Source organism: Actinoplanes sp. NPDC049802 (assembly GCF_040656595.1).
GTDB lineage: Bacteria > Actinomycetota > Actinomycetes > Mycobacteriales > Micromonosporaceae > Actinoplanes.
Window position 1 is genome coordinate 58,149 of record NZ_JBFAMR010000017.1, and the last position, 57,671, is coordinate 115,819.

At 71.7% G+C, this 57,671-nt stretch carries 49 protein-coding genes (1 of these 49 only partly in view); 23 read left to right on the forward strand and 26 right to left on the reverse strand.

Translation table 11 applies throughout. The features are described 5' to 3' along the window. Positions 1-245: 245 nt before the first annotated feature. Positions 246-1,685: a phytoene desaturase family protein gene (gene crtI / locus AB0I88_RS14740; RefSeq protein WP_361023200.1), complete on the forward strand. Its 1,440-nt coding sequence runs from the start codon at positions 246-248 to the stop codon at positions 1,683-1,685. A gap of 221 nt (positions 1,686-1,906) precedes the next feature. Here the strand turns inward: crtI and AB0I88_RS14745 are convergent, their stop codons facing one another. From AB0I88_RS14745 to AB0I88_RS14755, 3 genes are all read right to left on the reverse strand, one after another. Then, positions 1,907-3,622, reverse strand: a complete 1,716-nt coding sequence (locus AB0I88_RS14745) for a substrate-binding domain-containing protein (protein WP_361023203.1) — start codon at positions 3,620-3,622, stop codon at positions 1,907-1,909. Between the two features lie 95 nt (positions 3,623-3,717). Continuing rightward, positions 3,718-4,473: a class I SAM-dependent methyltransferase gene (locus AB0I88_RS14750; RefSeq protein ID WP_361023206.1), complete on the reverse strand. Its 756-nt coding sequence runs from the start codon at positions 4,471-4,473 to the stop codon at positions 3,718-3,720. A 53-nt stretch (positions 4,474-4,526) separates the two neighbouring features. Next, entirely contained in the window at positions 4,527-5,450 is a 924-nt protein-coding gene (locus AB0I88_RS14755) for a LysR substrate-binding domain-containing protein (RefSeq protein WP_361023374.1), read from the reverse strand. Between the two features lie 110 nt (positions 5,451-5,560). On the opposite strand from AB0I88_RS14755, the gene AB0I88_RS14760 reads away from it, so the two are divergent. The 8 genes from AB0I88_RS14760 to AB0I88_RS14795 all read left to right on the forward strand — a co-directional run bounded on the left by AB0I88_RS14760 (position 5,561) and on the right by AB0I88_RS14795 (position 18,500). Then, positions 5,561-6,262, forward strand: coding sequence for a succinate dehydrogenase cytochrome b subunit (locus AB0I88_RS14760; protein ID WP_361023377.1), 702 nt, complete (start codon positions 5,561-5,563; stop codon positions 6,260-6,262). 2 nt (positions 6,263-6,264) lie between these two features. Beyond that, positions 6,265-8,205, forward strand: coding sequence for a fumarate reductase/succinate dehydrogenase flavoprotein subunit (locus AB0I88_RS14765; protein ID WP_361023209.1), 1,941 nt, complete (start codon positions 6,265-6,267; stop codon positions 8,203-8,205). A gap of 81 nt (positions 8,206-8,286) precedes the next feature. Further along, positions 8,287-9,030, forward strand: coding sequence for a succinate dehydrogenase/fumarate reductase iron-sulfur subunit (locus AB0I88_RS14770; RefSeq protein WP_361023212.1), 744 nt, complete (start codon positions 8,287-8,289; stop codon positions 9,028-9,030). Positions 9,031-9,695: 665 nt separating this feature from the next. Further along, positions 9,696-11,285 (forward strand): NAD(P)/FAD-dependent oxidoreductase, encoded by a 1,590-nt coding sequence (locus AB0I88_RS14775; RefSeq protein WP_361023214.1) that lies wholly within the window; start codon positions 9,696-9,698, stop codon positions 11,283-11,285. Then, complete coding sequence (locus tag AB0I88_RS14780; RefSeq protein ID WP_361023217.1) at positions 11,282-14,566, forward strand: ferritin-like domain-containing protein; 3,285 nt, start codon at positions 11,282-11,284, stop codon at positions 14,564-14,566. The genes AB0I88_RS14775 and AB0I88_RS14780 overlap by 4 nt, the downstream gene beginning before the upstream one ends. Beyond that, complete coding sequence (locus AB0I88_RS14785) at positions 14,563-15,792, forward strand: cytochrome P450 (protein ID WP_361023220.1); 1,230 nt, start codon at positions 14,563-14,565, stop codon at positions 15,790-15,792. The genes AB0I88_RS14780 and AB0I88_RS14785 overlap by 4 nt, the downstream gene beginning before the upstream one ends. 43 nt (positions 15,793-15,835) lie before the next feature. Continuing rightward, a complete protein-coding gene (locus tag AB0I88_RS14790) occupies positions 15,836-16,858 on the forward strand; it encodes a methyltransferase (protein WP_361023223.1) in 1,023 nt (340 codons plus the stop codon). A gap of 25 nt (positions 16,859-16,883) precedes the next feature. After that, positions 16,884-18,500 (forward strand): FAD-dependent monooxygenase, encoded by a 1,617-nt coding sequence (locus AB0I88_RS14795; protein WP_361023226.1) that lies wholly within the window; start codon positions 16,884-16,886, stop codon positions 18,498-18,500. A gap of 121 nt (positions 18,501-18,621) precedes the next feature. On the opposite strand, the gene AB0I88_RS14800 is transcribed toward AB0I88_RS14795, so the two are convergent. The 3 genes from AB0I88_RS14800 to metF form a co-directional block, all read right to left on the reverse strand. Then, the gene (locus AB0I88_RS14800; protein WP_361023229.1) at positions 18,622-19,062 is read right to left on the reverse strand and encodes an HNH endonuclease; all 441 of its coding nucleotides are present in this window, start codon (positions 19,060-19,062) and stop codon (positions 18,622-18,624) included. Between the two features lie 182 nt (positions 19,063-19,244). After that, the gene (locus AB0I88_RS14805) at positions 19,245-19,910 is read right to left on the reverse strand and encodes a CDP-alcohol phosphatidyltransferase family protein (RefSeq protein WP_361023232.1); all 666 of its coding nucleotides are present in this window, start codon (positions 19,908-19,910) and stop codon (positions 19,245-19,247) included. Between the two features lie 146 nt (positions 19,911-20,056). Further along, complete coding sequence (gene metF, locus AB0I88_RS14810) at positions 20,057-20,980, reverse strand: methylenetetrahydrofolate reductase [NAD(P)H] (RefSeq protein WP_361023235.1); 924 nt, start codon at positions 20,978-20,980, stop codon at positions 20,057-20,059. A gap of 416 nt (positions 20,981-21,396) precedes the next feature. Here metF and AB0I88_RS14815 point away from each other — a divergent pair, with 416 nt between their 5' ends. Further along, complete coding sequence (locus AB0I88_RS14815; protein ID WP_361023238.1) at positions 21,397-22,467, forward strand: polyprenyl synthetase family protein; 1,071 nt, start codon at positions 21,397-21,399, stop codon at positions 22,465-22,467. A gap of 347 nt (positions 22,468-22,814) precedes the next feature. Here the strand turns inward: AB0I88_RS14815 and AB0I88_RS14820 are convergent, their stop codons facing one another. Genes AB0I88_RS14820 through AB0I88_RS14830 form a run of 3 tightly spaced genes read right to left on the reverse strand, consistent with a single transcriptional unit; the run spans position 22,815 to position 23,867 of the window. Continuing rightward, positions 22,815-23,183: a lycopene cyclase domain-containing protein gene (locus AB0I88_RS14820; protein WP_361023241.1), complete on the reverse strand. Its 369-nt coding sequence runs from the start codon at positions 23,181-23,183 to the stop codon at positions 22,815-22,817. Further along, positions 23,180-23,512, reverse strand: coding sequence for a lycopene cyclase domain-containing protein (locus AB0I88_RS14825; RefSeq protein ID WP_361023244.1), 333 nt, complete (start codon positions 23,510-23,512; stop codon positions 23,180-23,182). The genes AB0I88_RS14820 and AB0I88_RS14825 overlap by 4 nt, the downstream gene beginning before the upstream one ends. A gap of 4 nt (positions 23,513-23,516) precedes the next feature. After that, positions 23,517-23,867 carry an Rv2175c family DNA-binding protein gene (locus tag AB0I88_RS14830; protein WP_361023247.1) on the reverse strand — a complete coding sequence of 117 codons (351 nt, stop codon included), beginning with the start codon at positions 23,865-23,867 and terminating at the stop codon, positions 23,517-23,519. Between the two features lie 36 nt (positions 23,868-23,903). On the opposite strand from AB0I88_RS14830, the gene AB0I88_RS14835 reads away from it, so the two are divergent. The 3 genes from AB0I88_RS14835 to AB0I88_RS14845 all read left to right on the forward strand — a co-directional run bounded on the left by AB0I88_RS14835 (position 23,904) and on the right by AB0I88_RS14845 (position 27,573). Then, on the forward strand, positions 23,904-24,626 hold the full coding sequence (locus AB0I88_RS14835) for a hypothetical protein (RefSeq protein ID WP_361023250.1): 723 nt from the start codon (positions 23,904-23,906) through the stop codon (positions 24,624-24,626). Between the two features lie 104 nt (positions 24,627-24,730). Further along, positions 24,731-26,716, forward strand: coding sequence for a Stk1 family PASTA domain-containing Ser/Thr kinase (gene pknB, locus AB0I88_RS14840; protein ID WP_361023253.1), 1,986 nt, complete (start codon positions 24,731-24,733; stop codon positions 26,714-26,716). Beyond that, on the forward strand, positions 26,704-27,573 hold the full coding sequence (locus tag AB0I88_RS14845) for a deoxyribonuclease IV (protein ID WP_361023256.1): 870 nt from the start codon (positions 26,704-26,706) through the stop codon (positions 27,571-27,573). The genes pknB and AB0I88_RS14845 overlap by 13 nt, the downstream gene beginning before the upstream one ends. On the opposite strand, the gene AB0I88_RS14850 is transcribed toward AB0I88_RS14845, so the two are convergent. The 3 genes from AB0I88_RS14850 to AB0I88_RS14860 form a co-directional block, all read right to left on the reverse strand. Further along, positions 27,548-28,573: a GntG family PLP-dependent aldolase gene (locus tag AB0I88_RS14850; protein ID WP_361023259.1), complete on the reverse strand. Its 1,026-nt coding sequence runs from the start codon at positions 28,571-28,573 to the stop codon at positions 27,548-27,550. The two genes, AB0I88_RS14845 and AB0I88_RS14850, sit on opposite strands and share 26 nt — an antisense overlap. Next, entirely contained in the window at positions 28,566-29,972 is a 1,407-nt protein-coding gene (locus tag AB0I88_RS14855) for a class II 3-deoxy-7-phosphoheptulonate synthase (RefSeq protein ID WP_361023262.1), read from the reverse strand. Before AB0I88_RS14855 ends, AB0I88_RS14850 begins: the two co-directional genes overlap by 8 nt. 112 nt (positions 29,973-30,084) lie before the next feature. Then, on the reverse strand, positions 30,085-31,551 hold the full coding sequence (locus AB0I88_RS14860; protein WP_361023265.1) for a glycosyl hydrolase family 18 protein: 1,467 nt from the start codon (positions 31,549-31,551) through the stop codon (positions 30,085-30,087). Between the two features lie 171 nt (positions 31,552-31,722). Between AB0I88_RS14860 and AB0I88_RS14865 the strand changes: the two genes are divergently transcribed. Both AB0I88_RS14865 and AB0I88_RS14870 read left to right on the forward strand, forming a co-directional pair. Beyond that, positions 31,723-32,196: a glutathione peroxidase gene (locus AB0I88_RS14865; protein ID WP_361023268.1), complete on the forward strand. Its 474-nt coding sequence runs from the start codon at positions 31,723-31,725 to the stop codon at positions 32,194-32,196. Next, positions 32,193-32,870 carry a DUF429 domain-containing protein gene (locus AB0I88_RS14870; protein WP_361023271.1) on the forward strand — a complete coding sequence of 226 codons (678 nt, stop codon included), beginning with the start codon at positions 32,193-32,195 and terminating at the stop codon, positions 32,868-32,870. Before AB0I88_RS14865 ends, AB0I88_RS14870 begins: the two co-directional genes overlap by 4 nt. Before the next feature lie 133 nt (positions 32,871-33,003). Here AB0I88_RS14870 and proC read toward each other — a convergent pair whose 3' ends face one another. The 3 genes from proC to AB0I88_RS14885 all read right to left on the reverse strand — a co-directional run bounded on the left by proC (position 33,004) and on the right by AB0I88_RS14885 (position 37,578). Next, positions 33,004-33,816, reverse strand: coding sequence for a pyrroline-5-carboxylate reductase (gene proC / locus AB0I88_RS14875; protein WP_361023274.1), 813 nt, complete (start codon positions 33,814-33,816; stop codon positions 33,004-33,006). A 115-nt stretch (positions 33,817-33,931) separates the two neighbouring features. Then, positions 33,932-34,960, reverse strand: coding sequence for a 6-phosphofructokinase (locus tag AB0I88_RS14880; RefSeq protein WP_361023277.1), 1,029 nt, complete (start codon positions 34,958-34,960; stop codon positions 33,932-33,934). 215 nt (positions 34,961-35,175) lie between these two features. Beyond that, entirely contained in the window at positions 35,176-37,578 is a 2,403-nt protein-coding gene (locus AB0I88_RS14885; protein WP_361023280.1) for an ROK family protein, read from the reverse strand. Between the two features lie 249 nt (positions 37,579-37,827). Between AB0I88_RS14885 and AB0I88_RS14890 the strand changes: the two genes are divergently transcribed. Together AB0I88_RS14890 and AB0I88_RS14895 are read left to right on the forward strand one after the other, a co-directional pair. Next, the gene (locus AB0I88_RS14890) at positions 37,828-39,093 is read left to right on the forward strand and encodes an MFS transporter (protein ID WP_361023283.1); all 1,266 of its coding nucleotides are present in this window, start codon (positions 37,828-37,830) and stop codon (positions 39,091-39,093) included. Positions 39,094-39,108: 15 nt separating this feature from the next. After that, the gene (locus tag AB0I88_RS14895; protein ID WP_361023286.1) at positions 39,109-40,851 is read left to right on the forward strand and encodes a glycoside hydrolase family 3 N-terminal domain-containing protein; all 1,743 of its coding nucleotides are present in this window, start codon (positions 39,109-39,111) and stop codon (positions 40,849-40,851) included. A 355-nt stretch (positions 40,852-41,206) separates the two neighbouring features. Here the strand turns inward: AB0I88_RS14895 and AB0I88_RS14900 are convergent, their stop codons facing one another. The 3 genes from AB0I88_RS14900 to AB0I88_RS14910 all read right to left on the reverse strand — a co-directional run bounded on the left by AB0I88_RS14900 (position 41,207) and on the right by AB0I88_RS14910 (position 44,273). Beyond that, positions 41,207-42,685 (reverse strand): DHA2 family efflux MFS transporter permease subunit, encoded by a 1,479-nt coding sequence (locus AB0I88_RS14900; protein WP_361023289.1) that lies wholly within the window; start codon positions 42,683-42,685, stop codon positions 41,207-41,209. A gap of 171 nt (positions 42,686-42,856) precedes the next feature. Further along, a complete protein-coding gene (locus tag AB0I88_RS14905; RefSeq protein ID WP_361023292.1) occupies positions 42,857-43,354 on the reverse strand; it encodes a polyadenylate-specific 3'-exoribonuclease AS in 498 nt (165 codons plus the stop codon). Positions 43,355-43,418: 64 nt separating this feature from the next. Further along, complete coding sequence (locus AB0I88_RS14910) at positions 43,419-44,273, reverse strand: phosphotransferase (protein WP_361023294.1); 855 nt, start codon at positions 44,271-44,273, stop codon at positions 43,419-43,421. Positions 44,274-44,510: 237 nt separating this feature from the next. Here AB0I88_RS14910 and AB0I88_RS14915 point away from each other — a divergent pair, with 237 nt between their 5' ends. Further along, a complete protein-coding gene (locus AB0I88_RS14915) occupies positions 44,511-45,200 on the forward strand; it encodes a Crp/Fnr family transcriptional regulator (protein WP_361023297.1) in 690 nt (229 codons plus the stop codon). A gap of 1 nt (position 45,201) precedes the next feature. Here the strand turns inward: AB0I88_RS14915 and AB0I88_RS14920 are convergent, their stop codons facing one another. Continuing rightward, positions 45,202-45,867 (reverse strand): lysophospholipid acyltransferase family protein, encoded by a 666-nt coding sequence (locus AB0I88_RS14920; RefSeq protein WP_361023380.1) that lies wholly within the window; start codon positions 45,865-45,867, stop codon positions 45,202-45,204. A gap of 142 nt (positions 45,868-46,009) precedes the next feature. Between AB0I88_RS14920 and AB0I88_RS14925 the strand changes: the two genes are divergently transcribed. Together AB0I88_RS14925 and AB0I88_RS14930 are read left to right on the forward strand one after the other, a co-directional pair. Beyond that, complete coding sequence (locus AB0I88_RS14925; protein ID WP_361023300.1) at positions 46,010-46,822, forward strand: DUF308 domain-containing protein; 813 nt, start codon at positions 46,010-46,012, stop codon at positions 46,820-46,822. Between the two features lie 34 nt (positions 46,823-46,856). Continuing rightward, complete coding sequence (locus AB0I88_RS14930; RefSeq protein ID WP_361023303.1) at positions 46,857-48,272, forward strand: trehalose-6-phosphate synthase; 1,416 nt, start codon at positions 46,857-46,859, stop codon at positions 48,270-48,272. Here the strand turns inward: AB0I88_RS14930 and AB0I88_RS14935 are convergent. The 6 genes from AB0I88_RS14935 to AB0I88_RS14960 are packed head-to-tail and all read right to left on the reverse strand — an operon-like array spanning position 48,259 to position 53,342. Then, complete coding sequence (locus AB0I88_RS14935; RefSeq protein ID WP_361023306.1) at positions 48,259-49,023, reverse strand: alpha/beta hydrolase; 765 nt, start codon at positions 49,021-49,023, stop codon at positions 48,259-48,261. The genes AB0I88_RS14930 and AB0I88_RS14935 overlap by 14 nt on opposite strands. Continuing rightward, entirely contained in the window at positions 49,020-50,339 is a 1,320-nt protein-coding gene (locus AB0I88_RS14940) for an NAD(P)-binding domain-containing protein (RefSeq protein WP_361023309.1), read from the reverse strand. The genes AB0I88_RS14935 and AB0I88_RS14940 overlap by 4 nt, the downstream gene beginning before the upstream one ends. Positions 50,340-50,364: 25 nt before the next feature. Beyond that, positions 50,365-51,042, reverse strand: a complete 678-nt coding sequence (locus AB0I88_RS14945) for an endonuclease/exonuclease/phosphatase family protein (protein WP_361023312.1) — start codon at positions 51,040-51,042, stop codon at positions 50,365-50,367. An 11-nt stretch (positions 51,043-51,053) separates the two neighbouring features. Next, on the reverse strand, positions 51,054-52,001 hold the full coding sequence (locus AB0I88_RS14950) for an ROK family glucokinase (protein WP_361023315.1): 948 nt from the start codon (positions 51,999-52,001) through the stop codon (positions 51,054-51,056). Positions 52,002-52,027: 26 nt separating this feature from the next. Continuing rightward, positions 52,028-52,867, reverse strand: coding sequence for a hypothetical protein (locus AB0I88_RS14955; RefSeq protein WP_361023318.1), 840 nt, complete (start codon positions 52,865-52,867; stop codon positions 52,028-52,030). Positions 52,868-52,889: 22 nt separating this feature from the next. After that, positions 52,890-53,342, reverse strand: a complete 453-nt coding sequence (locus tag AB0I88_RS14960; protein WP_361023321.1) for an SRPBCC family protein — start codon at positions 53,340-53,342, stop codon at positions 52,890-52,892. Positions 53,343-53,498: 156 nt separating this feature from the next. On the opposite strand from AB0I88_RS14960, the gene AB0I88_RS14965 reads away from it, so the two are divergent. Together AB0I88_RS14965 and AB0I88_RS14970 are read left to right on the forward strand one after the other, a co-directional pair. Continuing rightward, the gene (locus tag AB0I88_RS14965; RefSeq protein WP_361023383.1) at positions 53,499-55,124 is read left to right on the forward strand and encodes a GAF domain-containing sensor histidine kinase; all 1,626 of its coding nucleotides are present in this window, start codon (positions 53,499-53,501) and stop codon (positions 55,122-55,124) included. A 7-nt stretch (positions 55,125-55,131) separates the two neighbouring features. Next, complete coding sequence (locus tag AB0I88_RS14970; RefSeq protein WP_014688640.1) at positions 55,132-55,800, forward strand: response regulator transcription factor; 669 nt, start codon at positions 55,132-55,134, stop codon at positions 55,798-55,800. A 58-nt stretch (positions 55,801-55,858) separates the two neighbouring features. Here AB0I88_RS14970 and AB0I88_RS14975 read toward each other — a convergent pair whose 3' ends face one another. Further along, complete coding sequence (locus AB0I88_RS14975) at positions 55,859-56,353, reverse strand: MarR family winged helix-turn-helix transcriptional regulator (protein ID WP_361023323.1); 495 nt, start codon at positions 56,351-56,353, stop codon at positions 55,859-55,861. 69 nt (positions 56,354-56,422) lie between these two features. Between AB0I88_RS14975 and AB0I88_RS14980 the strand changes: the two genes are divergently transcribed. Continuing rightward, positions 56,423-57,671, forward strand: partial view of an MFS transporter gene (locus AB0I88_RS14980; RefSeq protein ID WP_361023326.1) — the 5' portion only. Its footprint extends 152 nt past the window's final position; the window shows 1,249 of its 1,401 coding nt (coding positions 1-1,249); it begins with the start codon at positions 56,423-56,425; its stop codon lies beyond the right edge, outside the window.

The window sequence follows — 57,671 nt, forward strand, 5'->3', positions numbered from 1 at the left end:
ACACCCAGCAACACACGAAACCAACGTGTCGATTTCAGGCCCGAATCACACCCGAAACCCACACACCAACAGGCCGGCGGGCGCGCTGCGGCCTGGACCGGCGAGAAGCTCGCGGGGCACCGCGGGGACGGGCGGAATGCGGTTGGGTGCGGCTTTCCGCGTACCCCGGAAAAAGACCACCCGGAGGAAAGCGCGGCACACGGGGTGATCATGCTGGTAGCGCGCGGATGTCGGGAGGCGATGCGGTGAGCGAGATCGTGGTGATCGGCGCCGGGGTGGGTGGTCTGGCCGCGGCGTTGCGGCTGGCGGCCGCCGGGCATCGGGTGACCGTGCACGAGCGGGCGGGGCGGCCGGGCGGGAAGCTGGGGGTGTACGAGCGGGACGGTTACCGTTTCGACACCGGCCCGAGCCTGCTCACGCTGCCGGACGTGTTCGCCGAACTGGGGCTGGGGTTGCGGCCGGAGCCGCTGGATCCGGTGGTGCGGCACGTCTTCCCGGACGGTGTGACGCTCGACTCGTCGTCCGATCACGGCGTCTTCCTGGAGCGGATCGGTGCGGCGCTGGGTGCGGAGGCGGCCGCGGACTGGGACCGGTTCTGGCGGCGGGCCGCACGGATCTGGCGGGCCTCGTGGGAGTCGGTGCTGCGGCAGCCGGTGGATGCCGCGTCGCTGGCGCGGCTGTCGTGGCGGGTGGGTGATCTCGCGGCGATCGCGCCGTGGTCGTCGCTGCGCGGGCTGGGCCGTCGCCATCTGCGGGATCCGCGGCTGCGGATGATGCTGGACCGGTATGCCACCTACACCGGGACGGATCCGCGGCGCGCGCCCGCGGCGCTCGCCGCGATCCCCTACGCGGAGCTCACGCACGGTGGGTGGTATCTGCCGGGCGGTCTGGGCACGCTCGGCGCGTCGCTGCACGCCCGGTGCGTCGATCATGGGGTACGGGTGAGGCTCCACTCCGAGGTGACGGCGATCGAGGCGGACCGGAAGGTTCGGGGGGTACGGCTGGCGTCGGGTGAGTTCCAGCCCGCTGACGTGGTGGTCTCCAACGTGGACGCGGTCACCCTCTACCGGGATCTGCTGCCCGCCCCGAAACCGTTGCGCGGGCTTGCCGACCGGAGCCTGGCCGGGTTCGTGCTGCTGCTCGGTGTGCGCGGGGAGACTCCGGGACTGGCGCATCACACGGTGTTCTTCCCGGGCGACTACGACGCCGAGTTCGACGCGGTATTCGGGGCGCCGGGCCGGCGGGCGCGGCCGGTGGACGATCCGGCGGTGTTCGTCACCCGGGCCCCCGACCCCGAGGTGCGCCCGGACGGCCGGGAGGCGTGGTTCGTGCTGGTGAACGCGGCACGGCACGGCACCGGGTGGTCCGCTGTGAACTGGCGGCGCCCGGGGCTGGCCGAGGCGTACGCGGATCATGTGCTGGCGGTGCTGGCCCGGCGCGGGGTGGACGTACGGGATCGGCTGGAGTTCGCGGAAACGCGTACGCCGGCGGATCTGGCCGAGGAGACCGGGGCGCCGGGCGGGGCCATCTACGGGACCGCGGGCGGGCTGCTGCGGCCCGGCAACCGTGGGCCGGTGGACGGGTTGTTCCTGGTCGGCGGGTCGGTGCATCCGGGCGGTGGGCTGCCGATGGTCACCCTGTCGGCCCGGATCGTCGCCGATCAGATCGGTCCGGCCCGTTCCTGACCGGGTGGCCGGGCCGGCCTGCCGGCTGACGGCGGATGGTTCGGGGCCGGCCCGGGCCGGCCGGGTCAGGAACCGGCCCGGGCCGGCCGGGTCAGGAACCGGCCCGGGCCGACCGGGTCAGGAACCGGCCCGCGCCGACCGGGTCAGGAACCGGTCCGCGCCGACCGGGTCAGGAACCGGTCCGCGCCGACCGGGTCAGGAACCGGTCCGCGCCGGCCGGGTCAGGAGCCGGTCCGGGCCGCGAGGAAGGCCTTGGCCATGGCGGAGGCCAGGTCGGCCGGGTTCCGGGCGGCGATCGCCTGGCCGCCGGTGGCTTTGGCCATGCTCTGCAACGCGGGCATGTTGGCGTCCGGGCCGTAACCGACCGCGATCACCGGAACCGGCCGGGCCGGGTCCAGTCCGGCGGTGAGCCGCTTCTGGAACTCCTGGTTGGACATCGCGAACCTGGTCCCGCCGTCGGCGCCGTCGGTGAGCACCACGACGACCGACGGCTTTCCGGGCTTCACCTGTTCACGCATCGTGTCGACGCCGTCGAGGACGCTCTGGTAGAGCGGCGTGCCGGCGTTCGACTGCGGCCGATACGTCTTGATCTTCTCGATCAGGGCCTCTCGCCGCGGTTTGCCTCCGGCTTCCCCGTTGATCGGCCCGAACGACACCTCCTCGGTGTGCGCCGGGCTGTTCGCGCTGCCGGCCCCGAAATACCACATCCCGATCGTGGTGTCCCGGTTGAACAGCTGGGCCGCGCTCGCGCCGGACTCGCGGAGCAGGGACGCCTTGGTGGCCGACCCGCCGATCCTCTCGTTCATCGAGCCGGACGCGTCGATCAGCAGCAGCACCTGGAAGGCCAGCGTCTGGAACCCCGCCCACTGTTTCGCCGGATCGAGCAGCGCCTTGCCGGTGCCGGGCAGGCGGGCGCCGCCGGCCGTCGGCTCGGCACGGAACCCGGCCTCGGTGAGGGCCGTCTTGGTGATCGCGGCGCGCAGCCGGTCGGCCAGGCCGGTCTTGACGCCCTTGCGGACCGCGTACGGGTAGTCGGCTTCGACCATCCCGTCGGCCGGCGCCACCCCGGTGAGCGCCACCCGGTGCCCTCCCTTCTGATAGCTGAGCAGTTGCTGCTCGATCAGGGGGAAGACGCCGAGGTCGTAGACCGCGGAGGTGGCGTCGGCCTCGGCCGCCATCCGGGTGAGCAGGACGCCCGGGTCGGCGGCGGCGTCCGCGAGGCGGCTGCGCAGGGTGAGCGCGCGAAGCTGGGCGATGCCGGGGTCCTTGCTGGCCAGGGCGGTGGCCGCGTACACGCCGTGGACGCTGAGCAGGCCGTTGGTGGTCTTCAGCGGATCGGACATGGTGGCCACCGGGATCCGCTCGTCGGCGACCGCCTCGATCAGGCCGTTCCAGGTGGTCTTGCCGTCCTTGATGTACAGCCTGCCGATCGCCTCGGGCGCGGCCAGCATGACCGGTGAGTAGGCGAGGGTGGCCCCGGAGGTGCGGTAGAACAGCTTGTTCTCCTCGGCGATGCGCAGCCAGGCGCTGCTGGACGGAACCCAGACGTCCGGCCGGTCCGTGGAGGCGAGGGTGACCCCGGGTTCCTCGGCCCGGACCTCGATCGGCGCGCAGCGCTGTCCGGCCGGGTGGAGGGTGCCGGCCGCGGCCCGGATCACCGGCTCGATCTCGGGCGCGGCGGCCACGGTCAGTTCCGCGTCGGGGCAGGGGGTGACGCTGGGCTGGGTCGACGACGGCAACGGGGCGGCGCTGGGCTGGGTGGCCGGCTGGGCGGAGCCGTTGCGCATGAGCTGCCACGCGACCCCGCCGGCGACCAGGAGGACCACGATCACGAGGGAGGCGGAGAGCAACACGCGGCTACGGGCTTGCGGGGGCTCGTCGCCCCACTCATCGCGGCTCGGCCCGGGTAGCTCCCGTGGCCACTCGTTGTCGGACATGTCACCCAACCCCGTCGTAATGGTCGGTACCGATGCGTGCCGGATAGTAGTCCGGGATTCATGTCCCGCAATGGTTCAACGGGTAAAGCGGCACATCACGGCAGCATTCGGGGCTCAGCGATCGCGATCACTATCAGTTCACCGTCGCCGCCGAGCCCGGGCGGCTCGCGTCCCCAGCCGCCGTAGATCTCGTTCACCCGGAATCCGGCGGCCCGCAGCGAGTCGCGCAGCTGTGTCTCGTCGCGGAACCGGTGGGCCGCCGAGCTGGTCAGCTCCAGGCCGTCGTCGAACCGGTAGTGGTGGACGACCGAGACCACGTCCTTCTCGGTGGAGGTGATCCGGCTCCACGCCTCGACCACCGAGCCGTCGGCCAGCACGATGTGACGCCGGGTGCGGTCCGGCGCCCACTCCCGCCACGGCCGGCCGGCCGGGTCACGGCTGTCGAAGACGAGCCGGCCGTCGGTGACCAGCGCGCCGCGCAGCCGGTGCAGGGCGCCGGACCACTCCTCGTCGGTGACGATGTGCTCGGCGACGTGGCCGGTCATGAAGGCGGCGTCGAACGCCTCGGCCGGCACGGTCTCGAACGACCCCTCCAGCCAGCGGACCCGGGCCGCGCCGAACTTGCGGCGGGCCGCCTCCAGCGAGGCGCGGGCCGGGTCGACGGCGGTCACCTCGTGGCCGATGCCGGCCATCGCGATCGCCAGCCGGCCGGTGCCGCAGCCCATGTCGAGGACGCGTGGGGCGGTGCGCTCGGCGAGCACCCGCATGAAGAAGTCGTCCTCCCAGCCCCAGAGCCGCTCGGCGTCGTAGACCTCGACCAGCCGGGGATGCCGGTACTCGCCATGCCACACACTCGGATGCTAGACGTGGCGTACTGCCCTGACTACCCGAAGTGGACGGTGGATCACACGGCTTTCACCCCGAACGGGAGTTCACCGGCCGCGATGTGCTCGATCACCACCTCGCGCAGGGCGGCGGCCGCGTGCGGCAGGACGGCGGCCCGGCGCTGGGCGAGCGCGATGGTCCTCCGCATGCCGGGCGGGGCCAGGGGCGTGGCGCGCAGCAGCGGCCGGTTGGCGAGCACCATGCTCGGCACCAGGGCGACCCCGAGACCGGCCTCCACGAAGGCGAGAACGGCGTCCATCTCACCGCCCTCGACCGCGAACCTGGGGGTGAAGCCGGCCCGCTCGCAGGCTTGCAGGGTCACGTCCCGGATGTCGTAGCCGTCCCGGAACATCACCATCGGGGTGTGCCGCAGTTCGACGAGATCGAGCTGCCGGGCGACGGTGGGCGGCGGCCCGGAGGCGACCGAGGCGACGACGAGGCTCTCCCGGAGCAGCTCGATCGTCTCCAGCGCCGGGTCGACGCCCTGCTCGGGGTGCACGATGAGGGCCAGGTCGAGGGAGTGGGCGAGCAGGTCGGCGATGAGGTCCTGGGAGCTGCCCTCGTTCACGTGCAGGCGGATGCCGGGGTGTTCGGCGCGGTAGTCGCGCAGGACGGCCGGGACCAGCGAGGAGCAGAGGCTGGGGGTGGCGCCGAGCCGGACCTCGCCGCGGCGCAGCCCGACGATGTCGGCGACCGCGTCCCGTGCCGCGTCGGCGTCCGCGATCATGCGTTGCGCCAGGGGCAGCAGTGTCTCGCCGGCCACCGTGAGGGTCACGCCGCCCCGGATCCGCTCGAGGAGTGGGGCGCCGAGTGACATTTCCAGGGTGTGAATCTGCTTACTCAACGTGGGCTGCGAGACGCCCAGTTCGTCCGCCGCACGGGTGAAATGCCGTAGTTCCGCCACCGCCAGGAAGTACCTGAGTTGTTGCAGCTGCACCGTAATAGCCTATCGCTATCGCAGGTCGTCCCTGGATGCATTAGACGAATCGTTCGGGACTTTCTACCTTCCAACTCGTGGCGGTAGACACTCCTATTCCGAAGACGACTGATGCAGTGGGCGCGACGGCACGCCCCACGCCGCGGAAGTCGGTCCGGCCCTCGTCGGTCGCGCTCAAACTGATCATGGCGGTCAGCGGCGTCGTCCTGATCCTCTTCCTGTTCGCGCACATGCTGGGCAACTTGAAGATCTTCGTGGACGCGAAGGACTTCGACCACTATGCACACTGGCTGCGCGAGCTCGGCACGCCACTGCTCCCGCGCACCTGGTACCTCTGGATCCAGAGGTTCGGCCTGGTGATCGCGCTGATCGCCCACATCTGGGCGGCCACGGTGCTGACCAGGCGAGCCCGGCGGGCACGGCCGGTCAAGTACGCGCACCGGCCCAAGGTCCAGGGCAGTTACGCCGCCCGCACCATGCGCTGGGGTGGCGTCATCGTCCTGCTCTTCGTGATCTACCACATCCTGGACCTGACGACGGGCACGGTTCACCCGGACTTCGACCCGCGGCATCCGTACGCCAACGTCGTCGCGGACTTCGCGCCGCAGCGCTGGTACGTGACCGCCTTCTACGCCCTGGCCGTCAGCGCCGTGGGCCTTCACCTGAAGCACGGCATCTTCAGTGCGGCCCGGACTCTCGGCCAGCAGACCACCGGCGGCGAGCGCATCGCCAGGATCGCCTCGTCGGTGATCGCCGCCGTCCTGGTGATCGGTTACCTCTCGGTGCCGTTCGCGGTCCTGATCGGATTGGTGGATTGATCATGAGCGACTTCTGGGCAGAGGGCGACCCGATCGCCGACACCGCCGCGCCGGACGGCCCCGTCGAGACCCGCTGGGAACGCCGCAAGTTCTCCGCCAAGCTGGTCAACCCGGCGAACCGCCGCAAGCTGACGGTCATCGTGGTCGGCACCGGCCTGGCCGGCGGCTCGGCCGCGGCGACCCTGGCCGAGGCCGGGTACAAGGTCAAGTCGTACTGCTATCAGGACAGCCCCCGCCGCGCGCACTCGATCGCCGCGCAGGGTGGCATCAACGCCGCGAAGAACTACCGCAACGACGGTGACTCCGTCCACCGGCTCTTCTACGACACGGTGAAGGGCGGCGACTTCCGGGCCCGCGAGTCCAACGTGTACCGGCTCGCGCAGGTCTCGGTGAACATCATCGACCAGTGCGTGGCCCAGGGCGTGCCGTTCGCCCGCGAGTACGGCGGCCTGCTCGACAACCGCTCGTTCGGTGGCACCCAGGTGTCCCGGACCTTCTACGCCCGGGGCCAGACGGGCCAGCAGCTGCTGCTCGGCGCCTACCAGGCGATGGAGCGGCAGATCGGTCTCGGCAACATCGAGATGAACGCCCGGCACGAGATGCTCGAGCTGATCATCGTCGACGGCAAGGCCCGCGGCATCGTGGTGCGGGACATGGTCACCGGCGAGATCACGACCGAGTTCGCCGACGCCGTCGTGCTCGCCTCGGGCGGTTACGGCAACGTCTTCTTCCTCTCCACCAACGCCAAGGGCTGCAACGTCACCGCGTCGTGGCGGGCCCACCGCAAGGGCGCGCTGTTCGCGAACCCCTGCTACACGCAGATCCACCCGACCTGCATCCCGGAGTCCGGCTCGCACCAGTCGAAGCTGACCCTGATGTCGGAGTCGCTGCGCAACGACGGCCGGGTGTGGGTGCCGAAGGCCCAGCGGGACACCCGCAAGGCCGCGGACATCCCCGAGGACGAGCGCGACTACTACCTGGAGCGCATCTACCCGTCGTTCGGCAACCTGGTGCCCCGTGACATCGCGTCGCGTGCCGCCAAGAACGTCTGCGACGAGGGCCGCGGTGTCGGCCCCGGTGGCCTCGGCGTCTACCTGGACTTCGCGGACGCGATCAAGCGGCTGGGCCGCAAGGCCGTCGAGGCGAAGTACGGCAACCTCTTCGAGATGTACGAGCGGATCACCGGCGAGGACCCGTACGAGACGCCGATGCGCATCTACCCGGCCGTGCACTACACGATGGGTGGCCTCTGGGTCGACTACGACCTGCAGTCGACGATCCCCGGCCTGTTCGTGGTGGGCGAGGCCAACTTCTCCGACCACGGCGCCAACCGGCTCGGCGCGTCCGCGCTGATGCAGGGTCTCGCCGACGGCTACTTCGTGCTGCCGAACACGATCAGCAACTACCTCGCGGCCGGCCCCTTCCCGGCCGTCTCCGAGGCGGACGCCCCGGTCGTCGAGGCCCGCCGGGAGGTCGAGGACCGGATCGCCAGGCTCCTGTCGATCGACGGCGACCGGACGGTGGACTCGTTCCACCGTGAGCTCGGCCAGATCATGTGGGAGTACTGCGGCATGGAGCGGACCGAGGAGGGCCTGACCAAGGCCATCGGTCTGATCCGGGCGCTCAAGGAGGAGTTCTGGACCCGGGTGAAGGTGCCGGGCAGGGGTGAGGAGCTCAACCAGAACCTGGAGAAGGCCGGCCGGGTGGCCGACTTCCTCGAGCTCGGCGAGCTGATGTGCATCGACGCGCTGCACCGCCGCGAGTCCTGCGGCGGCCACTTCCGGGCCGAGAGCCAGACCCCGGACGGTGAGGCGCTGCGCCACGACGACGAGTTCAGCTACGCCGCGGCGTGGGAGTACTTCGGCGCCGACGGCAAGCCGACCCTGCACAAGGAAGAGCTCGACTTCGAGTACGTCCACCCGAGCACGCGGAGCTACAAGTAGTGAGGGTTATTCACGACGGTGGAGACCACGTGCCCACCGTCACGCAACCCGTCAGTCAAGGAAGGTCGTGAATAACCCTCAATGGACATCAAGGTTCGGGTGTGGCGTCAGGCCGGCCCCACCTCCCCCGGGAAGATGGTCACCTACGACGTGAAGGGGATCTCCCCGGACGCGTCGTTCCTCGAGATGATCGACGTCCTCAACGAGACGCTGATCCTGGGCGGTGACGACCCGATCGCCTTCGACCACGACTGCCGTGAGGGCATCTGCGGCGCGTGCAGCATGGTCATCAACGGTGTGGCGCACGGCCCCGAGAAGGCCACCACCACGTGCCAGCTGCACATGCGGAAGTTCTCCGACGGCGACGTGATCGACGTCGAGCCGTGGCGTGCCGCCGCCTTCCCGGTGATCAAGGACCTGGTCGTCGACCGGACCGCCTTCGACAAGATCATTCAGGCTGGTGGTTACATCTCCGCCCCGACCGGCACCGCCCCGGACGCCCACGCCACCCCGGTGCCGAAGAAGGACGCGGACGCCGCGTTCGAGGCGGCCACCTGCATCGGTTGCGGCGCCTGCGTGGCGGCCTGCCCGAACGGCTCGTCGATGCTCTTCACCGCGGCGAAGATCGCCCACCTCGGCCTGATGCCCCAGGGCCAGCCCGAGCGGGACAGCCGCGTCATCGACATGCTCCAGGCGCAGGACGACGCCGGTTTCGGCGGTTGCACCAACGCCGGCGAGTGCACCACGGTCTGCCCGAAGGGCATTCCGCTGAGCCTCATCGGCCGCCTCAACAGCGACTATCGCAAGGCGATCAGCAGGCGCTGACCGGTCCCCCGGTGGCAGGACACAGCGTGGTGTCCCGCCACCGGATCGAAGCTCGGGCGCCCGGCACAACGACGTGCCGGGCGCCTGGCGTACCGCCCGTGGCCCACGGCCACGGGCGGTACTGCGTTCCGCGCCGATTCTCCCCGCTATGGCCCGGGAACGTGTGCACCTTGGATCATTCGCCGTGCCGGGCCATCTGCCGAACGATTATTCGGCTGCCATTCATCACTCCGGGCGCCGCGCCGACACTTCATCGAAAAGTGCCCGCCCGCACCGTCGAACCATTACTCTCTTTTCCCGCGATTCCGGCCGCCACGGCTTGCCCCACCAGCCCGACAGGCCCGCACCATCCGCGTTGACCCTGCACAACGCCACCTCACCACTTATGCTCGGCAAAGTAACGCGGCCAATGGCCGACATCCCCGGAGAACCGGAATCAGCGTGCCGAACAATGCGTCGGCCGTTCCCTGGAACGACCCAAGGGTCAAATTGCCAGACAATACATATTGAGTCGGTAAGGCCTGGCCTATCACAGTGAGTCAAACCGATATGGCGCGGCGTCATCCGCTTCGCTGATTCGTCCAGCGCCGTCCTGTCCGGAGTTCGCCGCGCGAACGGCGGTCCGCCCGTAGCGGACTCGACGACGGCGCGGGAAGGAGAATGCCATGGGTCACAGACGAGCACCGACAGCCATGCCGGTTCCGCCGAGTCGCGCCCACACCGACGCTGTCACGGCCGACGGCGGGACGAACGGCAAGCGTCCAGACCCGACCGTGGTGATCCTCGGCGGCGGCATCGCGGGGCTCGCGGCCGCGTACGAGCTGGAACGTCTGGGCGTTCCCGTCGAGGTGCTGGAGGGCAGCCGGCGGCTCGGTGGCCGGATCTCCACCTTCCGGTTCGGCGACTCGGCCGACGCGCCGTTCGCCGAACTGGGCGCCATGCGAATCCCGGCCGGCCACAGCAACACCCTGCGTTACATCGCCCAGGTCGGTCTCACCGGCGAGCTGCGGTCCTTCCACAGCCTGCTGGCCGATCAGAACGCCTTCCTGCGCACCGCGGAGAGTTACGTCCGCCTCCGCGACGCCGCCCGTCAGCTGACCACCGAACTCCGCGAGGATCTGTCCCACGACGGCTATCGCCCGGAGACGCTGATGTTCGGCGCCTGGCTGACCCTCGTCGTCGACGCCATCGCGCCACCCGGCCAGCGCCAGGATCTGCGCCACGACCTGCGTGCCCGGCTGCTGGACTATGTGGAACGCCTGAACCTCGCCCCGTTCGTCCGCAACGACGGCAACGCCTTCGACCTGCACGGGCTGTTCGCCGCCCACCCGACCCTGCGGGAGCAGTGCCGCAACCCGCTGCGTGGCTTCCTGGACGACATCCTCATGGAGACCAGCACCAAGCTCTTCCGGCTGCGCGGAGGCATGGACCAGCTCGTGCGGCGGCTCGCCCGGCGCATCAACGGGCCGATCCGCCGCCAGCACGAGGTGGTCGGCATCGAGGCGCGCTCCGACGAGGTCGTGCTGCACCTGCGTGCCGACGGCCGGCGCCTGGTACGCCGGTGCGGCCAGGTGCTGTGCACACTTCCGTTCTCGGTGCTGCGCGGCCTGCGGCTGACCGGCTTCAGCGACGAGAAACTCCAGACCATCCATGATGTGCAGTACGTGCCCGCCACCAAGGTGGCGCTGCACTGCCGGGAGGCGTTCTGGCAGCGCGAGGGCATCAACGGCGGCGCCTCGTCCAGCGGGGGCCGGGTACGCCAGACCTACTATCCCCCGATCGACGGCGATCCCGCGTACGGCGCCGTGCTGCTGGCCAGTTACAGCGTCGGGGAGGACGCCGAACTGCTCGGCCGGATGCCGGCGGCGGCCCGGTACGCGGCGGTGCTGGCCGATCTGGCTCCCATGCATCCACAGCTGCTCAAACCCGGCATGGTGCTCAACGCCAAGAGCCTGGCGTGGGGTCAGTACCCGTGGAGCAACGGCGGGTGCTCGGTCCACTGGGGCAAGGACGCCGCGGCGGTCGAGGAGCAGCGCATGCTGGCACAGCAGCCGGAGGGGCCCCTGTACTTCGCCGGGGAGCACTGTTCGTCCCGCCCGGCGTGGATCGACGGCGCGCTCGAGTCCGCGCTCGACGCGGTGAGCCGGATCGTCATGCGGGTGCCGGCCACGCTGCCGGATCCCGCGCTCATGCCGGAGCCCGCCGGTCCGGCGGTGCGTGACGTGCTGCCGATCTGCACGGAGATGGCTGGATGAGCGTCCTCGACCTGCCGCGCCTGCATTTCCGCGGGGTCGCCACCACCAAGCTGCCCACCGGGCCGCGCAGCGGGCTGATCGACCTGGCTACCAACCGGGCGCTCAACGACGACGGGCCGGTGCCCACGGACACGCCACCGGCGGATCACCACGCCTGGCTGGCGCGCAGAGGGCCATGGTTCGACGCCGCCGGCCGGAGCGGCCCCGGGGCGCCGTTCAACGGCTCGACCGGTCACAACTTCGCCGGCAGCGGCCACTTCTGGATCGACGCCCAGGTCGTCGCGGTCGAGACGTCGCACGGTCCCGACCGCGGCGACCCGGTGGTCGGCCGGCGGGTGGACATGTGGGGCCACTACAACGACTACCTGGCCACCACCGCGAACCGGGCACGGGTGTTCGACCTGGATCCGACCTCCCGCTGGACGACGACCGTCATGGTCGGGCAGTTCGGGCTCGGCCGCGGTGAACGGTCGTACGAGGACGGCTACCTGCTGACCGGTGACGTGTCCGGATATCAGCCGCCCCGATGGCACCACTTCGACTACCGCCGCGGCCTCCGGGAGCACCCGCTGGCGTCGGAGCTGGCCCGGTCCACGGTGCACCAGTTCGTCCTGACCGACGGTGAGGGCCTGCACTGGCTGCCGGAGACGTCCCTGTCGCCCGCGGCCGGGCACCTGCGCGCCGTGGTCGGGCAGCCGGGCGTGGACGGCCTCGTCGTCCAGTTCGCCCTGGCCACCATGGCGATGCCGACGGCGCCGGACGCGGCGAACCACTGGGCGGTGTGGGGCACGGTGGCCCCGTGGCGCCGGACCGAACCGCGGACCTGTCCCGCCGGACGGCTGCTGACGCCGCGGGCCGCCGGCTGGACCGAACGGCCGGTCCCGTTGCACAACCTGACGGTCGCCGTCGAGCCCGGCCACGTCACCTTCAACATGGTGACGGCGGTGCCCGTGGTGGGCCGCTCCACCGGACCCGAAGCCCGGGAGCCGCACGAGCGGGTGCGGCTCGGCGACCTGGAACTGCGCACGGCACACGACGGCCGGCTGATCGCCCGCGTCCCCCGTTCCGCGTACGCCGGACCGGGGTACGACCTGACGAGCGGGATCGTCCGGGTGGAGAACCTGCTGCCCACCGCCGGCTCCCTGCCCGACGAGGCGCTGTGCCTGATCGGGGAGGTGGACGGGGAACGGCGCACGCTCGTGGCCGAGGAGGAGGTCACGGTGCAGACCGACGACGCCGCCCTGACGCTGGAGCATCCCGATCCGGCCCACGGTCACGATCACGCGGTGACCGTGGGCATCCGGTCCTTCGTACGGGGCCGCCCGGCACCGGTCACCGGCATCCGGGTGCGGCAGTTCCTCAACCCCCGGTCCCGCCCGCTGGACCCGGCCGCTTCCGCCCCGTCGGCCCGGTGCGGTGACGTCGACCTGGTGCGGGTACGGCCCGGGCCGGTCGAGGCCGGTGGCGACTTCGCCGAGGTGTGTGCCGTCGACACCGACGCCCGGGGGGACGGCTGCTTCACCGTTCAGGGCGCCCGCGCCGGCGCGGGCCGGATCCTGCTCGCCCCGGCCCAGGACGACGGGCCCTGCCCGCCGGAGCGGCCCGGGTCGGCCGCGCTGGCCTACGACGACGCCGACGAACTGGGCTACTGGTCCGGCGCCGGCCATCTGGCGGTACGGGTGCTGCCCGACGACGGGCACCTCGCCGACGTGCCCACCGAGGAGGTCACGTTCGACCTGCTGTACCGGGAGGTGTTCGCCGATTACGAGTTCCTCTACTCGTTCATGAAGGCGGAGGTGTTCAGCCTGGCGGACCGGTGCAAGGTCGCGACGTACGCCCGGCTGCTCTGGCAGATGTCCGACCCGGCCAACCGGTCCCGGACCTGGTTCATGCCACCGACCCGGGACCTGTCCGCCGCCAAGGCCGGTCTGTTGCTCAAGTACCTGCGGCGGGAACAGTCCGCGGCCCGGGTTCCGGCGCCGGTCACCGGCCGTGCCCGTACCGGCCTGCCGATCACCACCCGGGGACAGCTGCTGACCGCGTTGCGGCACGCGGCGACCCTGGAGCTGGCCGTGATGCTGCAGTACCTGTACGCCGCGTACTCCGTGCCGACACACGGCGCGGCCCGCGAGTTCGTCCGCCGCGGGCTGTGGACTCCGGAGCAGGTCCGGCTGGCCTGCGGTGACGGCGGCCGCAGCCGTGACGGCGGGGTACGGGGCCGGCTGATCGAGGTCGCCCGCGAGGAGATGATCCATTTCCTGGTCGTCAACAACATCATCATGGCGATGGGTGAGAGCTTCCACGTACCGGTCTTCTCCTTCGGCACGCTGAACAGCACGCTGCCGGTGGCCCTGGACTTCGCCCTGGAGCCGCTCAGCGTGGGCAGTCTGCAGCGGTTCATCGCCGTCGAGCGGCCGGCGGGCGCGGTGTCACCGCTCACCGGCGCGCCCGGCCCGGACGTCCCACCCGGCCGGGACGAGCACCGCTACCACTCCATCCCGGAGCTGTACGACGATATCCGCGCCGGCCTGCGAAGCGTTCCCGACCTTTTCCTGATCCGCCGGGGCCGGGGCGGTGGGGAGCACCACCTGTTCCTCCGGGAATCGATCAACGCCGTGCACCCCGACTATCAGCTGTACGTCGACGACCTGCCCAGCGCGCTGTTCGCCATCGACGTGGTGACCGAGCAGGGTGAGGGCGGCCGGATCGATTCACCCGTCGAGGCCGGCGAGTCGCACTACGACATCTTCCTCGGGCTGTCCGCCCGGTTGCTCGAGGACGGCGCCGCGACCCGTGGCGGCGGGCGGGAGCGGTGGATTCCGGCCTACCCGCTGGCCCGCAACCCGTCGTTGTATCCCGGCAACCCGAACACCGAACCGGTCACCGAGCCGGAGGCGGTCGCCGTGCTGCAGCTCTTCAATCGCGCGTACTTCATGATGTTCCAGCTCATGGTGCAGCACTTCGGGCAGGACCCGGACGCCAGCCTGCGCCGCTCCGAGCTGATGAACGCGGCCATCGACGTGATGACCGGGATGATGGGCCCGCTGGCCGAGGTTCTGGTGACGATGCCGGCCGGGCGGCCCGGCACGTGCGCCGGCCCCTCCTTCGAGTGGGAGACCGAACCGCGGTTCATTCCCCGCCCCGACGTCGCCGACCGGTCGATGGCGCTCCGGTTCGAGCATCTCGCCGCGGCGTCCGGCAAGACGGCCGCCGCGCCCGAACGGGTCACCGAGATGCTGGCCTTCTACGCCGGCTTCTTCGGTGCACGGGAGCGGGCATGACCTCGGCCGTCGACGCCCGCGCCGCGACCGGGCGGGTGCCACCGTTCGCCCTGGACGCGGCACAGATCGCGGATCCGTACCCCGTCTACCGGCACTACCTGGACATCGATCCCGTGCACCGGCAGCACCGGGACCCGGCCGGCGCCGACACGTGGTACCTCTTCGGCTACGACGACGTGTTCGCGGTGCTGACCGACCGGCGCTTCGGGCGCCGGGCGCCGGGCGGAGCCCCGGTGGTCCCCATTCCCCCGCAGTACGCCGCGCTGCACGACGTGGTGACGAACTGGCTGGTGTTCCTGGACCCGCCGGAGCACACCGCACTGCGCTCCCGGGTCGCCGGGCACTTCACCCCGGCGCGGGTCACGCCGTTGCGCAAGCGTGTCGAGACACTGGTCGACGGCCTGCTCGACGACCTGGCCGACCGCCCGGTCGCCGACCTCGTCGAGGATTTCGCGGCGCCGCTGCCCATCCTCGTCATCGCCGACCTGCTGGGCGTGCCCGCCACCCGGCACCGATGGCTGCGGCGGCACGCCGTAGCCCTGCAGCAGGCCAACACCTCGCACGACGGCGCCGGCCTCCCCGCGGCCGACCGCGCCGCCCGGGCGTTGTCGGCGTTCTTCGCGGCCGAGGCCGGACGCCGCCGCGGCGCGAACCCCGGCGACCTCGTCGGGCACCTGCTCGCCGCCGGCCTCACCGAGGTCCAACTGGCGTCGACCTGCATCCACCTGCTCACCGCCGGCCACGAGACCACCACGAACCTGCTGTCGAAGGGGGTGCTGGCACTGCTGCGCAACCCGCACGTCCACGCCGAACTGAGCGCGGTCCCGGAGGCGATGCCGTGGGCGGTCGAGGAACTGACCCGCTACGACTCCCCGGTGCAGATGATCCGGCGACGAGCCCGGCAGGACGTGGAGATCGGGGGCCGGCACATCGGCGCCGGCAGCACCGTCGTACTGGTCCTGGGTTCGGCGAACCGCGACCCGGCCCGCTTCCCCGAGCCGGACCGCCTGGACATCCACCGCGTCCCCACCCGCCACGCCGGCTTCGGCATGGGCATCCACTACTGCCTCGGCGCCCATCTGGCTCGTCTCGAGGCAGAGGTCGCGCTGACCAGGCTGCTGCACCGGCTACCACGGCTCAGCCTGTCCGAGCATCCCGTTCCGTACGCCCACGACCTGGTCTTCCACGGCCCGTCCCGGCTGCTCGTGAACCCGGGGAGCCGCTGACCACGGCGCCGGCCTCGGACACCTACCACCTCTTGGAGACAACATGACCACTCGACAAATCGCCTCGGACCACGACGAGACGCTTCGCCTGCTGCGGATGGCCGAAGGACTGGGGGCGGCACGCCTTCTGCAACTCGCCGTCGAGTTCGACGTGGCGGGGCTGCTCGTCGACGGCCCGCGCAGCGCCGAGGAACTCGCCGAGAAGACGGCGACGCACCCGAAGGCGCTGCACCGGCTGCTGCGCGCGCTGGCGGGCGTCGGCGTCTGCACCGAAGCGCCGCACGGCCGGTTCGCGCTGACCGAGATGGGCAAGCGGCTGGACTCCGAACACCCCCAGTCCCTGCACTGGTGGGTGCGCTTTCAGGGCATGCTCAACCCGGTCTACGACGACGCCGGAAGCAGCGTGCGCGCCCAGGATCCGGCCTTCTCCGGGGTGTACGGCGAGCCGATCTTCGAGCACCTGGCCCGGAACCCCGAGCACGGCGAGATCTTCCACTCCGCGATGGCCGAGCACAGCCGGGTCATGGGCACCGTCCTGGCCACCGGGTACGACTTCGGCGGGGTGCAGCGGATCGTCGACGTCGGGGGCGGTGACGGCAGTCTGCTGACCGTGCTGCTGCAGCGGTACCCGGAGGCCGAAGGCGTCGTCCTCGACCTGCCGGAGATCGCCGACGTGGCCCGCAAGCGGGTGGCGGCCGCCGGCCTCTCCGAACGGTGCTCCGTGATCGGCGGCGACTTCCTCCGTGAAGTGCCCGCCGGCGCCGACCTCTACCTGCTCAAAGGAGTGCTGCACAACTGGTCGGACACGGACGCGGCCACCCTGCTGCGGAACTGCCGGGCGGCGATGACGCCGGAGAGCCGGCTGCTGCTGATCGAGGCGGTCGTCCCGCCCGGCGACGACTTCCACCCCAGCAAGGTGCTCGACGTCGCCATGATGATCGTTTACGGCGGGCGGGAGCGGACCCTGTCCGAGCACATGGAACTGCTGACCGGGGCAGGGCTGCGATTCGGCCGCATGATCGAAGCGGCCGCCCCGCTCAGCGTCATCGAGGCATTCCCGGCCTGACCGCCACGACACGGAAGACACGACAATGAAGCAGGACACCGAAGTTCTGGTGGTCGGAGCGGGCCCGATCGGCCTGACCACGGCCATCGCCCTACGCCGGCTCGGCATGCGGGTGCGGGTGGTGGACCGCGCTCCCGGCACGAACCGTGAGCCGCGCGCCGACGTCATCTTCCCGCGCGCCGGCGAGGCACTGGGCTCGCTCGGGGTGGGCGAGATCATCCGAAGGCAGGCGTACGAGATGGAGGGCAGCACCTTCTTCACGTCCGGGCGCCGGGTCGGCAGATACACCACGGGCAGGTTCTCCTCCCGCTACCCCAACGCCATGACCGTCGAGCAGCATCACATCGAACGGCTTCTCGTCGAGGAACTGGCCGGGATGGGGGTGACGGTCGACTGGCTGACCAAGGTCACCGATCTGGTGCAGGACGACCACGGGGTACGCGTCACCGTCGAGCATCCGCAGCGGGCGGTGGAGCACATCGAGACGGCGTGGGTGGTGGGTTGCGACGGCAAGCGGAGCACGGTTCGCCGGCTGCTGGGCATCACCTTCCCCGGTTCGGAGCACGGCAACATGCAGGTGGTGCAGGGCAACGCCATCCCGTCCTGGTCACTGCCGGAGAAGCCGGGAAACGGATACTTCTTCTTCTCCCCCTACCGGACCGTCATCACCTTCCCCACCCCCGGAGCCGGGTACCGCTTCTTCTGCCTGCGCGACAACCCGGATCCGCAAAACAATGATCCGCCCACGCTGGCCGAGTTGCAGGGTCTGGTGGCGGAGGCGGCCGGGATGCCGGATCTGAACCTGATCCTCACCGAGCCGGTCTGGCTGAGCCGGGCACGGTTCGCCGACCGCATCGCCTCCCGGCTGCGCTCGGGCCGGATCCTGCTGGCCGGCGACGCCGCGCACACCTGGGCGCCGCTGGGCGGGCACGGCATGAACATCGGCATGCTGGGCGCGTACAACCTCGGCTGGAAACTGGCCGCCGTGCATCGCGGTCAGGCCGCCGACGCGGTGCTCGACACGTACGACCTGGAACAGCGGGAGCTGGCCGAAGGCGTGATCCGGGACATGCGGGCCAGCCCGATCGAGATGATCCTGCCGCCGGTGGCGAACGGGCTGCGCGGCATGCTGGTGGGGGCCATGATGGCGTCGGAGTCGATCCAGCGGCGCGTCGAATGGATGATGAGCGACTTCGGCCGGCACCATCGCCGCAGCCCGCTCTCCCGGAGCCGGAGCCGCTGGCCGGTCGGCGGGATCCGGGCCGGCGACCGGATCCCCGACGTCCAGGTCATGTCCGGCGGGCGACCGGTTCGGCTGCATGACCTGCTCAGCTACGACCGGTGGACGCTGCTGCATCACATCCGCTACGTGGACACCGACGCCGAGCGCGCGCTGCGCCCGGTACGGGACGGCTGCCCGGCGCCGATGGCCTTCGCACCGATCGCGGCCGCCGGGCGCGAGGCCGCCCGGCAACTGGGCGATCCGGGAGATCTCCTGCTCGTACGGCCGGACGGGCACGTCGGTCTGGTGTGCCCGATGAACCGGCCGGCGGAACTACGGGACTACGTACGGCGGCATCTGGCCGGTGACCGGTCGCTTGTCCCGGACGTCGTCGACGGCGCGGACTCCCTCGCCGGATAGGACTGCGGGCGGTGGGCCACAACCCACCGCCTCCGGCCACCGCGGGAAGTGGGCGGCCGGCGGGTCCCCGTGTAAACCCGCCGACCGCCGCTCGAGGGGAGAGTCCGGCGAAGCGTCACGATCAGGTGAGGGAGACGGCCCAGACCGGGGCGTAGGGCGTCGTCCGCAGTGGCATGCGCGCCTCAGCGGGGGTGCGGTCGCCCTTGCGGTTGTTGCAGCGCCCGCAGGCCGCGACGGTGTTGAGCCATTCGTTGCGGCCGCCGCGCGAGCGGGGCAGGACGTGGTCGATGGTCGAGGCCGCGTCGCCGCAGTAGGCGCACCTCCGCTCATCCCGCAGCAGCACACCGGCCCGCGACCAGGCCGGACCACGGCCGCGCCGCCACCGCGTCACCACGTAGGAGACCAGCCGCACCACGGTCGGCACCGGGTAGACCCCGATCCGGGTGTCCGGCTGGGCCTCGTGCACCACGGCGACCTGACGGAACAGCATCCGGATCGCGTGCCGGAGGCTGACCCGGTGCAGCGGCCCGCAGTCGGCGTTGAGAACCAGAACCGCACTCATTTCGTCACCCCCCGGAAAATCGTTTGCACAATGCGAATCCACAGCTCAGGGGCGTTTCTCCCCGGCGGATTCGCTGAGGAGAAAATAGGCCTTGGCATCGATCGGCGACAACCGAATAAAACGGCTTCAGCTCAGTTCATCGGCTCTTCACGTGGTTCGTCCACGCCCGCCGGGAGCGGCGCTCAGCGAAGGGCTGCGCGCACCGCGACGGTCAACTGGGCCAGCCCGACGAGCTGCAGAATCAGCCAGGCCGCGACGGCTGTGGCAAGGACAGCGGCAACCCGGCCGGGCACGATCACAGCGGCCAGTGGTGTGAGGATCAGGCCGGTGACGGTGACGGCGACCCGGGTGGGCCGTTCGCCGACGGTGACGACGCCGATGTCCGGCATCCCGGCGGCAGTGGCCCGGGCGCGGACGTACTCGTGCAGCCAGCTCGCCGCCCCGGCCGCCACCGTGAGCCAGGCCGGCGCGCCCGCCAGCCAGAACGCGGTCAGCCAGGCGGCCTCGCCGATGCGGTCGGCGACCGAGTCGTACACGTACCCGGCTCTGGTGACCCGGCCGGTGATCACGGCGACCGCGCCGTCCAGTCCGTCGGCCGCGGCGGCGAGCAGCACCAGCCCGGCGCCGAGCGCGAGGCCGGGCGCGCCGGCCGCCGCTGACAGCGGGACGGCCAGGCAGATCGCCACGCCCGCGAGAGTCACCGTGAACGGCGTGACGCCCTTGCCGCCGAGCCAGAGACCGATCCGGTAGGCCGCCCGCACCCATCCCCGGATCAGCGGCGAGGCCCGCCGCGGATCGAAACCGCCGTGCAGCCCTGACCAGGCCTCGGCGTATTCGTCCCAGGTCACGGCGGGGTCTCCGGCATCACAGCGGGCGACCAGCCCGGCTGGCCGGGACTGTTCCGGGCCGGAACCCGGGACGACCACCTCCCGCTGTCAGGGCGCCGGTCGCGCATGGGTGCCGGAGTGTCGCGTGACGGCGGGATCGGCACCGGTCAGGCGGCGGCCGCGACCTCGGTGGGGGCCAGCTGCTGCCAGACCTCACGGGTCGCGGTGGAACGGTTGAGGGTGATGAAGTGGATCCCGGGCACGCCTTCGTCCAGCAGCCGGGCGCACATCTCGCTGCACAGGTCGATGCCGAGGGCCCGGACCGCGTCCTCGTCTCCGGCGACCCGCTCGAAACGGCTGAGCAGCGCGGGCGGGAAGGGCGCGCCGGAGAGCTGCTCGGAGCGTTCGATGGTGGCCATCCGGGTGACCGGCATGACACCGGGCACGATCGGGGTGTCGCACCCGGCAGCCGTGACCCGATCGCGAAGACGCAGGTAGTCGTCGGCGTCGAAGAACATCTGGGTGATCGCGAAATCCGCCCCCGCCCGGCATTTGCCGACGAAGTTCCGGGTGTCGGTCTCCACGTCGGCCGACCGCGGATGCTTGTAGGGGAACGCCGCCACCCCGACGCTGAAATCGCCTGCCTCACGGATCAGGCGGACCAGATCCTCGGCATACAGAATCCCGTCCGGATGCGGCACCCACTCGCCCATCGGATCGCCGGGCGGGTCGCCGCGCACCGCCAGAATGTTGCTGATGCCGGCGCCGGCCAGCCGGCCGATCACGTTGCGCAGCTCGGCGACGGAGTGGTTCACCGCGGTGAGATGCGCCATCGGCAGCAGGGTGGTCTCGGTGGCGACGCGCTCGGTGACGGTGACGGTGGTGTCGCGGGTGGTGCCACCCGCCCCGTAGGTGATCGACACGAAGCTGGGCCGCAACGACTCCAGCTCGCGGATCGCCTGCCAGAGCAGTTGCTCACCGGCCGGGGTCTTCGGCGGAAAGAACTCGAACGAGAACGTGGGCACCGGGCCGCGGATCAGCTCACCGACCGACGGCGTGCCGGGAAGCCGGGAGGGAAGTCCGAGAGACACAACAGCACTCTACCGGCCGCCCCGCCTTCGATGATCCGCCCGAACGTCCCACCCGGTCACCCCGGGCGGTTCCCACACCATCAACCCCTTCTTCCGGTACGCGGTGAAGCGCCCACAAACGCACCCCCGGCCGTTCCGCCGTGCCACGCGAGCCGGGCGCGCCGTCACGGCCGCGGCGCGGGCTCCGGCGCCCGGCGGCCCGTCACCGCGGGAGACCGCCCGCCGGACAGCGGGACAACCGGCCGTGCGGAAGCCGCGACGGGCGCCGCGGACCCGCCGCCGGACCACAGAAACGGGCCGAACAGGGCCACGGCGGACGAATCAGCACGCCATGATCCGTCGCCGAGTGGGACCGCCCGGTGGATCGGGGTGCTCTGACCGAACAGCGGGACGGACGACCGGATAGCGTCGAGTCCGTGACAGATTCTCCGCTCGAGTCGGCCGAGCTGCGGCCACGGGTCGACAAGGCGCTCTCCGGTTTCCTCGCCACCCAGCGGACGCGCCTGCTGGAGATCGATCCGGCGCTGGCCGAGGTGGCCGACGCGTTGTCGGCGTTCGTGCTCGGGGGTGGGAAGCGGCTGCGGCCGGCGTTCGCGTACTGGGGGTTCCGGGGTGCGGGCGGCGCCGACTCGGACGAGGTGGTGGCCGCCGTGTCGGCGGTGGAGCTGGTGCAGGCCAGCGCGCTGATCCACGACGACCTGATGGACCGGTCGGACACCCGGCGCGGGGAGCCGTCGGTGCACCGGCGGTTCGAACTGCTGCACACGACCGCGGGCTGGCGGGGCTCGGCGGCCGGTTTCGGTGATTCGGCGGCGGTGCTGCTCGGCGATCTGGCGCTGGTCTGGTCGGACGAGCTGCTGCACACGTCCGGGATGCCGCTGGCCGATCTGGCCCGGGCGCGGCCGGTCTTCGACCAGATGCGCACCGAGGTGACCGTCGGCCAGTATCTGGACGTGCACACCCAGGCGACGGGGGACACGTCGCTGAAGCGGGCCGGCAAGGTGGCCCGGTTCAAGGCCGCGAAGTACACGGTCGAACGCCCGCTGCTGCTGGGCGCGGCCCTGGCCGGTGGCGGCCCCGAGGTGTTCGCGGCGTACGCGGCGTTCGGCCTGCCCCTGGGCGAGGCCTTCCAGATGCGCGACGACGTCCTCGGCATCTTCGGCGACCCGTCCCAGACCGGCAAACCGGCCGGCGACGACCTGCGCGAGGGCAAACGCACCTATCTGGTGGCCGCGGCCTTCCAGGCGGTCGACGCTCCGACACGGCGTGAGCTGGAGGCCGGCCTCGGCGACCCGTCCTTGACGGACGCCGGCGTCGAACGGCTCCGGGCGATCATCCGCGAGGCGGGCGCCCTGGCGGCCACCGAGTCGCGCATCGAGACCCTGAGTTCCGAGGCTCTGGCCGCCCTGGCCGAGGCTCCCATCACCGGGGAGGCCCGCGCTGTCCTGCACGCTCTGGCGGTGGCCGCCACACGCCGCTCGGTCTAGAAACCCTCCGGGCCGGCCCCGTGGTCGTGTGCTGATTCACAGAAACGGCACACGACCACGCCGCTCGTTCCTGGCCGGGGTCAGCGCGTCTCTTCCGGCATTTCTCCGGTACGCGCGACCCCGTTCCGCCGCATCCGGACCGTCCCGCCCTGCCGGCGCGATGCCGCCGCCACTCACGACCCGTGCCGCGCCCGCCGGGCGGAGATCGGTGGTCCGGCCGGGTTTGGGGCGCAACCGCTCACGCACGTCGCCCGGGGCGGGGAGCGTTCTGGACGCGCCCGCGGCCAGCGAGCCGTCGCGGGCCCTCGGCGGGAGCAGCGGTCTGTACCCACCACCCCGCTACGACATCAGGTCTTCGATCTCGATCTTGAATGCAACCAGCGAAGCAGACCGCTGCCGTCCCCGGCCGCGGGGGTGCGCTGGATGCCGCGGCGGCCCAGGGTGATCCAGACGGAGAGGGTGAGAAGGATCAGGGCGAAGCCGAAGAGCAGGTCTTCGACGGGGGCGTGGACGAGCCGCCAGCCGATGATCGCGTCCGGGTCGTAGATGACGATCTCGCGGCCGGTGAGGATGCCGTTGGAGATCAGCTGGAAGGTGAAGATGATCGGGTAGGTGGCCCAGAAGACCGACCGGGTGACCAGGCGCGTGCGGAGCACGAAGAGGTCGACAGCGACCGTGACGGCCACACCCAGCAGGGCCGCGGTGGTGTAAGTCACAGTTCCTCGTCTCCGGCGGGGCGGCGCAGGACGGCCCGGACGGCCTCGAAGCCGAGGATGGCGCACAGGGGCACCACCAGGAAGAACAGCACCTCGTCCAGGGGCAGGCCGCCGGGCAGGTGGATGCCCGTGATCTGGGACGGGTCGAAGGTCCAGTGTCCCGCCGCGATGGCGGCCAGATCCCACACGATGAACACCACCGCCACCGGCAGGATGGTCAGCAGGAGGCGGCGCCCGCGGCGGAGCACGTTGACCTTGAGGATCGGCTCCAGCCAGAGCGCCGCCAGCAGGCACCCGGCCAGGACGAACAGGTATCCGAACTGCCGCATCCGGTCAGAAACCGAGTGCCTGGGCGCGCCGTTTGGCCTCGCGGGCCAGGGGGCCGCCGAGGGCGACGGCGGCGTTCCCGCCGAGGGCCTCGTCCGGCTGGTAGAGCCACCGGAGGGCTTCTTCGTCGTTGTACCCGGCGTCATGCAGCAGGTTGAGGACGCCGGGCAGGTGCTTGAGCACGGTGGCGTTGGCCACGAGCTCGGCAGGCACCACCCGGACGCCGTCCCGGCGGACCGCGAGCAGCGCGCCCTCGCGGATCAACTGGTGCACCTTGCTGATCGACAAACCGAGCTTTTCGGACACATCCGGCAGGGTGATCCATCCGGCCGGGCCGGTGGTTACGGGTTCGGTCACCAGTACAGCGTGCCAGACCAGATCGGAGAACAGTTGATGAGCCTGTGGCGGAGCATCCGCGGGGAGATGGCCGGGGCCTGGCGTTCGGTCTGCTACGACCTGAGCCGGCGGACCGGCGCCACGGACCCGCGCCCGGACGTCACCTCGACCGGGATGTCCACCTTTCCGGGGTCCCTCGTGGACGTGCCGGACGGGCCGCCGGACACGAACGCCCGGCCCCCGCGGCGATTCGTCGCGGTCACCGCGTTCTGCGCGCTCGGGCTGGCCGGCGCGGCGGGTTCCTATCTGGTCGCCACCACCACGTTCGCCGGGCGGATGAGCGACCGGGCCGCGACGCCGCCCGCGGTCGCCGCGCCACTGCCGGCCGAGACGGCGGAGCAGGGCGGGGTGGCCGGGATGGGGGCGGTGCCCGCGGCTCGCGAGCGGCGGGCGGGCGCCACCGGCCCCGTGCCGACGGCGCCTCCGGCCGGCAGGGCCGTCAAGCCGCCGGCGAGCGCGGCGGCCGGCGCGGCCGCCGCGCCGGCCGCTCCCCGGCCGCCGGCCGTCGAACGGACCACCGCGCCCGGCTGCGACTGCGCGACGCCGCCGGTGCCGACGCCGACCGCCGCGCCGTCGGAGACGTCCGCGAGCCCGTCCACCGATCCGGACATTTCGGCCTCTCCGTCCCCCAGTGGGAGCGTCTCCCCAAGCCCGGACATCAGCCCATCGACGGCAGACAGTGACCATCCCGTCCACCGTCACCATCGCCGGTGGCGGTGAGAGCGGGACGATCGGCCTGGTCACACCGGGTTTGGGTACCCGTTTGGACTCAGCTGTGGCATCCTGGGTCACCCTCACGGGAAAGACACATACACTTCACGCCGATGGACACCACAGTCGCCGATACGTTGATCGGCACAACGATTGACGGGCGCTACCGGATCACCGGTCGCGTCGCCCGTGGTGGCATGGCGACCGTCTACCGCGCCACCGACGAGCGGCTTGAGCGCACCGTCGCACTGAAGATCATTCATCCTTCGCAGGCCACCAACGTCCACTTCGTCGACCGGTTCACCGACGAGGCGAAGACGATCGCCCGCCTCACCCACCCGAACGTCGTGGCCGTCTACGACCAGGGCCGCCACCAGGGTCTCCCCTACCTGGTGATGGAGTTCGTGCAGGGCAGGACGCTGCGGGACCTGCTCAGCCAGCGGGTCAAGCTGACGCCCGTCGAGGCGCTGGCGATCCTCGAGCAGATGCTGGCCGCGATCGCCGCCGCCCACCGGGCCGGCCTGGTGCACCGGGACGTCAAGCCGGAGAACGTGCTGGTCGCCGAGGCGCCCAGCGGCGGTTCCGCCGACCTGGTGGACGCCGTGGTCAAGGTCGCCGACTTCGGTCTGGCCCGGGCCATCGAGGCGAGCACCGTCGACGACAGCGGTCAGCTCATGGCGACCGTGGCGTACGTCGCGCCCGAACTGGTGCAGACCGGCCAGGCGGACGCGCGTACCGACGTCTACTCGGCAGGCATCGTGCTCTTCGAGATGCTCACCGGCCGGGTGCCGTATGACGGGGCGGAGCCGATCGAGGTGGCCTGGCAGCACGTGGACAACGACGTTCCGGCGCCGTCGTCGATCGTGCCGGGCCTGCCGCCGGTTCTCGACCGGCTCGTGTCCCGGGCCACCCGGCGTGACCCGGGTTCCCGGCCCACCGACGCGGGCGCCCTGCTGAGCGAGGTCCAGACGGCCCGTGACGGCCTCGGCGTCATTCACGTGGAGACGGCGATGCTGCGCCAGATCCCGGGTGCCTCCGACGCCACCACGATCGTGCCCGCGGTCTCCGCGGCGGACGCCACGGCCATCGTGCCGCCGGTGCCCCCCGCCGGCAGCTATCAGGCATCGCACCGCCCGTCCTGGGCGCGGCTGCCGGAGCAGGGCGGCCGGGCCGTGCCGCACCGCCGGGCCGCGGCGCCGGCCGGCGGACTGGCCGGTCTCCTGGAGGACCGCCGCCGGGTGGTGATGGCCGCGCTGATCGCCGTGATGGCGCTGGTCGTGGCGGGCAGCACCTGGTGGGTGACCTCGGGGCGGTACACCGAGACGCCGAACATCACCACGATGAGCGAGGACCAGGCCGTCGCGTATGCCAAGCAGCAGGGTTTCGAGGTCTTCATCGGCGACGGTGAATACAGCGACCGGGTGCCGAAGGGCTCGGTCTACAAGCAGGACCCCCTTCCCGGGGCGGAGATCGTCAAGGGCGACACCATCCGGGTGATCCTGTCGCTGGGCCTCGAGGTGCACCCGGTTCCCGAGCTGGAGGGCCAGGAGCTGACCTATGCCAAGGCCGAGCTGGAGGCGCTGAAGCTGAAGGCGAAGCAGGGCAAGGCGGTCTACAGCGACACCGCGCCGGAGGGCGTGGTGATCTCCACCGACCCGAAGGCGGGCACCGAGCTGAAGCCCGGTGACACGGTGACGTTGATCCTGAGCAAGGGCAAGGCGCCGATCACGGTGCCCAACCTGGTCGGCGAGAACATCAACAACGCCCGGACGATCCTCGCGCAGAAGGGCCTGCAGGCGGCCGAGGAGACGGTGGAGAGCGACGAGCCGGCCGACACGGTGATCGGGCAGAGCCCCAAGGCGGGCACCGGCGCGGAGAAGAACACCAAGGTCACCCTCCAGGTGAGCCGTGGTCCCGCACAGATCACCATGCCCGACGTGACCAACCAGCCGTGCCAGCAGGCGCAGGCCACACTGCAGAACATGGGTTTCCAGGTGCAGATCAACATCGACCCGAACGCCACGGTCCGGCAGCAGAACCCGCCGGGTGGCACTCCGGTCCCGCCGCAGAGTGTGGTGCAGCTGACTTGCTTCCTGTGAGCCATCGGATCGGTTCGCACACGAAGACGTCGGGAGGGCTGGCGAAGGCCGCCCTCCCCTACGTCGACGCGGCGGGCTCGGAGACCCTTCAGGTGTACGTGTCCAACTCTCGTGGCTGGGCGCTGCCGGCCGGCGACCCGAAGCAGGACACCCTGTTCCGGGACGGGATCGGCGAGCGGGGCCTGCCGGCGTACGTGCACGCGTCGCTGCTGGTGAACCTGGGTTCACCGACCGAACTGACGGTGGAGCGGTCGGTCGCCACGCTGGAGCACGCCCTGCTGCGCGGCAAGGCGATCGGCGCGACCGCGGTCGTCTACCACGCGGGCAGCTCGGTCGACGAGTCGCACGCCGGGAAGGCGATGCACCAGTTGCGGGAGGCGCTGCTGCCGCTGCTGGACCGGGCGGCCGCCGAGGGCCTGCCCCGGCTGCTCGTCGAGCCGAGCGCGGGTGGCGGCCGCAGTCTGGCGTCGAAGGTGCAGGATCTGGAGCCCTACCTGGCCGCGGTGGAGGATCACCCGTGGATGGGCGTCTGTTTCGACACCTGCCACGCGTGGGCGGCCGGGCACGACCTGGCGGTCCCGGGCGGGATGACCGAGACCCTGGACGCGCTGCTCGCCGCGGTGGGGCCGGGCCGGTTGCGGCTGATCCACGCGAACGACTCGAAGGACGAGTGCGGCTCGACCCGGGACCGGCACGAGACGATCGGCAAGGGCCGGATCGGGGCGGCGCCGTTCGCGGAGCTGTTCGCGCATCCGGCCACCGCCGGCGTGCCGATCATCGTGGAGACGCCGACCGTGGAGCACGAGGGCCACGCGGCTGACATCGCCCTGCTCAAGGGTTTGCGAGAAGCTCGCTGAGGACGTCGATGGCGTGGTCCATCGCCTCGTCGTCCAGGTCGAGGTGGGTGACGAGGCGGGCCACCCGCGGCAGCATGGCGGAGATCAGGACGCCGCGTTCGGCGGCCCGTGCGGCCAGCGCCGGCGCGTCCAGGTCGTGCTTCGACAGGTCCAGGGGTATGAGGTTGGTGCGCACCTGCTCCGGATCGACGACGCCGAACGGGGCGAGGGCCTCGGCGATGATCCGGGCCCGCTCGTGGTCCTCGGTGAGCCGCTGGACGTGGTGGTCCAGGGCGTAGCGGCCGGCGGCGGCGAGGATGCCGACCTGCCGCATGCCGCCGCCCATCCGTTTGCGGATCAGCCGGGCCCGGGCGATGCGCTCCCGGCTGCCGATCACCAGCGACCCGACCGGCGCGCCCAGTCCTTTGGAGAGGCAGACCGACAGGGTGTCGAAGAGCGCGCCGTACTCGGCGAGGGTCACCCCGTCGGCGACGTGGGCGTGCCAGATCCGGGCGCCGTCACAGTGCAGCGCGACCCCCTGGGCGTCGGCGACCGCGCGCAGGTGCCGCAACGTGGCGAGCGGGACGACACCGCCGCCGCCGAGGTTGTGGGTCTGCTCGACGGCGATCGCGGCGGTCGGCACCGAGGGGTAGCCGGCCGGGCGGATCATGGCGGCGATCCGCTCGGCGTCCAGGGCGGCGCCGTCCGGGCCCCACGTACGGGTGGAGATCCCGCCGTAGAGCGCGGCGGCCCCCAGCTCGTAGGTGACGACGTGCGCGTCCGCCCCGGCCAGCAGCTCGCCACCGGCGGGGACGACGAGCTGGAGGGCGATCTGGTTGGCCATCGTGCCGGACGGGGTGAACAGTGCCGCCTCGTGCCCGAACAGCTCGGCGACGTGGGCCTCGAAAGCGTTGACCGTGGGGTCGTCGCCGAACACGTCGTCGCCGACCGCCGCCTTCGCCATCGCCTCCCGCATCCCTCTGGTGGGGCGGGTGACGGTGTCCGATCGCAGGTCAGCCACGGAGCATCTCGGCGACGAGGAACGCCAGCTCCAGGCTCTGCTGGGTGTTGAGGCGCGGGTCGCAGGCGGTCTCGTACCGGCCGGGGAGGTCGAGGTCCTCGATGCCCTGGGCGCCGCCGAGGCATTCGGTGACGTCCTCCCCGGTCAGTTCGATGTGGATGCCGCCCGGGTGGGTGCCGAGGCCGCGGTGCACCTCGAAGTAGCCGAGCACCTCGTCGACGACCCGGTCGAAGTGGCGGGTCTTGTAGCCGTTGGACGACTCGTGGGTGTTGCCGTGCATCGGGTCGCACTGCCAGACGACCTTGGCGCCGGAGGCGTGCACCTTCTCCACGATGGGCGGCAGCACGTCGCGGACCTTGCCGTTGCCCATCCGGCTGATCAGGGTGAGCCGGCCCGGGGTGTTCTCCGGGTTCAGCTTCTCGCACAGCTCGATGGCGGTCTCCGGTGACGTGCCGGGGCCGATCTTCACACCGATCGGGTTGGCGATGCGGCTGATGAAGTCGATGTGCGCGTGGTCGAGCTGGCGGGTGCGCTCGCCGATCCACAGGAAGTGGCCGGACAGCCCGTACGCCTTTCCGCCGGACACCCGGGTGAGCGCCCGGTCGTACTCCAGGGCGAGGGCCTCGTGCGAGCAGTACAGGCTGACGGTGCGCAGCGCCTCGCTGTCGGTCATGCCGCACGCGCGGATGAAGTCGAGGGCGCGGTCGATCTCGCGGGCGATCGCCTCGTAACGCTCGCCGGCCGGGGAGGCGCGGACGAAGTCCTTGTTCCAGTCGTGCAGCCCGTGCAGGTCGGCGAGACCACCCGAAAGGTACGCCCGGAGCATGTTCATGGCGGCGGCCGAGTTCGCGTACGCCCGGATCATGCGCTGCGGGTCGGCGACGCGGGCCCCCTCGTCGGCGTCCAGCGAGTTGATCAGGTCGCCGCGGTAGGCGGGGAGGCCGAGCGAGTCGGTGAGTGACGAGCGGGGCTTGGTGTACTGCCCGGCGACCCGGGCCACCTTGACCACCGGCATCGAGGCGCCGTAGGTGAGGACGACCGCCATCTGGAGCAGCGTGCGCGCGTTGGCGAGCAGGTGGCTCTCGGTGTTGTCGGCGAAGGTCTCCGCGCAGTCGCCGCCCTGGAGCAGGAACGCCCGCCCCTCGCACACCTCGGCGAGCCGCTGCCGCAGCTGGTCCACCTCGTAGGGCGCGACGATCGACGGCACGTTGTCGAGGACCTTGCAGACCTCGGCGACCTCGTTCATGTCCGGCCAGGGTGGCATCTGCACCCGCGGCAGTGTCCGCCAGCGGTCGAGGCCGAGAGCTTCGTCCTCGGCGGAGTCGGTGGACGGGCGGGACGTCTGGAGAGCCGGGTTGCCCACCCCGGGATGACTGAGCTGATGCCACTCACGGCGCATGATGGAAAGCCTACGGAAGAGGGGCACCGGGCCTGCGCCCGGTGCCCCTCTTCCGCCGATCCAGTGTGTGGATTTCGGGTGCGCTTCGCGCCCGAAATCCACACGCCGGGTGTTACAGGTTGCCCTTGATGGCGGTGATCAGTTCGCCGTTGGTGGTGTCACCGGACAGCTCCCAGAAGAACGCGCCGCCGAGACCCTGGTTCTTCGCGTAGGTCATCTTGCCGGCGATGGTCGACGGGGTGTCGTAGCTCCACCAGTTGCCGCCGCAGAGCGCGTACGCCGTGCCGCCGACGGTGCTGGTGGCCGGGCACTTGGTCTTCAGGACCTTGTAGTCCTCGATGCCGGCCTCGTAGGTGCCGGGGGCGGCGCCGGTCGCGGTGCCACCGGGGGCGGCCTGGGTGACGCCGGTCCAGCCGCGGCCGTAGAAGCCGATGCCGAGCAGGATCTTGCCGGCGGGGACGCCCTTGCTCTTCAGCTTCTGGATCGCCGCGTCGGAGTTGAAGCCGGCCTGCGGGATGCCGGTGTACGAGGTCAGCGGCGAGTGCGGGGCGGTCGGCCCGGCCGCGTTGAAGGCGCCGAAGTAGTCGTACGTCATCGGGAAGACCTTGTCGAGCTTCGCGATGCCGGACGCGTAGTCGGCCACGTCGAGCTTGCCGCCGTTGCTGCCGTCGGCGGAGATCGCCGAGGTGATCAGGTTGTTGGCGCCGAACTTGTTGCGCAGCGCGGTGATCACGTTGGCGTACGCGGCCGGGCCGCTCGTGTCACAGGTCAGGCCACAGGCGTTCGGGTACTCCCAGTCGACGTCGATGCCGTCGAAGACGTCGGCCCAGCGCGGGTCCTCGACCAGGCTGTAGCAGCTGTCCGCGAACGCGGCCGGGTTCTTGGCGGCGTCGGAGAAGCCGCCGGACCAGGTCCAGCCGCCCATCGAGTAGATCACCTTGAGGTGCGGGTACTTCTTCTTGAGCTTGCGGAGCTGGTTGAACGAGCCACGCAGCGGCTGGTCCCAGGTGTCCGCGACGCCGTCGACGCTCTCCGCCGCGGTGTACGCCTTCTCGTAGTCGGCGTAGGAGTCACCGATGCTGCACTTGCCGCCGGTGGTGTTGCCGAAGGCGTACAGGATGTGGGTCATCTTGGCGGCCGAGCCGGACGTGTCGATGTTCTTGACGTGGTAGCCGCGTCCGTAGACGCCCCACTCGGCGAAGTAGCCGACGACCCACTTGGAGGAGGGGCTGACCGTGGGGGTGGTGGTCGGCGGCGTGGTCGGGGTGGTGGTCGGCGGTGTCGTGGTGGGGCTGGTCGTCGGCGGGGTGGTGGGCGTGGTGCCGCCCTCGCACACTCCGCTGTCGGTCCAGACCGCCCACTGGGTGCTGTTGGTGGCCGGGGTCTCGTTCTGGGTCCACCACTTGGCGGTGTAGTTGTGGCCGTTCTGCGAGGCGACGTTGCCCTTGACGTAGACGGCGGTGGAACTCCATGCGGGGGCACATGCGGTGGCCGCTGACGCCGACACGACCGGAACCGCGATGCTGGCCGCGGTCACGACCGCGCCGGCGAACAAGGCCCGGCGGGTGGTTTTGTGCACGGGGATGTCTCCTCAACAGTTAGGAAACTTTCCAAAGAGTTGGATGAAGAGACGGTAGTCACATCGATTAACAACAGTCAAGCCAGGTGAACACCTTTAAGGTCCCTTTAACATCGCGACGCGAGCCGCGACGGGGTGCAATCAAGCGGACACACCCAGTAGTCTTCCGTCATGACCATCTTCGACGTCAGCATTGGCGCCCTCACCGGTGGCGCGACCGAATTGGACCGCTACCGCGGATCGGTCGTCCTGGTGGTCAATGTGGCCTCTCGCTGCGGCCTGACCCCGCAGTACTCCGCCCTGCAGAAGCTCCACGAGACCTACCGCGACCGCGGCCTGACACTGATCGGCGTGCCGTGCAACCAGTTCGGCGACCAGGAGCCCGGCACCGCGGAACAGATCGAGGAGTTCTGCCGCACCGACTACGGCGTCACCTTCCCGCTGACCGAGAAGGTCGAGGTCAACGGGCCCGGCAGGCACCCCCTCTACCGGGAGCTGATCGGCGACGGCGAAGACGTCCAGTGGAACTTCGAGAAGTTCGTGGTCGCCCCGGACGGGACGGTCGCCGCCCGCTTCGCCCCCGGCACCGCACCGGACGACGGCGAGCTGATCGCGACGATCGAGAAGCTGCTTACGCATCGATGAGCATCCACGTCATCGGAGTCGACGCGTACGCGCTGGGCTGGGTCGGCGTCGAGCTGCGCGACGGCGTCTTCGGGCGGGCGGTGCTCGCCGCCACCCTCTACGAGATCGTGGCCGGCAGCTCCGGCGCCGCCGTCATCGGCGTGGACATCCCCCTCGGCATGCTGCCGGACCGCTGGCGTGCCGCCGACACCCTGGCCGCCGACCAGCTCGGGCCGCGCCGCGGCAGCGTCTTCCGGGTGCCGCCCCGCGCAGTCTGGCAGGAGACCGACTTCACCTCGGCGAACCGTCTCTGCCGCGAGCTGACCGGCGCCGGCCTGAGCCGCCAGTCCTGGGCCCTGCGCCCCAAACTGCTGGAGGCCAACGCCATCTGGGAACGCCATCCCGGCCTGCTCTTCGAGGCCCACCCGGAGCTGTCCTTCCGGACCATGGCCGGCGAGCCGCTCCCGCACGCCAAGAAGACGTGGAGCGGCCAGGCCCGCCGCCGCGAACTGCTCGCCCGCAACGGCATCGTCCTGCCGGAGAAGCTCGGCCCGGCCGGCCAGGCGCCGCCCGACGACATCCTCGACGCGGCCGCCGTCGCCTGGACCGCGCACCGCGTCGCCACCGGCACGGCCCTCAGCCACCCCAGCCCTCCCGAGGAGGAGAACGGCAGCCGCATCGCCATCTGGTATTGAAAACCCATTCATGGGTACGCGGCGGAGAGCCCCCGACCACACCACACACCGTCCCGTGGCGCACCGCGATCCGGGGTGCGTGGTCCAGCCCGTGCCGCGCCCGCCGGGCCGAGCCCGGTGGACGCGGCTGGTGCTACCTCGCCTGCTCGGCTATCGCACGGGCCCGGTCGCGGGCCGCCTCCAGCGCCCCGAGCAGGGCGGCCCGGACACCGTGCTTCTCCAGCTCGTGGATCGCGGCGATGGTGGTGCCGGCCGGCGAGGTGACCGCTTCGCGGAGCTTGACCGGGTGTTCGCCGGAGTCGCGCAGCATCACGGCCGAGCCGATCGCGGTCTGCACGATCAGTTCGTGGGCCACCTGGCGCGGCAGGCCCAGCAGGATGCCGGCGTCGATCATCGCCTCGACCAGCAGGTAGAAGTAGGCCGGGCCGGAGCCGGAGAGCGCGGTGACCGCGTCCTGCTGCGACTCGGGCACCCGGATGGTGGAGCCGAGCGGCTTGAACATCTCCTCGGCGACGGCCAGGTGCTCGCCGTTGGCGTGCGGGCCCGCCGAGATCACGGTCATCGCCTGGTCGACCAGCGCCGGGGTGTTCGTCATGACCCGCACGACCGGGGTGCCCTCCGGCAGCCGGGCGGCGAAGAAGCTGGTGGGCAGACCGGCGCAGAGCGACACGACGAGTCTGCCGGCCGGGATCTTCGAGCCGATCTCGTCGAGGAGCGCGGCCGCGTCCTGCGGTTTCACAGCGATGGCCAGGATGTCGGCCCGGCTGACCGCCGCCACGTTGTCGACCACCGTCACGCCGTACCGTTCGGCGAGCTCGGCGCCGCGCGCCGCCCGGCGGGTGGTGGCCAGCAGCCGGTCGGTCGGCCAGCCGGACCGCAGCAGTCCGGAGATGACGAGTTCACCGATCTTGCCGGCCCCGATGACCGCGACGGTGTGCTTGGGCAACGCAGACTCCTCGTTCTCGGTCCGGCCGGCTGGTCAGTGCCGTTTCAGCGGCGCTGACAGCGGGCCGGACACCAAGAATGCCGGGAGCCGCGGGCCCCCGGCATTCACGGTCGGATCAGCTGCCGAAGAAGACCTCGGCCTCTTGGTACCGCTCGATCGGAACGGTCTTCAGCTCGCCGGTGCCCTCGATGAGCGGGATCCGGACGACCTCGGTGCCCTTGAGCGCGACCATCTTGCCGAAGTCGCCCTCGTGCACGGCGTCGATCGCCTGGAGACCGAAACGGGTGGAGAGCACCCGGTCGAACGCGGTCGGGGTGCCGCCGCGCTGGATGTGACCGAGGACGACCGTGCGGGCCTCCTTGCCGGTCTTCTCCTCGAGCTGCTCGGCGAGCCACTGGCCGATGCCGCCCAGGCGGACGTGGCCGAAGCTGTCCAGCTCCTGGTTGTGCAGCACCATCTGGCCGTCGAGCGGCTGGGCGCCCTCGGCGACGACGACGATCGGCGCGTACTCGACCTGGAAACGCTTGGTCACGTACGTCGCGACCTGCTCGACGTCGAACTGGCGCTCCGGCAGCAGGATGACGTTGGCGCCACCGGCGAGACCGGCGTGCAGCGCGATCCAGCCGGCGTGGCGGCCCATGACCTCGACGACCAGGGTGCGGTGGTGCGACTCGGCGGTGGTGTGCAGCCGGTCGATGGCCTCCATCGCGATGTTGACCGCGGTGTCGAAGCCGAAGGTGTAGTCGGTGCCGTTCAGGTCGTTGTCGATGGTCTTCGGCACGCCGACCACGTTGACGCCCAGCTCGGCCAGCTTGGTGGCGACGCCGAGGGTGTCCTCGCCGCCGATCGCCACGAGCGCGTCGACGCCCTGCTCGGCCAGGTTCGCCTTGATCCGCTCGACACCGTTCTCGATCTTGAACGGGTTGGTGCGGGACGAGCCGAGGATGGTGCCACCACGCGGCAGGATGCCACGGACCTCAGCGATGCCGAGCGGCTTGGTGAGACCCTCGAGCGGGCCCTTCCAGCCGTCGCGGAATCCGACGAACTCGTGGCCGTAAGCGGTCACACCCTTACGGACCACGGCGCGGATGACCGCGTTGAGACCGGGGCAGTCGCCGCCACCGGTGAGCACGCCGATACGCATTTTTCTTCCCCCTGGATCGGGTCGCGAAGTGCTGATAGCCCGTCGAGGCCCCAGGGACGATTCCGTCGGCAGCGTTGCCGGGCCCGGGGCGGGCCGCAAATCGCACTCTAGTCTCCGTACCTGAGGGGGTCGAAGCCGCCCCGCAAAAGCCGGACCGTTTCCTCCCGGTCGCGGCGCGGGAATCTTCGCAAGCCGTCCGACAAGGGCCGAAGGCCTCAGAGCAGTGATTCGATCGCCCCGAGCACCTCGGCGTCCGGGCCGAGAGCGGCCGGGATCACCCGCAGCCCCGCCACGACGGCCGGCGCGCAGTGCCGCTGGAGCGACTCGCGGACGCCGTCGACCACGAACGTCCCCGGTTCGGTGAAGCGGCCGCCGACCACCACCACGGCCGGGTCGAAGACCGACACCAGCGGCGCCACCGATCGCCCGATCAGGCGACCCGCGTCGAGCAGCGCCCGCTGGATCGGCCGGTCACCCGACGCCGCCAACTCCAGCAGGCGATCCTCGGAGGGCGGGCCCGCGTCGGAGCGCCGGTCGAGCAGCGCCGCGAAGTACTGCGGGGTGAGGAACGCCCGCAGGCAGCCGCGCCGCCCGCACCCGCAGAACGGGCCCATCTCCCGCACGGTGAGGTGACCGACCTCCCCGGCGTACCCGATGGCACCGCTGTACATCCGGCCACCCGCCACCAGCCCACCCCCGAGGTACTGGTCGGCGCTGAGATAGAGCATGTCCCGCACGCCCCGGCCGCCACCCCGCCGGCACTCGGCAAGCGCCGCGAGCTGCGCGTTGTTGGCCACTCGTACCGGCAGCCCGAGGACCGCCGACACCTCCCCGCCCGGGGAGTAGCCGGAGAACATGGTCAGCACGCTGCGATCCCCGAACTGGCCGGTGGCCGGATGCACCGGGGCGGGCACGCTCAGCGCGGCCCGGATCTCCGGCGCGGCCCGGTCGCCATGGCGGTCCAGCAGCTCCAGCGCGAGCCCCGCGGCCTCCCGCAGCATCGGCCGCGCGTCGGTGCTGAGCGTGGCGGGCCGGAATCCGTCGTACCGGACCGAGCCGGTGCCGTCCGCCACCCGTACCCGCACCCCGTCGCCGCCGAGCGACATCCCGAGGGCCAGGACCCGGGGCGCGACCAGCCGGAAGTGCGGTGAGGGCCGCCCGGACCGGGACTCCGCCGGGGCGCACGGTTCCACGATGCCGTCGTGGCACAGCCCGGCCAGCAGTTCGGCCACGGCCGCGCGGGGCAGCCGGGTGATCTTCACGAGGTCGCTGCGCGCGGTCGGGCCGCGCCCGCGCAGCGCCTCGGTGATGATCTCACGGCGGACTGCCTGCTCACGCGTCCCGAGCGACCCGGCCGGACCGGGCCCGGCGGTACCCACGGAACGTGCCGCCGGCGACAGCGCGGCGCCCGGGCGTGTCACGAACGACGACGGCCCGGCGGAATCCCCGGGACCTGCCGACTGCATCGGCGGCGGAGGCCCGGTGGAGGCTCCGAAGCCCGCCGCGGACGGCGACGGCCCAGCGGATCGGGCGAGGGTCCGGTCGCCCCGGGCCACCGGCGTGGCCCGCAGGCCGGCCCAGAGCGCGCCGAGCATCCCGGCCCGGTCTCCGAGCAGTCCCACGGCGACCTCGGTGCCGGCCGCCACCTCCGGCTGGGCGTAGCGAACCAGCGACTCCCGGACCGCGGCGACGATCGGGCCATCCGGTTCGACCAGCGGACCGTCGAGGACGAACAGAGCCGGGTTGATGGTGTTGGCCAGGTCGGCGACCACCCGGCCGATCACCCGGCCGGCGTCGGCGAGGATCCGCTCGACGGCGGCGTCGGCGTGGGACAGCTCGACCGCGCGGCCCGCGCCGACCGGCTCCCCGAGCGTCTCTTCGACGGCGGTCAGGATCGCCGGGACCGCGGCGATCGTCTCCAGGCAGCCGCGGTGACCGCAGTGGCAGAGCGGGCCGATCTCGTCCATCTGGACGTGCCCGATCCGCCCGGCCGCTCCGCTGGCCCCGCGGTACGGCACGCCGCCGAGCAGCAGGCCGCAGGTGATGCCGGAATCGATCCGCAGATGGCAGACGTCGGTGTGGCCGGACGCGATCCCGTAGCCGAGCTCACCGAGAAGCCTCAGGTCGCCGAGGGACCGCACGATCACCGGCCGTCCGAGGCGCTGTCGCATCTCGGCGCCGATCGGGTCGCCGGCCGCGCCCGGCAGGCCGAGAACGGTCGACCAGACGCGCCCGCCCAGTTCGGCCTCGCACTCGGCGATCAGTCCGGCGAGGACGTCGGCGGCGCCGCTGACCCGGTGCCGCTCGGCCCGGACAGCGCCGGTGAGGTCGGCGGCCGTCACGCGTACCCCCTCGGGGCCGATCACCGCGCCCACCACCCCACCCGCCGCCGGTCCGAGGGTGAGTGACCGGGCCGGGCGCCCGGCGCGGGAGCCGTCGGCGACCGCCTGTCTCTCGGCCAGTAGGCCCGCCGCGAGCAGATCGGTGACCAGGGCGTCGACCGTCATCCGGGCCATGCCGGTACGGCGGCTGAGGTCGGCCCGGCTGATCCGCCCGGCCGAACGCACCGCCGCGAGGAGCAGATCCCGGCGAACCTGCGGCATCCGGCGGCCCGACACGAGCAGAGCCTAGCCGCAGGTTTTGCCGAACCTGGACGTAATGCACGCCACGGTGCGACCGGCGTCACACCCACAGGTGCGCAAATCGGGCGCGGGAATGGCGAGACACCGGCAAATCATGGCCCTGACCAGGCTTTCCAGGCTCTGGTTCGGCCCTGATCGAGTCGATACCGTCAGTGCACCAAGGCGTTGACGACACCGGTGCCGGCCCGGTGGCCCTCCTCCCCCTTTCTCCTTCCGAGGTGTGCGATGACCGCTGTCCAACCCCGTCCGCCGGCGACCACGCCGACCGCGCCCGACGCGCCCACCCGGCTGATCGTCGCGATGGCCCTGGCCCAGCTCGGGGCGTACCTGACGATCCTCACGCCGGTCGTGGTCACCATGTCGATCCGGGTCGCGCAGATCGCCCCCGACGACAAGGCCGCCGCGCTCGGCACCGTCCTGTCCGTCGGCGCCGTGCTCGCGCTGCTCGGCAACCCGTTCTTCGGCGCCATGTCCGACCGCACCACGTCCCGTTTCGGCCGCCGCCGTCCGTGGCTGCTCGGCGGCATGGTGGCCGGGTTCGCCGGTCTGCTGGTCGTCGCGCTCGGCGCCAGCGTCCCGGTTCTGACCGCCGGGTGGGCGCTCGCCCAGCTCGGTGTGAACGCCACCCTCTCCACCCTGACCGCCCTGCTGCCCGACCAGATCCCGGCACAGCAGCGCGGCAAGGTGAGCGGCATCCTGGGTCTGATGACCTCGGTGGCCATTCTGCTGGGCAGCGCCCTGGCCGCCGCCCTGGCCGGGAACGCCCTGCTGATGTTCGCGGTCCCGGCCGCGATCGGTGTCGCCACGGTGGCCATGCTGGTGTTCGTCCTCAAGGACCGCCCGGCCGAGAAGGGGCACTTCTCGCCGTACCGGTTCAAGGAGTTCCTGAGCACCTTCTACGTGAGCCCGCGCCGGCACCCGGACTTCTTCTGGAACATCATCAGCCGCTTCCTGATCTGGATGGGCCTCGCGTCGGTCACCACCTACCAGGCCTACCTGCTGATCGACCGGTTCGAGTACACCACCGACAACGTGGCCAACGGCATCCTGCTCTCCACCCTGGTCAGCACGGCCGGTCTGGTGATCGGCTCGTCGGTCGGGGGCCCGCTCTCCGACCGGACCGGGCGGCGCAAGCCGTTCGTGCTGGGCGCCGGCATCGTGGTGGCCGTCGCGCTGACCGTGATCGCGTTCGCCGGGAGCTTCCCGGTCTTCCTGGTCGCGTCGCTGATCTTCGGTCTCGGTCAGGGCGCCTACCTGGCCGTCGACCTGGCGCTCGCCACCGACGTGCTGCCGAACCCGGACGACGCCGCCAAGGACATGGGCGTGCTCAACATCGCCAACGCGCTGCCGCAGTCGCTCGTCCCGATCGTGGCCGCCCCGATCCTCGCCATCGGCGGCGGCGACTCCAACTACAACGCCCTGTTCCTGGCCGGAGCGGTCGTCGCCGTCACCGGATCGCTGCTGGTCCGCATGGTCCGCGGCGCCCGCTGAGATCGGAGAGAGACCATGCATCCGTACCAGAATCCCGCGTCGCCGATCGAAGACCGGGTCACCGACCTGCTCGGGCGCCTCTCCCTCGCGGAGAAGGCCGGCCTGATGTTCCACACGATGATCGCGGTCAACCCGGACGGCACCATCGCCGACGGCAACCCGATGATCCCGTCCGCGTCGTACCTGCTCGGCGCGAAGCTGATCAACCACGTCAACATCCTCACGTTCGCGCCGGTGCCGCCCGCACGGCTGGCCGAGTGGCACAACCGGATCCAGGAGCTGGCCGCAGGCATCGGTCACGGCATCCCGGTCACCGTCTCCACCGATCCGCGGCACGGCGTCATCGACAATCCCGCGTCCTCCGCCGCGGCGGGCGGTTTCTCGGCCTGGCCGGAGCCGATCGGCCTGGGCGCCACCAAAGACCCTTCTCTGGTACGGGAGTTCGCCGACATCGCCCGGCAGGAGTACCTGGCCTGCGGCATCCGGGTGGCGCTGCACCCGATGGCCGACCTCGCCACCGAGCCCCGCTGGGCGCGTACCGCCGGCACCCTCGGCTCCGACGCGGACATGGTGTCGTCGCTGCTCACCGCGTACGTCCAGGGGTTGCAAGGGGAGACGCTCGGGCCGGACTCGGTGGCCGCGATGGTCAAGCACTTCCCCGGCGCCGGACCGCAGAAGGACGGCGAGGACGCCCACTTCCCCTACGGTCGGGAGCAGGTCTATCCCGGCGGCATGTGGGATTACCACCTGAAGCCGTTCGAGGCCGCCTTCGCCGCCGGGGCCGCCCAGGTCATGCCCTACTACGGCATGCCGGTCGACACCGCGTACGAGGAGGTCGGCTTCGGCTTCAACCGGGGTGTCATCGAGGGCCTGCTCCGGCAGCGGTACGGCTTCGACGGCGTGGTCTGCACCGACTGGGGCCTGGTCTCCGATGCCGAGATCATGGGCACCGACATGCCGGCCCGCGCCTGGGGTGTCGAACACCTGGACCGGCACGCCCGGATCGAGAGGATCCTCGACGCCGGCGCCGACCAGCTGGGCGGCGAACACTGCCCCGAACTGATCGTGGACCTGGTCGAGCGGGGCCGGATCAGCGAGGCCCGGATCGACGTCTCGGTCCGGCGGATCCTGCGCGACAAGTTCCGCCTGGGCCTGTTCGACGATCGCCGTCACGTCGACCCGGACCGGGCCGCCGCCGTCGCCGGGCAGCCGGCCTTCGGGGCCGCCGGACTCGAGGCGCAGCGCCGCGCGGTCGTCGTGCTGTCCTCGTCGATCCTGCCGCTCGCCGAGGGTTGCACGGTCCACCTGGACGGCGTCGACCCGGTCGTGGCCGCCGGCTACGCCAAGGTGGTCGACGATCCGGCGCTCGCCGACGTGGCGATCGTGCGGCGGGCCGCGCCCTTCGAGCCGCGCGGCGGCGGGTTCGAGGCGTTCTTCCACGCCGGCCGCCTGGAATGGACCGGCGAGGAGCTGGCGCCGGTGCTGGAGCTGACCGGAACCGTGCCGACCGTGGTGGACGTGATGCTGGACCGGCCGGCCGTGCTCACCCCACTGGCCGGGGCGGCGGCCGCGCTGACCGGCAGCTTCGGCTCGAGCGACGAGGCACTGCTGGACGTGCTGTTCGGCCGCTCCCCGGCCACCGGGACGCTGCCGTTCGAGCTGCCGTCGTCGATGGAAGCCGTGGCGGCGTCCCGGGAGGACGTCCCGAACGACACGCGGGATCCGCTGTTCCCGTACGGGCACGGCCTGCGGCTCTGAGCCCCGGCCGGCGCCGGGTCACCCGATCAGCGGTCGGGCGACCCGGCGCCACGGACCTCGACCACCGCCCGGCGCCACGGACCTCGACCACCGCCCGGCGCCACGGACCTCGACCACCGCCCGGCGCCACGGACCTCGACCACCGCCCGGCGCCACTGACCTCGACCACCGCTACAGCCCGGTGGCCGCGCCGCGGCCCGGCGGCTCTCCTGGCTCGCGTGGCTCTCCGGAACGGCCGTCGTGCTTCTGTCGGGCGGCGGCGCCCGTACCGGAAAGGGCCTGGGAAGGGCGAGCGACCGCCCGGAAGCGCGACAGCGGCAGCCGGGGTGGCTGCCGCTGAGCGTGCGGAGGAGCGTCAGTGGGCCATGGCGGGCGGGGCGTCCGGGTCGACGTCGAGCGGGCCGCTGCGGAAGAGCGCCGCCGCGACGACGGCCGCGAGGACGAAGAAGCCGGCCGACCACCAGAAGACGGTGTGGTAGCTCTCGATCGCGGCCTGCGCCTGAACCAGCGGGGACGGCTCCTTGCCGGCCATGTAGCCGGACGCGGCGGTGGCGGCGAAGGAACTGAGCAGCGCCGTGCCGATGGAACCGCCGATCTGCTGGACCGTGTTGATCATCGCGGAGGCGACTCCGGCGTCCCGGTGCTCGACGCCGGAGGTGGCGGCGTTCTGGGTGGGCGCGAAGACCAGGCCCAGGCCGAGGCCGATGATGATCAGGCCGGGCAGTACGCCGGAGACGTAGGTGGAGTCGAGTTCGAGGCGGGTCAGCAGGGTCATGCCGCCGGCCGCGATCAGGGCGCCGACCGGGACCAGCGGGCGCGGGCCCACCTTCGGCGCGAGCATCGACCCGGCGGTGGTGGCGGTGAGCATGACCGCGCCGAGCATCGGCAGGAACGCCAGGCCCGTCTCGATCGGGGTGAACCGGAGGATGCCGGCCAGGTAGTAGGTGAGGAACAGGAAGATGCCGAACATGCCGGCGCCGGCGATCGCGATGGAGGCGTAGGAGCCGCCGCGGTTGCGGTCGAGGACGACGCGCAGCGGCATCAGCGGGTGCGCCACCCGGCGCTCGATCGCCACGAACGCGATGAGCAGGACGACGCCGGCGATGATCGGGCCGAGGGTGCCGGCGCTGGTCCAGCCGTCGGACTCGGCGTTGGCCAGGCCGTAGACCAGGGCGACGAGGCCGGTGACCGCGGTGACGGTGCCGGGGACGTCGATCCGGCCGTGCGCCGGCACGGGCTCGTCACGCAGCTTGAGCACGGCGCCGGCCACGGCGATCGCGGCGATCAGCAGGTTGACGTAGAGGCACCAGCGCCAGGACACGTACTCGGTGAGGACCCCGCCGAGCAGCAGGCCGATGCCGCCGCCCGCGCCGGAGATGGCGCCGAAGACGCCGAACGCCTTGCCGCGCTCGGCCGGCTCGGTGAACGTGGTGGACAGCAGCGAGAGTGCGGCCGGGGCCAGCGCCGCACCGAAGACGCCCTGGAGGGCACGGGCCAGGATGAGCATCTCGAGCCCGTTGGCGGCGCCGCCGAGAGCCGAGGCGAGGGCGAAACCGATCAGGCCGATGAGGAACATCCGCTTGCGGCCGAGGAAGTCGGAGAGCCGGCCGCCGAGCAGCAGCAGGCTGCCGAAGGCGAGGGCGTAGCCGGTGACCACCCACTGCCGGCCGTGGTCGTCGAAGCCGAGGTCGGCCTGGGCGGTGGGTAGCGCGATGTTCACGATCGTGGCGTCCAGCACCACCATGAGCTGGGCGAGCGCCAGCACCACGAGGGCCCACCAGCGCCCTGTCTCACGTCCGGTGACCGGTGGCCGATCGATAACGGTGCTGCTCATTCGCGAGTCTTCCCCTATTGGCCGAGTTGAGATGCGTCCTCCACTTCGGCAGGCCGGCAGGGAAGTTGAAACAGGTCGGCGAGCTGATCGTGCCGCCGCTGGAGCAGATCATGGAGCGGGCCCATGCCGAGGGGACGCTCCGGGCCGTGATGCGCGAGTGCGTGCCCCGGTTCAGGCCTTCGCGGTCATAGCGTTCCACCGGGCCAGGTTGTGCCGGGCGTCGACCAGGGCGTCGTGCCGGCCGGCCATCTCCGGCAGGTGTGGGCGGCCCAGGTCGTCCCAGCGCTGCCGCAGGTCCTTGGTGAACCGTGGGATCTCCCGGGGCAGGGCCGGCATGGCGCCCCACAGTTGGGCGAGCGCGACGTGGTCGTAGGCCGCGTACCAGGCCCAGAGTTCCATCTGCTCGTTACGCCCACGGAGCGGCTCGACCAGGAACTCGTACAGCTCCTCGCGGATCCGCTCCCGGCTGCGCCAGGACCTGTCGGACGGCGACGGCAGCTTGTCCAGCACGTTGCGGCGCACCCAGGGCACGGCGCGGGAGTCGTCGAACTCGGTGCTGACCGCGTAGAACTCGCGGCCGAACTCGTCGACGACACCGATCGAGACCAGGTCGACTATCCGGCCGTCCTCGATGAACTCGCAGTCGTAGAAATAGCGGTAAACCCCCATCCGGCCTCCCCACCGCCGCCCATGAAAAGGAATGACAACCGATTCCCCTCATCCTTGCCCATAGTCATCCGGGCATGGACCCCAGGGCCACCCGCGCCGCCTCCAGGCCCCGCGGGCAGCTCCAGCGGGCCGCCCGTTCGGCGAGCACGGCCCACCGTAGCCGCAGCAGCACCGGCAGGGCGGCGTCCAGTTCGTCGGCGCTCACCGGCCCGGCGGCGCGGTAACCGTCCAGCAGCTCGGTGGCCCGCTCCGGGCCACCGGCGTAGGCGACCGCGGCGGCCACGTCGTACACCAGCGGCCCGGTGCCGCTGGCCCCGCAGTGCAGCAGCCCCGACCGCCCGGTGGCCGGATCGAGGACGAACGTCTCCGGCGCCGGATCGCCGTGCAGCACCCCGTAGGTGAGCTGGTCGGTCACGGTCAGCCGGGTGGTCGCCGCCACCGCGGCGGTCACCGCCTCGCGGAGCCAGGGCTCCACGTCGAGATGGCCCGCGCCGGGGTCCAGCAGCTGCCACGGGCGCAGGCCCGGGTGCCGGAAACCCTGCAAGGCACGGTGTACGGCGCCCAGGCGCTCGCCCCACCACTGCTGATCGACCGGATCCCGCCCGTCCAGGCAGCGGCCCGGGACGCGGCGCAGGACGGCCAGCGCCCCGAGCGGGACCGGGGCGGTGAGCGCGCCGCCGAGCGTGCGGACCGGTTCTCCGGCGTCGATCCGCCGGGCGCGCAGGTGTTCGGCGGCGAGCAGTCCGGCTTCGACGGCCTGCCGGGCGGCGGTCTCCACGAGCCGGGCCGTGTAGCGCGCGGCCCCCGCGGCGAACTCCCAGCCGCGCGACAGCAGGGTGGCCGGAACCTCGGTCAGCCCGGTCGGGTCGAGGTGCCACTGGTCGCGCAGGGTAGATCGAAGAAAGTCGTCATCCGGCACTGCGGGATTATCTCGGCACAAGCCACCAAAGCGACGGACAACATGGGCGACGGTCACTGTACGAGATTGACGGTTTACAGAACGCTACTGAAGGGACATGATCGTACGAGGTGAGCTTCGATGTCCGTTTTGAAAATGGCGTTCGAGGCACGCTTCGTGCTAAGAGTGATCGTTCGCGTCGTGGGGCCGACGCCGGCTCATGATCGACGCGGTCCCGACCGGGGGAGGGATAGCGCCGTGGACCATCGCTTGCCGGAGTCCGGCGACGCGCTCACCGGGGTGGACATGTTCGCCGGGCTCGAGCCGGAGGTCCGGCACCGAGTCGTGGCCGCGGCGGTCCCACGCCACTACCGCAAGGGCCAGATCCTCTTCGTGGAGCACGACCCCGGCGACTCGCTGATCATCATGAAGCGGGGCGCCGTCGCCGTCTTCCGGACCGCGCCGACCGGTGAGCGCGCCGTCCTCACCGTGGTCCGCCCGCCCGACGTGCTCGGCGAGGTGTCCCTGCTCGACGCGTCGACCCGCAGCGCCTCCGCCGAGGCCATCGAGGACTCGCAGGCACTGTCGCTGTCCCGGGTCGCCTTCATGGAACTGGTCCACTCCAACCCGCGCATCCTGGACGCGGTGATGCGCTCGGTCGGCGGCCTGATCCGCCGGCTCACCGAGCAGAACGCGGATCACGTCTTCCTCGACCTGCCCGGCCGGGTGGCCAAGACCCTGGTCCGGCTCTCCGGGGAGAGCCAGGCGCCGATGATCACGATCGAGCTCAACCAGAGCCAGCTCGCCGAGATGGCCGGCGGCTCCCGGCAGAGCGTCAACCAGGCGATCGGCTCCTTCGCGAGCCGGGGATGGCTGCGCACCGAGGGCCGGCGCATCGTCGTCACCGATGTGCAGGCCCTGCGCCGCCGGGCGGGGATGACCGGCTGACCTATTTTCGCGTGGACGCGTAGACGTCGACGTACTCGCGGCCCGAGAGGGTCATCAGCTCGTACATGATCTCGTCGGTGATGGCGCGTTCGACGAACCGGTCGCCGCGCTGGTCCGCGTACCGGGAGAAGTCGAGCGGCTTGCCGATCCGGATCCGCACGCGCTTCACCGAGGGGATGAGCGTGCCGGTCGGCTGGATCTCGTCGGTGTTCAGCAGCGCCACCGGCACGACCGGGGCGCCGCTCTCCAGGGCGAGCCGGGCCACGCCGGTCTTGCCGCGGTAGAGCCGCCCGTCGGGCGAGCGGGTGCCCTCGGGGTAGATGCCGGCGATGTTGCCCTCGCGCAGGACCCGCAGGAGCGTGTTCAGCGCCGCCTGGGCGGCCTCGCCACCCGAACGGTCCACCGGGATCGTGCCGGCGCCGGTGAAGAACATCCGGGAGAACCAGCCCTTGATCCCCTTGCCGGTGAAGTATTCGGCCTTGGCGACGAAGGTCACTTTCCGATTCACGATCAGCGGGGTGAAGATCGAGTCCGAGAACGAGAGGTGGTTGCAGGCGAGGATGACCGGCCCGGACCGGGGCACGTTCTTCAGGCCCTCCACCTTGGGGCGGAAGACGAGCCTCAGGATCGGTCCGAGGACCACCAACTTCAGCAGCCAGTAGAACACTGACGTCCTTTCCACGGGTGCCACCGCGCGTCCGGGGCGACAGGAAGCGTACGAAGCGGGGACGGCGCGCCACAACGCACTCCCGTAACAGGTACCTGGCGTGTCACCATTCAAGGCACGGTCGGCAAGGGGGTGTGCATCGGTGACAGCGGGTGGCGCCCGTCGTGGGCGGCGCGACAACGGGCTCGACGCCGCCGACTACGCGGTGGCGGGAGACGTGGATCCACGGATCGGCGAGCATCTGCTCGACGTCCTGGCGGCCGGAGGGATCGCGGCGTACCTGCAGCCCACCGCGGATCTGAACCCGATCCTGCGAGCCACCACCCTGCCCGCACGGCCGATCGACCGGCTCTACGTCGACCGCACCCGGCTGGACACCGCCAAGGAGCACCTGCAGAAGGTGACCGGCGGCACGCCGCCCACCCCGCCCGCCCCACCGGCGCCGGCGCCGTCCGACCCGCGCCCCCAGTCGGAGGTGGACGAGGAGTGGGCGAAGATCATCGCGGGCTTCCACACCACCGTCGACCCCGGGGCCGCCCCGTGGCCGGCCGCCGAGGACACCCCGCCGTCACCGGCCCGGCCGGTCACCGAGGAGGGCCCGCCGCAGCCGCACAACCGCCGGCGCACCGATCAGCCCTCGCCGCCGCCCGAGCCGTCGATCCTCTACGGACTCGACACCTTCGGCGACGACCTGCCCGCTGAGGACGACGAGGACGAGCGTTACGTCCCGCCCCCTCCCCCACCCCTGCCGCACATCTCGAAGTACGCGGTGATGGGCCTGCTGGGCGTCACGATCGGCTTCGTGCTGTTCCTCTTCCCCCATCTCGTCCCGATCGACCCCAACCTGGTGCAGGTGTTCGGGTTCGCGGCGATCATCGGCGGGGCGGTCACCCTGGTCTGGCGGCTGCGCTCCGGCGACGACGACGACGAATTCGACGACGGCGCCGTCGTATAGACAGATATTGGTGTTTACCCCGTAACCTACGGTGATGCGCCAGAGTTCGCTCGTCGTCATCGCCAACCGCCTGCCCCTGGATGACAACGCCGCCCCGGACGGCGCCTGCGAGTGGCGCCGAAGCCCAGGCGGGCTGGCCAGCGCCCTGCACGCGATCCTCGAACAGTCCCCGGCGACCTGGGTCGGCTGGGCCGGCGGCGTCGGTGCGGCCCCGGCCCTGCCGGACATCGGCAGCCTGCGGTTACAACCCGTGGCACTGAGCGCCGAGGAGCTGCGCGGCTACTACGAGGGGTTCGCCAACTCGACCCTGTGGCCGCTCTACCACGACGCGGTGCAGCAGCCCACCTTCGACCGGGGGTGGTGGGAGACGTACCGGTCGGTCAACCGGCGGTTCGCCGAGGCCGCCGCGCAGGTCGCCGACCGGGGCGCCGCCGTCTGGGTCCAGGACTACCACCTCCAGCTGGTCCCGGCGATGCTGCGGGAGCTGCGGCCCGACCTGCTGATCGGGTTCTTCATGCACGTGCCGTTCCCGCCGCCCGAGCTGTACATGCAGCTGCCCCGGCGTACCGAGCTGCTGCGCGGGATGCTCGGCGCCGATCTGGTCGGCTTCCAGCGCGAACAGGCCGCCCACAACGTCGCCCAGCTCGCCAAGAAACTGCTCGGCGCGGTGGCCACCGACGACGCCATCACGGTCGGCGGGCGGATCGTGCGCACCGGCGCGTTCCCCGTCTCCATCGACGTCGCCGAGATGCGGGCGCTGGCCTCCCGGCCCGACGTGGTGAGCCAGGCCGGACAACTGCGGCACAGCCTCGGCGAGCCGAAACGGGTGCTGCTCAGCGTCGACCGGCTCGACTACACGAAAGGCATCGAGCACCGGCTCACGGCGTACAGCGAGTTGCTGCGGGACGGGTTCGTGAAAGTGCGGGACACCGTGATGGTGCAGGTGGCGGTGCCCAGCCGGGAGCGGGTGGAGAGCTATCGGGGGCTGCGGGACCGGATCGAGGGCGAGGTCGGCCGGATCAACGGCGAGTACGGCCGGGTCGGTGAGCCGGCCATCCACTACCTGAACCAGCCGTTCTCCCGCTCCCAGCTGGCCGCGCTCTACCAGACCGCGGACGTCATGGTGGTGACCCCGCTGCGGGACGGGATGAACCTGGTCGCCAAGGAGTTCGTGGCGGCCCGTGAGGACGGCGCCGGGGCGCTGGTGCTCAGCGAGTTCGCCGGGGCGGCCGCCGAGCTGGAAGGCGCCTTCCTGGTGAACCCGCACGACGTGGACGGGCTGAAAGCCACCCTGCTGCAGGCCATGGAGGCGGACGCCGCCGACCTCGCGGCCCGGATGTCGGCGATGCGCCGGCACATCGCCGAACACGACATCAGAGCCTGGGCACGGGCCTACCTGACCGCCCTCGACCACAGCGGCCGGCTGGCCGAGCGGCTCACAGCTCCTTGAGCAGCCAGTCCAGGACGGCGTCGATCGGCTCGGCCCAGCCGGCCTCCAACATCAGGTAGTGGCCCATGCCGGGAAAGAGCAGCGGCGCGCCGCCGTAGCGGGCGGCCGCCCGGTCCAGGGCCGCGCGCGGCACCACCGGGTCGTCCGGGCTGCCGACCACCAGCACGGGCGGCCCGCCGACCGGGTCCGGCAGGTCGGCGCGGGCGAACAGGTCGGCCCGCGGGCGGGCGCCGATCCGCTCCAGGTGGGCGGCGGCCTCCTCGGCCGGAACGCTCGCGCCGAACAACTGCCGCGCGGAGAACCGCAGGCGGCCGCCCACCAGCGCCGGCACGGTCCCGGCCGGGTTGTTGCGCAGCGCCGCGCCGAGCGCCGCCCAGCCGTCCAGCACCGGCGCCACCAGGACGGCCGCGCGCGCCGGGTAGCGGCCCAGCGCCCGGGCCACCACACGGGCGCCGGTGCCGTGCCCGATCAGCACCGTCCGGCGCGGCAGCGACGCCGCTACCTGCACCACGTCGTGCGCCTGGGCACGCAGGTCGCCGCCCGCACGCGGGGTGACGGCGTGGGCCGGGAAGCCACGGGACGCGGCGTGCCCGAGCCAGTGCTCGGCGAACGGCCGGGCGCCGTGGCCGAGGCCGGGCACGAACAGCAGCGGCGGCCGGCCGTCGTCGTCGTCCGGCAGCAGGGAGACGACCTCACGCTCGGCCGGTGGAACCGGATCGGCCCAGTCCTCGAAGCGCAGCACCCGGCTCATTTCACGCCCTCCAAGCGGTCCAGAAGGCTCTCCACCGTCCGCAGGTAGCCGACGTGGTCCACCTCGAACCAGTGCCGCCGCGTGGGGACGGTCCGGCGGCGCGACCACGACGCCAGCGGCCGCAGCGACTCCTCCCGCTGCACGGCCGTGGCCCGCTCCGGGTCGGTGGCGCGCAACCGCAGCCAGCGGGCCACCGCCACGCTCTGCCAGTGCGCCAGCGGGAACAGCCCGGCGTCCGGCTGGACGAGACCGACCACCGCGAGCGTCGGGTGTTTCCGGGCGAAGACGTGCAGGTGCAGGTCGGGGCGGCCGCGCTCGTCGCAGTCCAGCAGCTCGGGGGCGAGGAAGTCGAAACGGGGCCGGTAACCGGTGGCGGTGATCACCAGTTGCGGCTCGATCCGGCGGCCGTCGGCCAGTTCCACGGCCTTGCCGTCGTAGCGGGACACGTCCGGCACCGCCTCGATCCGGCCGTGCCGCACGTACTCCGGGAGCAGGCCGTTGACGACCGGGTGGCTCTCGAACGGGCCGTGCTCCGGCGCCGGGACGCCCCAGCGGGTCAGGTCGGCGGCGTTACGACGGTAGCGCCACTGCCGCAGCCAGGCCGGGCCCTTGCGGTGGTGCACCTGGTCGGCGGGGCGGTCGCCGATGTACTTAGGGCCGTACCAGTAGCCGCGCCGGGTGGAGTGCCACACCCGCTCGGCGTGCTGGGCCGCCTCGACCGCGATGTCGCAGCCGGTGTTGCCGCCGCCGATCACCAGAACCCGCTTGTCACGCAGCCGGGACGGGTCCTTGTACGCCCTGGCGTGGATCACCTGCCCACTGAACTCGCCGGGGATCTCCGGGCTGACCGGCGCCCAGTTGTGACCGTTGGCGATCACCACGGCCGCGTACCGCTGGACCCGGGACGAGCCGCCGCCGGTGGAGTTGATGGTGACGTCCCAGCGGCCGTCGCCAGCCGGGACGATGGAGGCGACCTCCATGCCGTACCAGATGTGGTCGCCGAGGCCGAAATGCTTCGCGTACCGCTCCAGGTACTCCAGGACACGGCTGTGGTGCGGGTAGTCGGGCCAGGTGTCCGGCATCGGGAAGTCGGGGAACTCGGTGAGCGGCCGGGAGGTGACCAGGTGGGTTCCCGCGTACACCGGGCTGCGGTCGTGCCGCCAGTTCCAGGCGCCGCCGACCGACGTCTCACGCTCGTAGCAGTCGACGGCGAAGCCCAGCTCACGCAGGTTCTTGATGGCGGTCAGGCCGCTGGCTCCGGCGCCGACGACGCACACCGCGCCGGCACGGTCGCCGAGGTCAGGGGAGTCTTGCACCCGGCGATCCTCGCAGACCCGAAGGCTAGGAGGAAGGGAGCAGAAGGTCCGCGACGATCGGTAAATGATCACTGGCGACGCGTGTCCGCTCAGCCGAGATGATCTCGTAACGTTCGATGGAGACGCCGGGCGTGACGAACAGCCCGTCGATGCGCCGGCTGGGCGCCGCGGCCGGGAAGGTGGGCAGGTTGTCGGCCGAGCCGAGCAGGCCGTCCTCGACCGTCCGCCAGGCGCCGCCGCCCGGCCCCTCGTTCAGGTCGGCGGCCACGATCACCGGGCCGTCCAGCCGGTCCAGCTCGGCCTTCCAGCACGCCGCCTGCGACGGGCGCTCGGCCGGGTCGGTGGCCAGGTGCGACCCGGACACCGTGAAGGTGGCGCCGCGGACCGCGCCCTCGGCGAACACCGCCCCGCGCAGATGGCGGCCCGGGGTCAGCGGGTAGCGCATGCACCAGCTCCGCCGGATCGCCACCCGCAGGCTCACCAGCAGCAGGTTGCCCAGCGAGGGCAGGCCGCCGGCGGCCACCACCAGACCGGTCTCCGACGCGAGCTGCGCGCATTTCTGCCGCCACCGGAACCGGCGCGGCGCCTCCTGCACGACGAGGACGTCCGGGGCCAGGTCGCGCACCAGGCCGGCCAGCGCCGCCCGGTCGTCCCGCAACCCGTGGACGTTGTAGCTGACCACCCGCAGCGGAACCCCGGACATCCTCCGCCGCCTCAGGCGTGTCGCGCCAGGTCGGCCGCGCCGACCACGCCGGCCGCGTTGCCCATCAGGGCGGCCCGCACCTCGGCCACCGGGAACCGGTCACGGTTCGCGAGCTGATCCCGGTACGCCCGTTCGATCGGCCCCATCAGCAGCGACCCGGCGTCGATCACGCCCCCGCCGATGATCATGACCTGCGGGTCCAGGCTCTGCGCGAGGTCCGCCAGAGCCACCCCGAGCCAGTAGCCGACCTGGGCGAAAGCGTCCATCGCGACGCCGTCGCCGGCCTGCGCCGCCTCGGTGATCTGCCGTCCGGTGATCGCCAGCGCGTCGCCTCCGGCCAGCTCCAGCAGCTTGGCGGCCCGCTCCGGCTCCTGCCGCGCCCCGGCCCGGCCGAACCGGACCAGCGCGTTGCCGCTCGCGTACTGCTCCAGGCAGCCGAGACGGCCGCAGCCGCACGGGTGCCCGTCCGGAACCGACTGGATGTGGCCCAACTCGGCGGCGATGCCGTGGGCGCCACGCCAGAGGTTGCCGTTCACCACGATCGCACCGCCGATGCCGGTGCCCACAGTGATCATCACCATCGACTCGGCGTGGGTGGCGGCGCCGAACCGGAACTCCGCCCAGGCGGCGACGTTCGCGTCGTTGTCCAGCACGACCGGCAGCCCGGTGGACTCGCTCACATACGCCTGCAGCGGCTCGTTCCGCCAGGCCAGGTTGGGTGCGAACAGCACCGTCGACCCGGCCGCGTCGATCCAGGCCGCGGCGCCGATCCCGATCGCCTTCGCGTCCGGGTACTGCTCCGCCAGCTCGGCGGCCACCTCGACGATCGTGTCCCGGGTACCGGCGGGGTCGTCCGCCGGTGTCGGCCTGCGGTTCGACGCGAGCACGTTGCCCTGCTCGTCGACCACGCCACCGGCGACCTTGGTGCCGCCGACGTCGATTCCGATGGTCAGCGTCACGCTGCCCGTCCCCTCTACCGAACTGTTCACACCGCGCCGCCGGGGCGGGCGTCGTCGCCCTGCCCCGCGTCGCGGTCCTCGGGCGCCGAGGCGCCCAGGTCATGATCCACGCTACGGGGTTCGGCCGCGTCATCTGCGGCCACCTCCGTAGTACCCATGACCGAACTTTCGGGCGCATCGGCCGTGGCCATCGCCCAGACGTCTCCCCGGGCGCCGCCCGGACGGCTCGCGGCGGCGGCACGGGCCGCCGCGGCCCGCTCCACCGCGCGTGCCACCGCCTGCTCCGCGGCGGCCGCACGGGCCCGGGCCGCGGCCGCCTCGGCCCGCGCGCGCTCCCGCTCCGCGGCCTGGGCTCGCGCTCTCGTCTCGGCGGCGACCTCGCGGGCGTCGGCCGCGCTGGCCGCGCCCCACGGGTCGTCCCGCGCGTCCGGTGCGAGCGGATCGCCGTCCGGCCGCGCCGCCGGGATGTCCGCCCGGGTGGCGGCGGACCAGGCCTGGTCGGGTGTACGGGACGGCTTGGCGCGCGGGGCGGGCGGCCGGGGCTTCTCGGCGGCCAGCGAGGAGAACGCGCGCATCAGACCGGCCACGCCACTGGCGATGTCGCCGGCGCTGGCGGCGATCCGCTCGGCGGTCTCCGGGCTGGGGTCGCGCACGGCGGCGATGGCCCGGCAGACCGGGCAGACGCAGCACTCGGCGCTGCCGGTCGCCAGGTCGTCGCGGGACAGCATGCCGATCAGGCCCGCGACGGATTCCCCCAGGAGACCGAATCCGTCCCCGGACGAGTGGCCGCCGGCCGGCGATGCCGAGGCCCGGGCGAGGATCGCCGCGACCAGCCGTTCGGCCTCCTCCCGCGCTGACCCGGGCATCCCTGCTCCCCTCGGCCCGCGCTCAGGTCGCGGGCAGGCTCTCGACGCGGCGCTTGAGCTCCTTCAGCGCCGTGTCCATGATCATCTTCTCCGCCTTCCGGCGGAACATGCCGAGCATGCCGATCGCGAGATCCACCGCGAGGGTGTACGTCACGGTAGTGCCGCCGTCCGCGTTCTCCACCAGGTCGTAGGACCCGTCCTGGGAGCGCTGCGTCTTGGACGGCTCGACCAGGTGCCACTCGATCCGGGACAGGTCGTCGGCATACGCGTACTCCAGCGTGTACTCGTCGACCAGCACGGTGGCGTCGATCTGGAAACGCACCTGCGCCGCGTAGCCGTCCTCGTACTCCTCGAGGACCTCCACCCGCTTGATCGACTCGGCCCACTCCGGATAACGGGCGAAGTCGCAGATCACCGCGGCCACCCGGGCCAGGGGCGCATGGACCTGAATCGACTGTGTCGAGGTGTCCGCCATGCACGGGAGGCTACCTGCTGCGGAGGGCCCGGGGCGTCACCGGGGCGTCGTGCTGACGAGCCGATCCCCGGCCGGGCCGATACCATCCGTCACGTGCCAGCCCTCGTCAGTGGTCCCGTGCGCATCCGTCCGGCTGAAGCCGCGGCTCGCGTCGTCATGCTTCTGCTGGTCGCCGCGCTGACCCTGACCGCCACCGGCGATCCGCTCCAGCTCGCCTGGATCGGTCTGCTGGCGATCGCGGCGCTGCCCGCATTCGTGGCCCGGGGGCACCACCTGCTGGCCCCGCTGGGCCGGATCGCCGAGGTGGTGGTGACCTGCCTGGCGGCCGGGTGGATCGCGGCCGCGGCGCACGCCGCCGGCCGGGTGGACGCCGGGTTCGGTGCCGAGGCCGTCCTGCCGTACCTGGCGGTGCCGCTGCTCACCGCGGCGCTGCGCCGCCGGCCGTCCGAGGGGATCATGCTGCTCGGCCTGGCCGCGGCCACCATGGTGGTGGGCGGCGTGCTGGCCGAGCCGGGCGACCCGCTGCGCCAGCCCGGCTATCTGGCCGCCTGCGGGCAGTGGCTGGTGCTCGGCGCGATCATCACGTTCGCCGCCGAGACGATGCGCCAGCTGCTCCAGCCGCCCGACCCCACCCCCCAGCCGTACGCCGAGGCCACCCGCCTGCTCACCCAGCTGCGCAGCGTGGCCCGCTCGCTGCCGGGCGCCACCCTGGACCCCGGCGGCATATCCGAGCATCTGCTGGAGGAGCTGCGGGCGGTCGCCCCCGGCAACCGGGCGGCGGTGCTGTCGGCCAGCGGCGGCGGCCGGCTCGTGGTGCTGGCGCAGACCGGCGCCGAGCGTGTGGACTGGGAGACCACGCTCGACGCGGACTCGGCCATCGCCGACGCGTGGGCCACTCAGCAGCCGCAGCCGGCCAGCCGCTCGCAGGCGCGCAGCCACCCGGGCGGTGACGTGTCGTCGCTGGTGGTGCCGCTGGTCGCCGGCGTCCGGACGATCGGGCTGGTGATTCTGGAGACGGACGCCTCCGGGGCGTACCCCTCATCGGTGATCCAGGCGGTGACCGAGGTGACCGGCCCGGCCTCGCTGCGGCTGGAGGCCGCTCTGCTCTTCGACGACGTGCGCTCGCTGGCCACCAACGAGGAGCGGCAGCGGCTGGCCCGGGAGATCCACGACGGGGTCGCCCAGGAGCTGGTGATGGTCGGCTACGGCATCGACAACGCGCAGGCCACGCTGCCGGAGGGCGCCGAGGAGACGGCCGAGGAACTGCGCGTGCTGCGGGCCGAGGTGACCCGGGTGATCACCGAGTTGCGGCTGAGCCTGTTCGAGCTGCGTTCCGAGGTCGACCGCAACGGTGGCCTGGCCGCCGCCATCGCGGAGTACGCGCGAACCCTGGGCACCAGCGCCGGCCTGCGGGTGCACTTCACCTTCGACGAGTCGACGGCCCGGCTTCCGGCCGCGACCGAGGCCGAGCTGCTGCGGATCGCCCAGGAGGCGATCACCAACGCGCGCAAGCACGCGGGCGCCTCGAACCTCTGGGTGACCTGCACCGTCGACCCGCCCTACGCGGAGATCGAAGTGTCCGATGACGGCAAGGGGTTCGCGGACACCCGCCCGGACGGCCGTTACGGCCTTACCATCATGGCCGAGCGCGCCGAACGTATCCGAGGTCGTCTCAAGATCACGCCACGACACCCCAGCGGGACAACCGTCGCCGTAGTGCTCGGAACCCCGCCTCGGCGCGATAGCGTGCGGGATAGCGTTTCAGCTCCAGAAGGGGAGTAACCCGAGCATGTCGACCAGTCCGGCGCCGACGACGCGCACCAAGGTCCTCCTTGTCGACGATCACGACCTGATTCGTAAGGGGCTGCGACACGCATTCGAGCGCGACCGTCAGTTCGAGGTCGTCGGCGAGGCCGCCACGGCGGCGGAGGCGGTGCGCCAGGCCGGCGCGTTGCAGCCCGATGTCGTGATCATGGATCTCCGCCTGCCCGACGGCAGTGGCCTGGAGGCCACTCGCGCCTTGCGGAAGAACAACGCGAACATGGGCATCGTGGTCCTGACCATGTATGCCGGGGACGACCAGCTCTTCGGCGCTCTCGAGGCCGGGGCCAGCGCGTTCGTGCCCAAGACCGCCCCGGCCGACGAGGTGGTGGCGGCCGCCCGGCACGCCGCGTCGGCGCCCAGCGCGTTCACCGCGGCCGATCTGGCCGAGGCCATGAAGCGGCGGCTCGCGCCGTCCGGCCCGCAACTGTCCCCGCGCGAGGGTCAGGTGCTGCGGCTGCTCGCCGACGGCATGAGTGTGGCCGGGATCGCCAAGCAACTGTTCGTGTCCGAGTCGACGGCGAAGACCCATATCTCGAAGCTCTACGAGAAGCTGGGTGCCGCCAACCGGGCGCAGGCGTTGATGACGGCGCTCCGGCTGGGGCTTCTGGAAGCCCCGGACGCCCCGAAGTTCTAGATTATTCGGACAAATTTGGGCAGATTCGGCGTTTCTCAAATTAAGACGCCGAATCATCTCATTCCTCCAGGGTGGTCAGGACCTTCCGGAGCAGCGCGTTGAGCTGGATCAGCTCGTCGTGGCTGAGCGCGCCGAGGGCCTGCTTGTCGATCGCGATGCCCTTGAAGATGTATTTGCTCCACATGTCCCGGCCCTTCTGTGTGGGCCGGACGATCACCCGCCGCCGGTCGGCGCCGTCCATCTGCCGGGTGATCAGCCCCGCCTCGTCCAGCCGGTCGAGCCGGCTGGTCACCGCCGCCCGGGTCACGTTGAGCGCCTCGGCCAACTGCGCCGGGGTCGCCTCGGTGGGCCACGGCTGGACCATCAGGACGTGCAGCGTCTTGTAGTCCTGCACGGTGAAGCCGTCGCTGAAGATCGCCAGATCGGCGCGATCGATCCACCGCTGGATGTACTTCATCCGGGTCAGGGCACCCTCGACCTCGGGTGCGAAGGCCGGTTCGTTCTTCCAGAAACCCGCCCACCGGGCGACGTGCTGATCGACGCTGTCTTCCATGACACCAGTCTGCCACCTCTCTGACTATTCGATTGCTAATAGTTAGATGCTGAACTATCGTCGGGCTTCATGACCCGTGACTTCCGGTTGCTCGCCACCGGCCAGGGCCTCTCCTGGCTGGGCAACGCCTTCCAGACCGTCGCCCTCGCCGTCGCCGTCGTCACCACCGGCGGCGGCGCCCGCGACCTCGGCCTCGTCATGGCCGCCAGCGTGCTCACCCTGCTCACCGGCACCCTCTTCGGCGGCGTCTGGGCCGACCGGCTCCAGCCGCAGCACGTCATGGTCGGCTCCGACCTGATCCGGTTCGGCGCCACCGCCGCGATCGCCGCCATGTTCGCCACCGGCGGCTACCACCTGGCCCTGCTCTGCGCGCTCACCGTCGTCTCGGCCGCCGCCGGCAGCTTCTTCAGCCCGGCGATGAGCGCCCTCAAACCGCTGCTCGTGCCGGCCGAGGACCTGCAGAAGGCCAACGCCACGATCGGCCTCCTGCAATCGGCGTGCGGCGTGGCCGGACCGGTCACCGCCGGCGTCACCGTCGCCGCCTTCGGCGCGCCGGCCGGTTTCACCATCAACGCGGTCAGCTTCCTCGCCTCGATGATCGCCGCCGCCATGATCCGGGTACGCGCTCCGCGCGGCCCGAGCACGTCGGTCCTCGGTGAACTGTCCACCGGATGGCGCGAGATCCGCAGCCGGGACTGGCTGATCAGCGGCCTGTTCGGCGCGATGGGCTACCACGTGGCCAACGGCGTCATCCTGGTCCTCGTCCAGGTGGTCGCCGTCCAGCAACTCGGCGGGGCGCACGCGATCGGCTGGATCGCCGCCGCCGAGGGCCTGGGCGGGGTGATCGGCTCGGCGATCGGCATGCGGTACCGTCCCCGCCGCATGCTGCGCGCCGGGCTGTTCACGCTCCCGCTGATGTCGGTGTGGGCGCTGTCGTACGTCTGGCCCGGCACCCTCACGGCGATCATGGCCGGGGCCGTCATCGGCTACGCCGGGCTGCTCTTCTACGACGTCGCCTGGCAGACGTCACTGCAGGAGAACGTGCCGCACCGCCTGCTCGGGCGGGTCAGCTCCTGGGACTACCTGGCCTCGTTCCTGGCCATGCCGATCGGCAACGTCCTGGCCGGCCCGCTCGCCGCCCGCTTCGGCATCGACCGCGTGCTGACGATGTGCGCCTTCGTCCTGTTCGCCACCAGCGCCTCGATGCTGCTGGTCCCCGGAGCCCGCCGGCTTGTCCGCACCGGAACCCTGGCCCCGGACCCCGCTCCCGCCGGCGCTCCCGGCCCCGTCACGCCGGCTCCGGACCCCACTCCCGCCG

Excerpts from the sequence above, each read along its gene's own strand:
- AB0I88_RS14960 (WP_361023321.1), bottom strand. The coding sequence starts at position 53,342 with ATGGCGGACACCTCGACACAGTCGATTCAGGTCCATGCGCCCCTGGCC.
- AB0I88_RS14870 (WP_361023271.1), top strand. The coding sequence starts at position 32,193 with ATGAGCATCCACGTCATCGGAGTCGACGCGTACGCGCTGGGCTGGGTC.
- AB0I88_RS14795 (WP_361023226.1), top strand. The coding sequence starts at position 16,884 with ATGAAGCAGGACACCGAAGTTCTGGTGGTCGGAGCGGGCCCGATCGGC.
- AB0I88_RS14890 (WP_361023283.1), top strand. The coding sequence starts at position 37,828 with ATGACCGCTGTCCAACCCCGTCCGCCGGCGACCACGCCGACCGCGCCC.
- AB0I88_RS14965 (WP_361023383.1), top strand. The coding sequence starts at position 53,499 with ATGCTTCTGCTGGTCGCCGCGCTGACCCTGACCGCCACCGGCGATCCG.
- AB0I88_RS14900 (WP_361023289.1), bottom strand. The coding sequence starts at position 42,685 with ATGAGCAGCACCGTTATCGATCGGCCACCGGTCACCGGACGTGAGACA.
- AB0I88_RS14790 (WP_361023223.1), top strand. The coding sequence starts at position 15,836 with ATGACCACTCGACAAATCGCCTCGGACCACGACGAGACGCTTCGCCTG.
- AB0I88_RS14930 (WP_361023303.1), top strand. The coding sequence starts at position 46,857 with ATGCGCCAGAGTTCGCTCGTCGTCATCGCCAACCGCCTGCCCCTGGAT.
- AB0I88_RS14770 (WP_361023212.1), top strand. The coding sequence starts at position 8,287 with ATGGACATCAAGGTTCGGGTGTGGCGTCAGGCCGGCCCCACCTCCCCC.
- AB0I88_RS14775 (WP_361023214.1), top strand. The coding sequence starts at position 9,696 with ATGGGTCACAGACGAGCACCGACAGCCATGCCGGTTCCGCCGAGTCGC.
- pknB (WP_361023253.1), top strand. The coding sequence starts at position 24,731 with ATGGACACCACAGTCGCCGATACGTTGATCGGCACAACGATTGACGGG.
- AB0I88_RS14970 (WP_014688640.1), top strand. The coding sequence starts at position 55,132 with ATGTCGACCAGTCCGGCGCCGACGACGCGCACCAAGGTCCTCCTTGTC.
- AB0I88_RS14955 (WP_361023318.1), bottom strand. The coding sequence starts at position 52,867 with ATGCCCGGGTCAGCGCGGGAGGAGGCCGAACGGCTGGTCGCGGCGATC.
- AB0I88_RS14800 (WP_361023229.1), bottom strand. The coding sequence starts at position 19,062 with ATGAGTGCGGTTCTGGTTCTCAACGCCGACTGCGGGCCGCTGCACCGG.
- AB0I88_RS14905 (WP_361023292.1), bottom strand. The coding sequence starts at position 43,354 with ATGGGGGTTTACCGCTATTTCTACGACTGCGAGTTCATCGAGGACGGC.
- AB0I88_RS14855 (WP_361023262.1), bottom strand. The coding sequence starts at position 29,972 with ATGCGCCGTGAGTGGCATCAGCTCAGTCATCCCGGGGTGGGCAACCCG.
- AB0I88_RS14935 (WP_361023306.1), bottom strand. The coding sequence starts at position 49,023 with ATGAGCCGGGTGCTGCGCTTCGAGGACTGGGCCGATCCGGTTCCACCG.
- AB0I88_RS14825 (WP_361023244.1), bottom strand. The coding sequence starts at position 23,512 with ATGCGGCAGTTCGGATACCTGTTCGTCCTGGCCGGGTGCCTGCTGGCG.
- AB0I88_RS14785 (WP_361023220.1), top strand. The coding sequence starts at position 14,563 with ATGACCTCGGCCGTCGACGCCCGCGCCGCGACCGGGCGGGTGCCACCG.
- AB0I88_RS14880 (WP_361023277.1), bottom strand. The coding sequence starts at position 34,960 with ATGCGTATCGGCGTGCTCACCGGTGGCGGCGACTGCCCCGGTCTCAAC.
- AB0I88_RS14745 (WP_361023203.1), bottom strand. The coding sequence starts at position 3,622 with ATGTCCGACAACGAGTGGCCACGGGAGCTACCCGGGCCGAGCCGCGAT.
- AB0I88_RS14945 (WP_361023312.1), bottom strand. The coding sequence starts at position 51,042 with ATGTCCGGGGTTCCGCTGCGGGTGGTCAGCTACAACGTCCACGGGTTG.
- AB0I88_RS14975 (WP_361023323.1), bottom strand. The coding sequence starts at position 56,353 with ATGGAAGACAGCGTCGATCAGCACGTCGCCCGGTGGGCGGGTTTCTGG.
- AB0I88_RS14895 (WP_361023286.1), top strand. The coding sequence starts at position 39,109 with ATGCATCCGTACCAGAATCCCGCGTCGCCGATCGAAGACCGGGTCACC.
- AB0I88_RS14835 (WP_361023250.1), top strand. The coding sequence starts at position 23,904 with ATGAGCCTGTGGCGGAGCATCCGCGGGGAGATGGCCGGGGCCTGGCGT.
- AB0I88_RS14765 (WP_361023209.1), top strand. The coding sequence starts at position 6,265 with ATGAGCGACTTCTGGGCAGAGGGCGACCCGATCGCCGACACCGCCGCG.
- AB0I88_RS14780 (WP_361023217.1), top strand. The coding sequence starts at position 11,282 with ATGAGCGTCCTCGACCTGCCGCGCCTGCATTTCCGCGGGGTCGCCACC.
- AB0I88_RS14865 (WP_361023268.1), top strand. The coding sequence starts at position 31,723 with ATGACCATCTTCGACGTCAGCATTGGCGCCCTCACCGGTGGCGCGACC.